Origin of the sequence: Erythrobacter sp., from assembly GCF_030066995.1 — a bacterium.
Lineage (GTDB): Bacteria > Pseudomonadota > Alphaproteobacteria > Sphingomonadales > Sphingomonadaceae > Erythrobacter.
The window spans coordinates 339,147-394,357 of record NZ_JASJAP010000005.1 but is presented as its reverse complement, the minus strand read 5'-3'; the positions used below and the strand labels follow the sequence as shown (position 1 = coordinate 394,357).

The window sequence follows — 55,211 nt, the reverse complement described above, 5'->3', positions numbered from 1 at the left end:
CGCCGCTGATCTCGCCCGCGTCGGCGCGGTCCTCGCACTCGCGCGCTTTGGCTTCGTTGACTTCGCCGCGCGGCACCGTGACCGACAGATCGACGCGCAGCGGTTCCTCTTCGTCCTCGACTTCGTTTTGACCGCTGGATGGTGGAGCTTCGGCATCCGCGCCATCCGGCGGCGTCACCGGCGCGTCATTTTGCGCCGCCACTTGAGAGGCGGCGAGAGCGACGCTGGCCAAGGCGATACACACGAACGCGCGTGGCCTTCCCGGACCCGAGGCGCCTGCGCAAACCGAACTGGCTGTGCGCAAAATCGGTTCCGGATTGCTCGACAAGCGTGCCTCCTTGCGACTATTCGCGTCGCCCAGAACAACAGGCCTTACAAAAGACCATTCAAGGGATGAAACCACCATGAACAGCGCCACCCCTACCGATCTTCTCGCCGCAAAGGAACCTTCGGGTGAAAACGCGATCGACCGGGTTCTGGTGCTGGAGATGGTTCGCGTTACCGAAGCCGCCGCTGTGGCGGCCGGGCAACTGATCGGGCGCGGCGACGAAAAGGCCGCGGACGCCGCCGCCGTCGAAGCGATGCGACGCGCGTTTGACGGGCTCTACATGGATGGCACCGTGGTGATCGGCGAAGGCGAACGCGACGAGGCGCCGATGCTCTATATCGGGGAGAAAGTGGGCGGCGCGCCGGGCAAGGGACCCAAGATCGATATCGCCCTTGACCCGCTCGAAGGCACAACCATCACCGCCAAGGCCGGGCCGAACGCGCTGGCCGTGCTGGCGGCGGCGGAAGAGGGCGACCTGCTCAACGCGCCCGATGTCTACATGGACAAGCTGGCGGTGGGGCCGGGTCTGCCCGCCGGGGTGATCGATCTCGCCAAATCGCCGACCGAGAACGTCAAGGCCGTGGCCTCGGCCAAGGGACGCGAGCCCTCCGACATCAATGTCTGCGTGCTCGATCGCCCACGCCACGCCGACCTCATTGCCGAGCTGCGCGCGATTGGATGCGGCGTGCACCTGATCGGCGATGGCGATGTCGCCGGTGTGATCGCGGTGACCGATCAGGACACCGGGATCGACATGTATATGGGCCAGGGCGGCGCGCCCGAAGGCGTGCTCGCGGCGGCGGCCTTGCGCTGTGTCGGAGGCCAGTTCAACGGGCGCCTCGTGTTCCGCAACGAAGACGAACGCGCGCGTGCGAAGAAGTGGGGTATCGAGGATCTCGACAAGATCTACACGCTCACCGAGCTCGCCAAGGGAGACTGCATCTTCGCCGCGACCGGTGTCACATCGGGCTCGCTGCTCGAAGGCGTCAAGAAGCGCAAGAAGTCGACGGGCGCAACGATCATGACCACCGAGAGCGTCGTGATGCGCGCGTCGTCGGGCACTGTGCGCTGGATAAGAGGCGAACACCGGATCGAGCCGCACCGGGCGTGAGGCCGAGGCCGCCCGCGTGGAAGGCGGGAGTGACAGTCGGACCTAACTCTGCGTCTTCTCCTGCGCCCGGCGCGCGTTCTCGACCAGTTCGCCCATCGTCACCCGCGTGCCCGCCGCGCTCTGGCGGGCCAGATCCGCGCCGACCTGCTCGGCGGTGGCGGAGGCCTCGGCGAACAGGCGCCCGCCGACCGACACGACCAGCGGCTGATCCGGGAGCGACCAGCGCGATTGGCGCACCGTCTCGCGCAGCTTGGAAACCTTGTTCTGGCGCGGCAGCGCGTCGGAGAGCGCGATATCGACCGCGTCGGGCTGTTGCTCGTTTATCTGGTTGGTCAGCGCTTCGTTGCTGGTCGGGAAGGCCATCTCGACTCCCCAGCCCGCATCGGTGAACTGATCGGCGAGCAGCGAGGGCCCGAAAAGGTGCGGTTCGCCGGGCGCGCTGGCGAGCAGGATCGTGTAGCGGCTGTCGCGCAGATCGTCCGCGTCCTTGCTGTAGCGCACCGCGTGTCCGGCCATTTGCAGCATGCCAAGGCCCAGCGTCAGATCAAACTCGCTGCACTCATCCGCCAGCCACGCATCGCCCATCATCCGAGCCGCCGGTTCGAGCAGTTCGCGCACCAGCGCGTCGCCGCTCCAGCCCTTCTCGTTCAGCCGCGCGAACAGATCGTTGAGCTTGGGCTCGTCGGCTTCCAGCGCGTATTGCACGATCGCCGGCACGTGCTGCGCGAGCGGGTTCTTGCGGCGCAATTTCTCCAACAGCGACTTGGGCGCTTGATCGAGCTTGCGATAAAGCAGCAGATCCCAGTCGGAGAACAGTCGCCCCGAAACCAGGTGCTGCGTGAGCACTTCGATCTCCGCGTGCCGCTCATCCTGCCGGATCGAAGACCAGATCGTGTCGAGCCCGGTGGGCGGGCCTTCGAGGGTCTGGAGATAGCGCCCGTTTTCGTAAAGAAGCATCCCGGTGACGCCGTGGCGGTTATTGCGCGCCCGCGCCCGGGTGACGAGTTCGTCAAGGTCGGCGTCGGATGGTGGCGAAGCCGCGCGGCTTTGATAGGTGAGGCAACCGATCATTCCCGCGCCCGTCGGGCCGTTATCGTCGTGCAGCAGCATTCCCGTTCTCCCGCAACAGGATGAAGGCGCGCGGATGTAAACGGGCCGCAGCCCTCGATCCCTCCAGGGCCCACCGCAAGAACCCTTCTTGAGTGGAGCCTGCTTGTCCCGACCAGGCTTTGGATATTGTGGTCCCTCAAGCCGCCCGACTTCCCCGGCCCGATCCATGGCCAGGTGCCTGCCCGAAGCCAGCGCCTGCCGCGTTTCTTGGCGCAGCCGCTAACCAATGTCAGACCCGCAAGACGACCCTCTCTTGAGTTTCGGAATCGTGCGACTCCGGAAGGCCGAGACCTTTGTAATGTCGACTAGACAAGGCTTCGCGTCAAGTCGTTGATTCACAGGCTCTACGCTGCGTTTTCGTGATCGGCGGCGCGCGCGCCGAAGACGCTTGCTCATGTTCGGTTCATTGAAAAGCGCCATATTATCGCGCACTTCGCATCGAACTCTCTCGTTTTCATTCAGGAACAATCGTGCTGCGATCCTTTCTGGCCTTTGCCTCCCTTTTTTCGGCCTCGGCCCTGCTGGCGGAGACGCCGCCGGTCGCTGTTGCCGCACCGATGATCGAGCCGGCCATACAGGAGCGCCTCGCCGGTCTGGCCCAGCACGAGACCGAACTTGAGCGCGTGCGCGCCGATCTGGCGGAATGCCGCGAGGGGTGCACCACTCCCAGCGAGGCGGTTCTTCTGGCGTATCGCGCGGGCGTAGAGGGCGAGCGCCCGGGGCGCTTCCTGCTTGATATCCGCAGCGGCGGGCAGAGCCTGTTCGGCAATCTCGACCGGCTCTACTTCATCAATTCGCGCCAGGATTACGGCGAGTTCGGCACGCTCACCATCGCGTTTGAAGAAGATGTGCTCCAAGCCCTCCTGAGACGCGCGCGGGCCTGCGGTGGGGGTGAGATCGTCAACGGCGCGATCCAGGTGAAGGGCTGTCGGCGCGAGGGGCTGGCGGATGTGAACATGTTCACGATGATGCAGCGCCTCAACAATCGCCGCATTCTGGTGGAAGGCGATGTGCGCCTGCAATGGATCGACGCGCGCTTTGGCCTTCAAAGCCCGGTCAGCAACAGGCGCGGCGAGCACGAACGCGGCTATTTCCAGCCCTGGGTGTGGGTCTACGACGCCGACCAGATCAGCTTTGTCTATGAGGAATAGCGCCTTGGCGCGGCGCGGTTAGCTCGCCTCGGTCGTCTCGGTCAGCGCGTCCCATTCGTCCCACGCGCTCGCGCGCCGCGTCGGGGGTGAGAACGGCGTAGGCAAAGCTCTCGCGCCGCTCGAACCGGCCGGCCTTGTTCTCCATATCCTTGATCGCGTCCTGCACGGTTAGGTCCGCGCGCGGCGAAGTAAGCGCGTCACACACCTGGCGCGATCAGCGGCGTGTGGCCAACCGGATGACGACACGGATGGCGACAAAGATAGCGACAAGGATGACGACAAGGCCGCCTCCTCGGTTGCGTTTTTATGACTTGGGTTTACGCGGGGTCCAAGACCGCTCGCACCACGGGGAATCGCTTCGATGAAGATCATGTCCGGCAACTCGAACCTGCCGCTTGCCCGCGCGATTGCAGGCTATCTCGAAATCCCCTTGACCGATGCGAGCGTGCGCCGCTTTGCCGATGAAGAGGTGTTTGTCGAAATCCACGAAAACGTGCGCGGCGAGGATGTCTTTCTGGTCCAGCCCACGGGCTATCCCGCCAACGACAATCTGATGGAATTGCTGATCTGCATCGACGCGCTCAAACGCGCCTCGGCCAAGCGGATCACGGCGGTGGTGCCCTATTTCGGGTATGCGCGGCAGGATCGAAAGCCCGGGCCCCGCACGCCGATATCGGCCAAGCTGGTCGCGAACCTGATCACCGAGGCGGGGGCGGACCGGGTGCTGGCGGTGGACCTGCACGCAGGCCAGATCCAGGGTTTCTTCGATATCCCGACCGACAACCTTTACGCCGCCCCCACGATGGCGGCGGATATTCAGGCGCGCTACGGCGATCAGGACCTGATGGTCGTCTCGCCCGATGTCGGCGGGGTGGTGCGCGCGCGGGCGCTCGCCAAGCGGCTCGACAACGCGCCGCTTGCCATCGTCGACAAGCGCCGCGACCGTCCGGGCGAGAGCGAGGTCATGAACATTATCGGCGATGTTTCGGGCCGCCACTGCGTGCTGATCGACGACATCGTCGATTCGGGAGGCACGCTGTGCAACGCGGCCGACGCGCTGCTCGAAGGCGGGGCGAAATCGGTGGCCGCCTACATCACGCACGGCGTGCTCTCGGGCGGCGCGGTCGCGCGCATTGACGGCTCGCAATTGACCGAGCTGGTGATTTCGGATTCGATCCGCCCGACCGAGGCCGCGCTCGCCTCGCAGCGCATTCGCATCCTGACCATCGCGCCGCTGGTGGGCGAGGCGATCCGGCGGATTGCGGATGAAAGCAGCGTGAGTTCGCTGTTCGATTGATGGGAACGGGCGGCTCGCGTTCCGCATGAGCATGTTCGATCCCGAAGAGGTTCGCGAGATCCTTATCGGCGCGGCGCGTGCTCGCAACGCGCTTACCTATTCGCAGATACTGAACCTCCTCGGCTATCGCTTCACCCGGCCCAAGATGCGCGCGCTGTGCGCGGTGCTGGACGCGATCGACGAAGACGGGCGCGCGGCGGGCGAGCCGGGCCTCGCTGTGCTGGTCGTGCGCCAGTCGGACGGTTTGCCAGGGCAGGGCTGGTTCGTCGCCCGCTCGCATCTGGCTGACGAGCTTGCCGGACTATGGCCGCAGGCATGGGAGGGCCCCGAGGCAAAGGCCTATGTGGCCCTGCATCAACGCATCGCGTTCGATCACTGGAGCTCGCGTTAAGCATTTGCGTCATTGCGAGCGGCGAAGCCGCGCGGCAATCCAGAGCCTCTAGCGAAACTGCGCTGGATTGTTTCGCCTATGGCCGTCTACGACTCCACTTTGTTCGCAATGACGAATATGGGCCTTCCCATGACCCCCAAAGACATTGCATTCGCCAACCGCCTCGCCGACGCCGCGGGCGAGGTTATCCGCCCGAAATTTCGCGGCGACTGGGACGCAGAGACCAAGGCCGACAACACCGCTGTGACCGAAGCGGATCGCGGTGCCGAGGCGGTCATGCGCAAGATGATCGAGGAAGAGCGGCCCGAGGACGGCATCATCGGCGAGGAGTATGGCACCACCAACGAGAGCGCGGGGCGGCAATGGGTGCTCGATCCGATCGACGGCACGCAGAGCTTTGTCGCCGGGCGCCCGATCTTTGGCACGTTGATCGCGCTGATGCAGGATGGCTGGCCGGTGCTCGGTATCATCGATCAACCCATCCTGCGCGAACGCTGGGTCGGGCGCGTGGGAGAAGGCACGACGCTCAACGGAGAGCCGGTGCGCGCGCGTCCGTGCGCGGCGGTCGAGGGCATGAGCCTTGCCACCACCAGCCCGCATTGCTTCGATGCAGACCAGTCCGACGCCTGGCTCAACCTTGTCGTCAACGCCTATCCCAAGCGGCCTTTTCCGATCTATGGCGGCGATTGCTACAATTACGCGATGCTGGCGAGCGGCAATATCGACTGCGTGATGGAAGCCGGGCTGAAGATCCACGACTACGCCGCGCTTGTCCCGGTGGTCGAAGGCGCGGGCGGGGTGATGAGCGACTGGCAGGGCAATCCGCTTGACGCGGACAGCGACGGGACGGTGATCGCGCTGGGCGATCCGGCGCGGATCGAGGACGTGCTGGCGGCGATGGGGTCTTCGGAGTTGCCTGCGCATGTGCGCGAGGCGTCGCAGCCACAGACGACGATCCTGCCCAGTTCCGGCGGCTTCAAGTTTCCGCTTCCGGGCGAGGACTGACGCGCCTTTTTCGGAACCTCTTGGGGGGCCTTGTGTGTTGGGTGGCAAAAGGCCTTGTTTCTGAAGGCCCACACCTTCCAATCAGGATACCCCCATGCCCACCACCCGCAATCCGCTTATCCGCAACTGGACACCCGAAGCGCTCGACGATCTGTCGGGCAAGACCTTCCTCATCACCGGCGGCAATTCGGGGATCGGTTTCGAAGCCGCCAAGATCCTCGCCAGCCGCAACGCCGACGTCGTGATTGCCTGCCGCAACGAGGCCAAGGGCAAGGCCGCGCTCGCCAAGATCGTCAATCTGGGCGAAGGGCGCTGCGAACTGCTTGGCCTCGATCTCGCGGACGGCGCTTCGATCCGGGCCGCGGCGAAGGAGGCGGGCGAGCGGTTCGGCGCGATCTACGGCCTCATAAACAACGCCGGGGTCATGCAGACACCCAGGCAGAAGACCAAGGACGGCTTCGAGATGCAGCTGGGCACCAATCACCTCGGCCATTTCCTCTGGACCGCGCTGATGATCGGTCAGGTCGATGGGCGCGGCGGGCGCGTGGTGACGGTGTCGAGCATCGCGCACAAGTTCGGACGGATCGATTTCGACAATCTGATGATGGAGGCGGGTTACGATCCCAGCCGCTCCTACACCCGGTCCAAGCTCGCCAATCTGCTGTTCGCGCAGGAGCTGCACCGGCGGCTGGAGGCGGCGGGTTCGCGGATCAAGTCGATCGCGTGCCACCCCGGCTATTCGGACACCGCGCTGCAGTTCAAGGGACCAACCGGGCTCTTCAAGGCGCTGTACGCCGTGACGAACAAGGTGCTCGCGCAGCCCGCCAAGTTGGGCGCCTACCCCACCGCGCTGGCAGCGGCAGATGAGCGCGCGGTGTCGGGCGGCTATTACGGCCCCACCGGCCCCTTCGACGCGCGCGGCCCCGTGGGCGACGCGATCATCGATGATCGCGCGCGCAACGAAGTGACGGCGCGGCGGCTGTGGGAGATGAGCGAGGAGTTGGTAGGGGAGAAGCTGGCGGTTTGAAGGGCTCTTTGCATGATTCAAAAACGTGATAAGAAAACGGGAATTTTTTTATACGATGTATTGGTATGATAAAATTGTACGCATATTTTGATGTAACCTATGGCATTGAAACCAACCTACGCGATCCCTGATCTGCCTCCCCCCACAGTCACCGAATCGGCTCGCGTTCTCAAAGCTCTCAAGCGGGCGCACCGATATCTGGGAGAGTTGAAAGGTAAGGCCTCCTCGATCCCCAATCAGGGTATCCTGATCGACACGCTATCCTTGCAGGAGGCGAAGGCCAGCTCGGAAATCGAGAATATTGTCACAACGCAGGATGAGCTGTTTCAGTTCAATGCATTTCCGGACAGCCCAAATTCCCCTGCTGCAAAAGAAGTATCGCGCTATCGTGACGCGCTGCGCCATGGTTACGAACAGCAACTTGCCCTTGGTGGCCTGCTAACCAACAATCTGATTATCGCGATGTTTCGAATTTTGAAACGAAGTCAGGGCGGTTTTCGATCAACTCCAGGCACGGCTTTGCTCAACGAGGACACCGGTGAGCGGGTCTATATTCCACCGCAAGAAGCGCCGAAGATCAAAGTCTACATGGATCGGCTCGAGGCGTTCATTAACGCACCTCTTGAGAGTTGCGATCTGGATCCGCTTACACAGATGGCGATCATTCACCACCAATTTGAGAGCATTCATCCCTTTCCGGACGGAAACGGGCGCATTGGGCGGATCATAAATGTACTCTTTCTTACGCGCTGCGCACTTCTTGACATCCCTATCCTTTATCTTAGCCGCTACATCACGCAGAACAAACCTGAGTATTACCGTTTGTTGCAACATGTCCGCGAGACAGGTGAATGGGAGGGCTGGCTCCTTTACATGATCGAGGGGGTGGAAAGCACTGCTCAACAAACGCTCATGCTTGTTGAAGCGATCAGAAAGCAGATGGCCAGCCTCAAAAGAACCCTGAAAACGGATTTCAGGTTCTATTCGCAAGACTTGTTGAACAATATGTTTCGACACCCCTATACGCGTATCGAATACGTTCAGAATGAACTTGGCGTTTCAAGGCCGACAGCTGCCAAGTATCTGGATGAGCTTGCAGCAGCCGGAGTGCTGCGCAAGCATCGTTCAGGCCGCAATAATTACTATATCAATGAGCCCCTGGTTCAGCTGTTTCTCAGTGAGGATAGCCCTCGCTAGTTCTGAGCGTACTAGCCGCGCAATGCCCCAGCACCTCTTCTTCTACGGCGTCCTGCGCGAGGGTGTGGGAGACTGGCCCTTTCTTCAAGGCCTCGGCCTTGGCTTGCCGGCGACGACGACCGGCGCGCTCTACGCCATCCCCGCAGGCGACCAGTGGTACCCGGCGCTGATCCTCACGCAGGCGCGCTTCTCCACGATAGTTCACGGGACGATCCATGAGGCGGGTTCGGTCGATCTTGCCGCAATCGACGCCTTCGAAGGCGCAGACTACACCCGCCAACCCATCGAGGTGGATGGCTGGGACGGCTATGGCGACACTCTGGCGCAGGCCTATGTCTGGACCGCCGGACTGCCGGAGAACGCGGTCCCGATCCCGCATGGCGACTTTGTGCGCTGGCTGGAGGAGACGGGGAACACGCCCCTCTCCCAAGAGAGCGAACGATAAGGGCGGCTAGAGCCCGAACACCCGCGCCGCATTGCCCCCCAGGAACAGCGCCTGCGTCTCATCGTCAAGGCTCAGCGTCTCCAGGCCTTCCAGCGCCTTGCCCGGCGTAATCATCGGATAGTTCGTGCCGAACAGCACCTTGCTGCGCCCATGGGCGCGCATGTACTCGACCAGCTGGGGCGGGTAGCGGCTCACCGTGTAGGCGCTGGTGTCGATAAAGACGCGGCTATGCTTGGTTGCGACCGCGATGGCCTCGTCGGTCCACGGATAGCCGATATGCCCCGCGACGATGGTGAGTTCGGGGAAATCGAGCGCGACCTGATCAAGATAGATCGGGCGACCCACTTCGGAAGGCATAAGCGGCCCGGTGTGCCCGATCTGGGTGCAGAAGGGCACACCCAGTTCCGCGCACGCCGCGTAGACGGGGTAGAACAGCCGATCGGTCGGCGCGCGCTCGCACAGCCAGGGCAGCACGCGGATCGCCTTGAAGCCCAGTTCGGTAATGCAGCGTCTGATTTCGCGCACGGCCTCCATCGGCTTCGATATATCGACCGAGCCCACACCGATCAGGCGTTCGGGCGCCTGCGCAACAAAACCGGCGACCTCGTCATTGGCGATGAGGTCGCGGTGGGGCGCTTGCCAGGCGCTGATCAGCATGGTGTCGACACCCCCTTGGTCCATCGCCGCAATCGTGGCGGCAACCGGCAGCGCTTCGCTTGGCGCGGGGGTTTTGGTCCAGCGCCGCAGGGAATCAAACAAGGGTGACTGGCTGTGTCGCAAGGTGGGGTGCTGGCCCCATGCATCGATAATCATGCCAACAGGCTTGGCCGATGCGGTGGCGCTTCGCAAGCGTTGGAGGCGGTGCGGCGTTTTCCTACTCGCCCGCCCGCCGATAGGGTTGCGGGGTGATGGTCATGCGCTCCGGTCCCTTTGTGTTCTTCCCGGCTTTTGCGGTGCCCGGCGCGCGAGCGACACACCGATCGGGTGATCGCTCTGGTCGATCAAATCGCGCGCGTGTGATCGATTGGCTTTTCTCCCTTGGACAGTGTTCCATGTGTTCCAGGCGTTCTCCACGCGCGACGAACCGAGTGGGTGGTGCGGGGGCGCTCGCGCCGTTTGACACAGCCCGTGCGCGGCCTTCGCCCTTGCAACCGGCCGCCAGCGGCTCTAAGGGGCGCGCTTCACTGACACGAATCAACGGGTCCGCCTGGCCAACAGGGCTGCCAGGGCTGGCCAAACGTGTCTTCTGACAAAGGAGATGAAAATGCCCAAACTGAAGACCAAGAGCGGTGTGAAGAAGCGCTTCAAGATCACCGCCTCTGGCAAGGTCAAGCACGGTGTCGCGGGCAAGCGTCACCGCCTGATCAGCCACAACGCGAAGTATATCCGTCAAAACCGCGGCACCGACGTCATCAGCGACGCCGACGCGAGGACGATCAAGAAATGGGCGCCCTACGGGCTGGATTGATTTGAGCGGCTTTTAGCCGCGCAGGCCAGGCCACCCGCTCCCTCCACCCTTCCACCCGGATCGTAACCCGGTGTGATAATCCGGGTGGAAGGGTGGAGGGAGCGGGTGGCCTGGCTCCAAGGATCAGGCGGATGCCTGATCCGCACGAAACAAAAGGATATACAGACATGCCTCGCATCAAACGTGGTGTTACCACCCGCGCCAAGCACAAGCGCATCCTCGACCAGGCGAAAGGCTATCGCGGCCGTCGCAAGAACACGATCCGCGTTGCGCGCCAGGCCGTCGAAAAGGCCGGGCAGTATGCTTATCGCGACCGCAAGGTGAAGAAGCGCAACTTCCGCGCGCTCTGGATCCAGCGCATCAACGCAGCCGTGCGCGCCGAAGGCCTCACCTACTCGCAGTTCATGCACGGCGTGAAGCTGGCCGGCATTGAGCTCGACCGCAAGGTGATGGCCGATCTCGCCATGAACGAAGAAGCCGCGTTCAAGACCATCATTGCGCAGGCGAAGGACGCGCTTCCGGCGTAGGCTTTCCTACACGCTTTCAACTCGGCTAGAGCTTGGTTGAACGTCGGGAACGCAAAGAAAGGGCGGCCTCGCAAGAGGTCGCCTTTTCGCGTTCCGGGCCCGTTTGCCGGGGCGGCTCGAAGGGTGGTGAAAGCGCAACCATGGATTGGACAAGCGTGTGAGTGAGATGGCGCTCTCCACGACGAGAGAGACGACGGCGCGCCCGCGACTTGCTTTCCGGCCCGAAATCGAAGGCCTTCGCGCCGTCGCCATCGTACCGGTGCTGCTGGTCCACGCCAGTTTCACGCAGCTTCCCGGCGGGTTTGTCGGGGTCGACGTGTTCTTCGTCATCTCCGGCTATCTCATCACGCGCATCTTGTTGACCGAGACCGACGCGAGCGGCGCGGGCCTTGCCCGGTTCTACGCACGGCGCTTTGCGCGACTTGGCCCCGCAGTCTGGGTCATGATCGCGGCTGTGCTGGGCACCGGGCTGTGGCTGCTCTTGCCGAGCGACTGGCCACCGCTCTCGCACAGCGCGATCTGGGCCGCCGGGTTCCTTGCCAACATGTATTTCTGGCAGACCACCGACTACTTCGCGTACCACGACACCGCGCTGCTGCTGCACACCTGGTCGCTGGGCGTCGAGGAGCAGTTCTACCTATTCTATCCGCTGGTCCTGATCGGGCTCAAGCGCTGGGCGCCGGGACGTGAAGCCTTTGGGATCGGCGCGCTGTTCGCGCTGTCGCTGGTTTTGTGCCTTGCTCTTTCGCATTTCGCGCCGACTGGGGCCTTCTACCTGTTCCCGGCCCGCGCTTGGGAATTGGCGATCGGCGGCCTTATCGCGTGCGGTGTCGGTGTGCGGGTCGAGGCCGCCTGGCTGCGCTCGGCGCTGGCGCTGTCCGGGCTGGCGCTGATCGCGGCCTCCATGCTGTTGATCGGCGATATGGGCGCTTTTCCGGCGCCCGCCGCTTTGGTCCCGTGCATCGGGACCGCGCTCGTCATCGCTTACGGCGCACACGGCCCGGCGGGTTTTGCGCTGTCGCTCGCGCCTGTGCGCTGGATGGGGCGGATCTCCTATTCGACCTATCTGTGGCACTGGCCGATCATGGTGCTCTGGCGGCTGGAGTATGGCGTGCTGCTCGATCGGTGGAGCCGGGTGGGTCTGGTCGTCGCTTCGATCCTTGCGGGCGCGCTATCCTATTACGCGATTGAACGCAGGGGTCAGAGCGCGCTCTTGCGCCTGTCGCCGCGCGGGGTCTTGCGCACGGGGTTGGCAAGTGCGGCGGCGCTCATCGCGCTGGCGCTGGTCGCGGGTGCGCTCGCGCCAGTGCTCACGCAAAGCCAGCCGGCGCAAATGGCGTTTACGCTGGCCGAGCGCGCCGACGAACGCCGCCGCGAGCAGTTCCGATCAGGTATATGCTTTGGCAAAAAGATCGACTTCGAAACCTGCGTCACACCCTCGCAAGAGACCCGCGATCTTGTCCTCATGGGCAGCAGCTACGCTGCGATGCTGTGGAGTGCGCTCGACGAGGAAGCGGACGATTACACCGTCCATCAGGCGACGCTTCTGGACTGCAACCCGGTGGTCGGCCATGCGGGCGACAGCGCGTGCGAGCGGGCCTATGCGCGCGTGTTCGACATGGCGCGCAAGGGCAAAGTGGACGCCCTCGTGCTCGCCTCACGCTGGTACGCAAGCGACGCGCCGGCTGTGGGCGCCACGGTCAAGGCCATGCGTGAAATCGGCATACCGGTCGTCGTGATCGGACCGCCAGTCGAGTACGAGCAGAGCTTTCCGCGCATCCTTGCCATCGCCGAGCGGCGCGGGGATCGGGCGTATATCGCGCGCATGCGCCGCTCAAAGCGCGACGCGATCGATCCGGTTTTGCGCCGCGCGGTCGAGGGCGCGGGCGGGAGGTATGTCTCGCACCTGGACTGGGAGTGCCGAGGCGGACAAGCAGGCGATGGCTGCCGCCATATGGCCTCGGACGGTCTGCCGATCCACTACGACACCGGTCACATGACGCCCGCAGCGGCGCGCGATTTCGTGCGCGACGCGATGTTCGGGCGCGCAACAGAAAGGACCAGGTAGTGCCCGGCATTTGTAACGACTTGTAACAACTTGTAACAGAGTCCCAAAATTGGCAGAAGCGCGGTCATGGGGGAGTTTCAAGGCAGCTTCACACCGCCGAGAGGCGCGCGCGCGGGCGGGCGCTATACGGTGCGCAGCCAGTTCTTCACGCCGCCCGAGATTTTCGAGGGGTGTTTCACCACCTTCTACCACATGACGCTTGATGTGGCGGACGGCGGCGCGGTCACCGATTACCTCCAGCCCGAATGGGGCAATATCCGCTTCTTTGCGGGTAGCGCGCCCACCGCGCGGATCGGCGCTTCGCGCGTGAGTGGAGCGCGGTTCGGCGCGACGGGGCCGAGTTCGCTGCCCTGCCAGTTCGAGCTCGCAAGCGCGCGGATGTGGGGCATCGGGTTCCTGCCCCTGGGTTGGGCGCGGTTCGTGGACGCTCCCGCATACGACCTTGCCAACCTGGTGTGCGACGGCGCCGCGCACCCGGCCTTCGCCAAGTTCGACACGCTTACCCCGGTGCTCACCGATCCCGACGCGACGCAGGAGGAACAGCTGGCGCATTTGACCGAAACGCTGGGGGCGCTGATGCGGACATGCCGTGACGAGCCCAAGATACGCCGAGTTCACGAGTCCATCGTCAGCGGCGACCATGCGACCGTCGCCGATCTGGCGTCCGAGTGCGCGATGAGCGTGCGCACGCTGGAGCGTTTGTGCCGGCGCTATTTCGGTTTCACACCCAAACTCCTGATGCGACGCCAGCGCTTCATGCGCAGCCTGACGAGCTTCATGCTGCGCGATGCACGAAGCGCGCGCTCACACGCTGGGCTGGAAAAGAGGCCGGCGCGCCGCTGGACCGAAGCGATGGACGCAGAGTACCATGACCAGGCGCAGTTCACCCGCGAATTCCGCGAATTCATGACCATGCTGCCCAGCGACTACGCGGCGCTCGACCATCCCATTCTCGCCTCGTTCATGGAAGCGCGCGCGCGGATCTGGGGCAGCGCGGCGCAGACGCTCGATCCTCCTTGCAATGGTTGCGAAACCAACCCGGTCGACTAACGCCCTACCGTATCGGCTTCATCGTGACCGCCAACGCCGCCAACGCCATTACAATCCGCTTTGCGCTGCCCTGCGAGGCGCTGCGGCCCTATGTAACGACCTACTATCTCACGCAGGCGCAGACATCGAAGAGCGATCCCTTGATTGAGGACTATCTTCACCCAGAATGGGCCAATCTGCGCTCTATCAGCGAAGGCTGGGCAAGCGCGGCGATAGGTGGTGGGCCGCTCGAGCCGAGCCCGGCCTTCGCGGTGACAGGTCCGACCAGCCAGGCCACACGTTTCCGGATCGGTGATCGCCAGACACAAGTCGCGGGCGGCAGCTGGGGCATCGGTCTTCTGCCGCTGGGATGGGCCAAGCTCACCGGAGCGAGCGCGCATGCCTACGCCGACCGAGTGGCTGACGGAAACGCCGATCCCGCCTTTGACCAGCTGCGAGCGCTTGGCCCCGAGCTGGCGAAGCGCTTTAACGGCGAACCGCGCGACTTTGCACAGGACATCGCGCTGATTGACGAGCATCTGACACGCCTTCTTGATCGCCCCATTTCAGGCGCCGAAGCGATCGCTGCGGTCAACGCCGCGCTCGTCGATCCCGACGTGGCCAGCGCGGCGCAGCTTGCTGACGCGGTCGGCATGACACTGCGCTCGCTGGAGCGTTTGTCGCGGCGCGCCTTTGGCTTTCCCCCCAAGCTGTTGCTCCGGCGTCAGCGGTTCTTGCGCTGCCTTTCGCAATTCATGCTCGATCCATCTTTGAAATGGCTGAATACTCTCGACACCCAGTATCACGACCAGGCGCATTTCGTTCGTGACTTCAAGCGTTTCATGGGCATGACGCCGCGCCAATACGCCAAGCTCGACAAACCGTTGCTGATCGCCGCCGCACAGGCGCGCATGGCGATTGCCGGCGAAGCGGTGCAGGGCTTGCACGACCCCCAGGGGTAGGGCGCAAGCCAACCTATCGCGTCTGCGCGCCGAGACCCTTTGCAAGTCCGCCGGAATGGCGCTAGCGGCGGCTGCGACATGACTGATTTGACATCCGACAAACAGGCCGCGCTGGATGCGATTGCCGCTGCGTCAGGTCTTGACGCGCTCGAAGAGCAGCGTGTGGCGGCGCTGGGCAAGAAAGGCTGGGTGAGCCTCGCTCTCAAGACGCTGGGGCAGATGAGCCCAGAAGAGCGCACCCAAGCCGCGCCCGCAATACAGGCGGTGCGCGCTGAAATTGCCGAGGCGATCGAAGCCAAGAAGAGCGCTCTGGAGGCCGAAGCTCTTGAGGTGCGGCTGGCCGCCGAAACGCTCGATCTTACCCTTCCCGCGCCCGAGGCTCCGCAGGGATCGGTCCATCCGGTCAGCCAGGTGATGGACGAGCTCGCGGAGATCTTCGCCGATCTGGGCTTTGCGGTCGCGACCGGTCCGGAGATCGAGGACGACTGGCACAATTTCACCGCGCTCAATATGGACGAAACGCACCCGGCGCGCGCCATGCACGACACATTCTACTTCCCGGATTTCGTGGCGGTCGATCCGGCCTCAAGTAGCGGAGAGGTAGGCCAACAAGAACGCCAGATGTTGCTGCGCACGCACACCAGCCCGGTGCAGATCCGCACCAAGAGGGATGTGTCGGCCAAAAGCAAAGGCGGCGCGCCGATCCGCATAATCGCACCGGGCCGCGTGTACCGCAGCGACAGCGACGCGACCCACACGCCGATGTTCCACCAGGTCGAAGGCCTTGTGGTCGATCGCGACATCCATCTGGGTCACCTCAAATGGACGCTGGAGACCTTCTTCAAGGCGTTCTTTGAGCGCGAGGATATCGTGCTGCGTTTGCGCCCGTCCTACTTCCCCTTCACCGAACCGTCGGTCGAAGTCGATGTCGGCTATTCCAACGAGGGCGCCGGAAAAGAAGGCGGGCGCCGCGTGGTTGGCGGGCACGGCGATGACGAGGGCCACGACTGGATGGAACTGGGCGGCAGCGGCATGGTCAACGCCCGCGTCCTGCGCTCGGCCGGGTTCGACCCCGAGCAGTGGCAGGGCTTTGCCTTTGGCCTCGGGATCGACCGGATCGCGATGCTCAAATACGGCATGAACGACCTGCGCGCCTTCTTCGACGGCGATCCGCGCTGGCTGTCGCATTACGGCTTCTCACCGTTCGACCAGCCGACGCTGTCCGCCGGGGTGGGAGCGCAGCGATGAAGTTCTCCGTCACCTGGCTCAAGGACCATCTCGAAACCGACGCGAGTCTATCCGAAATCACCGAGGCGCTGAACGCCATCGGGCTCGAGGTGGAAGGCGTCGAAGACCCGGCCGAAACGCTCAAGGGCTTTCAGGTCGCGCATGTCCTCTCAGCCGAGAAGCATCCCGACGCGGACAAGCTGCAAGTGCTCAAGGTCGACACGGGCGATGGCGAGCCTGTGCAGGTCGTGTGCGGCGCGCCCAACGCGCGCGCGGGGATGAAGGGCGTGCTGGGACTGCCAGGAGCGGTGGTGCCCTCCAACGGCATGGAGCTACGCAAGGCCGCCATTCGCGGGGTCGAATCGACCGGCATGATGTGCTCGGCTCGCGAGCTTGAACTGGGTGATGACCACGATGGGATCATCGAGCTGCCAGAGGAGGCGAGCGTAGGCCATTCCTTCGCCGATTATCAGGGCTCATCCCCCATCATCGACGTCGCGATTACGCCCAACCGGCCCGATTGCATGGGCGTTTACGGCATTGCACGCGATCTCGCGGCGGCGGGTCTGGGCACCTTGAAGCCCATCGCATTCACCAGGTTCGAAGCCTCGGGCGCGTGTCCGGTCGAAATCCGCACCGATGATCCCGAAGGCTGTCCGGCTTTCTATGGGCGCGTCATAAAGGGCGTTACAAACGGCCCCTCGCCCGATTGGCTACAACAGCGCCTGAATAGCGCCGGGCAGCGCCCGATCTCGCTGCTGGTCGATCTCACCAACTATCTGATGCTGGCCTTCGGCCGCCCGGCGCATGTGTACGATCTCGCCAAGCTGTCGGGAGCGTTGGTAGCGCGGCGCGCGAAGCCCGGCGAGCAGGTTCTGGCGCTCAATGAGAAGACCTACACGCTCGATGAAAGCATGGTGGTGATTGCGGACGACGAACAGGTCCACGATATCGCCGGGATCATGGGCGGCGAGGATTCGGGCGTGTCCGACGAGACCGCCGACGTGCTGCTAGAGATCGCTTATTTCGATCCGGCGCGCATTGGTGTGACGGGCCGCAAGCTGGGCCTTGCTTCCGACGCGCGCACGCGGTTCGAGCGCGGGGTGGACCCGGCCTTCTTGCAAGACGGGCTCGATCTTCTCACCGGCCTGGTTGTCGAGCTGGCGGGTGGAACCCCGAGCGACGACGTCCACGCGGGCGCGCCGCCACACGAGCCGATGGTCGTGAAGTTTGATACGGCGATGACCGCGCGTCTGGGCGGTGTCGACGTTCCGGCGGGCGAGCAACTTCGTATTCTGGAAAGCCTGGAATTTGCGGTTAGTGAAGACTGGCAGGTCACCTGCCCGCTGCGCCGCCACGATATCGAAGGCCCGGCCGACCTCGTCGAAGAGGTCGTGCGCATTCACGGCTTGGACAAGGTGCAAAGCGTAGCCCTGCCGCGCGCCGAAGGCGTTGCCCGCCCGACCGCCACGCCGGCCCAAGTCATGGAACGCAGGCTTCGCCGCGCCGCCGCCGCTAGCGGTTTCCATGAAGCGATCACCTGGTCCTTCCTGCCCGAGGCCGAAGCGCAACGCTTTGCGCCCGAAGGCGCGACGCTTTGGGCGCTCGACAATCCGATCAGCGAGGACATGAAGGTCATGCGCCCTTCGCTCCTGCCCGGTCTGTTGATGGCGGCCAGGCGCAACACGGATCGCGGCGCGACGAGCACGCGCGTGTTCGAGCTTGGGCGGCGCTACTTCCGCGCGGGCGACGGCCTGTCCGATGAGCGGGCGACCCTTGGCATTGTGCTAGCGGGTGAAAAGACGCCGCGCGGTTGGGCGAGTGGGAAAGCGGTCAGCTTCAATGCCTATGACGCCAAGGCGGCCGCTCTCTCGCTGCTTGCCGCGGCGGGCGCTCCTGTACCCAATTTGATGGTGATGGAGCCCGTGGCCGAAGGATCGGGCAGGCAGTTCCATCCCGGGCAGGCAGCCACCTTGCGCCTTGGCCCCAAGAAGGTGCTGGCGCGCTTCGGTATGCTGCATCCGGAAACCCTGAAGGCGTTCGATCTCGATGGCCCGGTTGCGGCGGTCGAAATCTTCCTTGATCAGATCCCGCAGAAAAAGGGCAGCGCCGGTTTCGCCCGCGCGCCCTTCACGCCGCCCACCCTGCAGGCGGTGACGCGCGACTTTGCCTTTCTGGTCGATAAGGATGCTCCGGCCTCCGATCTCGCACGCGCGGTCCGATCTGTCCTCAAGGACCAGATCACGAACGCGCGCATCTTCGATGTCTTCACCGGCGAAGGCGTGCCCGAAGGCAAGAAATCGCTTGCGATCGAAGTTACGCTCCAGCCGCAGGACAAGAGCTATAAGGACAACGATCTTAAAGCGATTGCTGATACGGTTGTGGCGGCAGCGGCGAAGGTAGGGGCGGTGCTCAGGAGCTGAGGGCCTAACCCGTTCGCCCCGAGCTTGTCGAAGGGCCGTACTTCACTTTCGAAGCTGCGCAACGAAGCAAGAACGGGGCTTCGACAGGCTCAGTCCGGACGGAAACATTGTGTCAAATAGAAGAACCTTTGCGATCATTTCGCACCCTGACGCGGGTAAGACGACGCTGACCGAAAAGCTGTTGCTGCAAGGCGGAGCGATCCATCTGGCGGGCGAGGTCAAGGCGCGTGGGCAACAGCGGCGCGCGCGCTCCGACTGGATGAAGATCGAACAGCAGCGCGGCATTTCGGTTACCTCATCGGTGATGACGTTCGAGCGGGACGGGGTCACTTTCAACCTGCTCGATACGCCGGGGCACGAGGATTTTTCCGAAGACACCTACCGCACCCTGACCGCGGTCGATTCCGCGGTGATGGTGATCGACGCGGCGAAGGGCATCGAGCCGCAGACGCGCAAGCTTTTCGAAGTTTGCCGCCTTCGCAGCGTGCCGATCATTACCTTCGTCAACAAGGTAGACCGCGAGGGGCGCGACCCGTTCGAGACGCTTGACGAAGTCGCGGACATGTTGGCGCTCGATGTCTCGCCCCAAAGCTGGCCCATCGGCATGGGTGGGCAGTTCGAAGGCATTCTCGACTTCGAGACCGGAGAAATCAGTCGGCCTGAGGGACCTTCCAAGGAATTTCTTGGCAAGCGCGAGCGCAATCCGGCGATCCCCGAGGAGTTCGCCGAAGAAGCCGAGCTGGCGCAGGTGGGGTATCCCGAGTTCGATCTGGAGGCCTATCGCAGCGGCGACCTGACGCCGGTTTACTTTGGATCCGCGCTCAAGAATTTCGGCATTACCGAGCTGATTGAGGCGATCGCGAAGTTCGCCCCGCCGCCGCGCCCGCAGCCCGCTGGCGACGAGCAGATCGCGCCGACCCGCGATGAGGTCACCGGTTTCATCTTCAAGGTTCAGGCGAACATGGACCCCAACCACCGCGATCGCATCGCGTTTATGCGGCAGGTTTCGGGCACGTTCAAACGCGGTATGAAGTTGACGCCTTCGGGCCTTGGCAAGCCGATCGCGATCCACTCGCCCATCCTGTTCTTTGCGCAGGACCGAGAGATCGCCGACACAGCCGAAGCGGGTGACATAATCGGCATTCCCAACCATGGGACGCTGAGGGTCGGGGATACCTTGTCCGAGAAGGATCAGGTGCGCTTCACCGGCCTGCCGAACTTCGCGCCGGAGATCCTGCGCCGCGTGCAGCTGAAAGATCCGACCAAAACCAAGCAATTGCGCAAGGCGCTCGACGACCTGTCCGAAGAGGGCGTGATCCAGGTTTTCTACCCGGAGATCGGCGCCCAGCATATCGTCGGCGTGGTCGGCCAGCTTCAGCTCGACGTGCTCGTCTCGCGGCTGTCGGCGGAATACAAGGTCGAGGCCGCGCTTGAGCCTGCGCCCTTTGCCACAGCGCGTTGGCTCAAGGGCGAGGCAAAGGCGATGGACGAGTTCGAGAGCTTCAACCGAGCCAATCTTGCGCGCGACCGCGACGGCGATCTGGTCTTTCTGGCCAAGAGCCCGTGGGACGTGAACTATCAGGTCGAAAAGAACCCCGAGCTCAGCTTCTCAGCGACCAAGGAGCGCTAGGGTTGCGAGCCCCGCGCGATCGGGCCATGGGACCGGCATGAACGGATCGGGACCAACTTCGCAGAGCTTCATCTCGCAAAGGCTCAAGCTCAATTACGAGGATTGGGCCATCAGCGAAGAGGACCGCGCAAAGCCGCCGCTCGTCCTTGTTCATGGTGGCCGCGATCACGCGCGGAGCTGGGACTGGACGGCTGAGGCGCTGCGTCAAGACTACCATGTGGTCGCCATGGACCATCGCGGACATGGCGACAGCGACTGGGTCTCTGATGGCAATTACTCTGCGGGCGATATGGTCTATGACCTTGCCCAACTGATCCATCAATTGGGCGTTGGCCCGGTGCGCATCGTTGCGCACTCAATGGGCGGAAATGTGGCTCTGCGCTACGCTGGCGTGTTCCCGGATATGGTGACAAAGCTCGTCGCCATCGAAGGGCTCGGTCCATCGCCCGAATGGAAAGCGAAGCAGCGCGCCACTCCCTATCCGGAACGGATGCGCGAGTGGATCGAGAAGAAACGCAAGGCCGCCGGACGCACGCCGCGCAAATATGAGAGCATCGAGGCGGCGTTTGCTCGGATGATTGAGGAAAACTCCTACCTTACTGAGGATCAGGCGCGTCATCTCACCATCCACGGAGTCAATCGCAACGAGGACGGGACCTATAGCTGGAAGTTCGACCCGCATCTCAATGTCTGGGGCGTTGAGGACCTCGCCGATGAGTTTCTCGAGGCGACGTGGAGCGCGATCAGCTGTCCCACCTTGCTGCTCTATGGCGCGGACAGTTGGGCCTCGAACCCAGAAAAAGACGGACGCCTTGAACACTTCAACACCGCTAGAGTGATTGAGTTCGAGAAAGCGGGCCACTGGCTCCACCATGACCAGTTTGATAGGTTCATGACGGTGCTGCACGAATTCTTGTAAGCGAGGGAAACGCGATGGCTGACTTTACCGACACCCTGACCGACAAGCATGTCGCGATGATCGAAAAGCAGCCGGTCTTCTTCGTCGCCACCGCTGCCAAGGACGCGCGGATCAATCTCAGTCCAAAAGGATACGACGCTTTTCGTGTTCTCGGTCCGGATCGGGTCGCTTATCTCGACCTTGGCGGTTCGGGCAACGAGACCCATGCTCACCTTACGGCAGATGCCAATGAACGTGGGGGACGCATCACGATCATGTTCTGCAACTTCGAGCGGCCCGCACTTATTCTGCGCATATATGGCCGGGGCAAACCCGTGCTTCCTCAGGATGGGGGCTGGGAGGCCTTGGCCGATCACTTCACGCTGTTGCCGGGCACGCGTCAGATCTTCGACATCGCGGTGGAGAGCGTGCAGACCTCGTGCGGATGGGGCGTGCCGTTCATGAGCCTTGAAGGCGAGCGCGAGACTCTCAAGAAAGCCCATCGCCAGTCCGACCCTGTTGAATGGGCGGCAAAGATGGCTGAGCGGGTCTCCAGCATAGATGGCCTGCCCACGCGCGCCACGGACCGGTACATCGCGGGAGAGTGAAGGTTCGCGCGAAGCGGTAGGTTTCGGGCCCTCCGTGCTCAACTTGTAAGCAAAAGGTTAAAATTCGGGCACGCGATTGCCCGTAATCGCGGCGTCACTGCCCGTTTTCCCGAGGGTCAGCCTCGCTTGCCGGCGAGTGGCACAGCTCTTGCTATTTCGATGCTGGGCCCAAGGCCCTCTACAAGCGCGGCCCGAAGCAGGGTCAATAACAGCACCAAAAACAGGGGAAGCAGGCTGTGAAATTCATCATCGCCGTCATCAAGCCGTTCAAGCTTGATGAAGTCCGCGAAGCGTTGAGCAATATCGGGATCGCCGGAATGACGGTTACCGAGGTGAAGGGATTTGGTCGCCAGAAGGGCCAAACCGAGATTTACCGCGGGGCTGAGTACTCAACCAACATGCTGCCCAAGGTGAAGCTAGAGATCGCCGTCAGCGAAGACGTAGCCGGGCAGGTGGTCGAGACGATCCAGCAAACGGCCAACACCGAAGCTATCGGCGATGGAAAGATTTTCGTTCTCGATCTGGCGTCCGCCACCCGCATTCGCACCGGCGAGACCGGTGAAACCGCGCTTTAAGGGAAACAGACGATGAAGAAACTTGCACTTGGCTCCATCGCTCTCTCGATCGCGCAACCCGCTCTCGCTGCGCCCCCCGTTCCCAACCCGGGAAATAACGCGTGGATGATGACCTCGACCGTTCTGGTGATGCTCATGATCCTGCCGGGTCTTGCGCTGTTCTACGGCGGTCTGACCCGCTCGAAGAACATGCTTTCGATGCTCACGCAGATCGGGGCGACCGCGAGTCTTGCGATGATTATCTGGGTTATGTGGGGCTTCAGCCTCGCCTTCGGCGACACCAGCTATGAAGGCCTGCTCGGCAACTTCATCAGCGGGGGCAGCTATTTTCTGATCGGGACCGATGCATCCAGCACGGCGGCGACCTTCACCGACGAAGTGATCAGCAAATACGTTTTCATCAGTTTCCAGATGACCTTTGCCGCGATCACAGCCGCTCTTATCCTGGGCGCGACCGCCGAGCGGATGAAGTTCAGCGCTGTGATGATGTTCGTGCCGATCTGGTTGACCATCGTCTATTTCCCGATTGCCCATATGGTCTGGGCGGGCGACGGGCTGCTCTTCAAGGATGGTGCGCTCGATTTTGCTGGCGGGACCGTCGTTCACATCAACGCGGGCGTCAGCGGACTTGTCCTCGCCTACCTGGTGGGCAAGCGGCGCGGATGGCCGCAAGAGCCGATGCCCCCGCACAGCCTTGTCATGACCATGATCGGCACGGGCCTGTTGTGGGTCGGCTGGTTCGGGTTCAACGCCGGGTCAGCGCTCGAAGCCGATGGCTCAGCGGGTCTCGCGATGATCAACACTTTCGTTGCGACCGCAGCCGGCGGCCTTGCCTGGATGGTGGTAGAGAAGATCCTTGGCCACAAAGGATCAGCGCTGGGCTTCTGCTCGGGCGTCATTGCGGGACTTGTGGCGGTCACTCCCGCAGCGGGCAACAGCGGACCGTTCGGTGCGATCCTGCTGGGTATCGTGTCGTCAGCGGTGTGCTATTTCTTCGTTGCCACGGTTAAGGCCAAGCTTGGCTACGACGATGCTCTCGACGCCTTCGGCATTCACGGCGTGGGCGGGATTGTCGGCGCGATCGGGACGGCCGTTGTCTACCAGCCTTTCCTGGGAGGGCCGGGCGATGGTTCGGTGGCTGTGGGCGCTCAGCTCTGGATCCAAACCAAGGGTGTGCTGGTCACGATCGCTTGGGCCGGGGTCGGCACATTGCTCGCCGGATTTGTCGCAAAGGCGGTGGTCGGACTGCGTGTTCAAGAAGAAGACGAGGTCAACGGCCTCGATATCTCCGAACATGGAGAGCGCGCATACAACTGAAGAAGGATAGGAGAGGCCACCCGCTGTGTGGCCTCTCCCTCTTTTCAAGCTAGGCGGCGACGGCTTCTCGCTCGCTGGCTTTTACAAAATCCGCGCAGCGCTCTCCAATCATTATACTTGGAGCGTTGGTGTTACCGCTGACGATCTTGGGCATGATGCTCGCATCGGCGATCCACAAGCCGTCAAGCCCGCGCACCTTGAGTTGTGGATCGACCACACTGTCCGCATCGGGGCCCATCCGGCATGTGCCCACGGGATGGTAGACCGTGTCGGCGCGGTTGCGGATCAGGGTGTCGAGCGCTTCGTCATCGTCGAGATTGACCGGATGGCGATCTTCTGGACCGTACGCCTGAAGCGCCGGCGCCGAGGCGATACGGTGCGACAGGCGCACGCCGGCGCGCATGGTTGCGATGTCGCGCTCGTCATCAAGGAAATTGGGATCGATTAAAGGCGCGGCGCCCGCGTCCCTGGACGCCAGACGCACGGTGCCACGACTCTCCGGGCGCAGAACGCAAGCGTGGAGGGAGAAGCCGTGCGCGCGGACCGTCTCACGCCCGTGATCCTCGAGCACCGCAGGGACAAAGTGCCACTGAATATCCGGCGAAGGCGAATCGGGCATCACCGTCCAGAACCCACCGCTCTCTGCGTAAGGCGTCGCCATGGCTCCGGTCCGTTTGCGACGGTGTTCGAAGATAGCGCCCGCCATCTTCATCGTTCCCTTGAGCGACTGACCGATCGGGATATCGCTCGTCGTTTCCCAAGCCGAAACGTAGTCGATATGGTCCTGCAATTCAGAGCCGACCGCCGGTTTGTCCATCACGACGTTTATTCCATGTTGCATAAGATGCTCAGCCGGCCCGATACCGGATAGCATGAGAATCTGCGGGGAGTTGAAGGCGCCCGCGCACAGGATGACGCCGCGCCGGGCGTAGAGCATCTCTGATCCGCTGCCCGGCTTCTTACCGCGCCGGACACGCACACCCGTCACCCGGCCTTGCTCGATGACGAGCTGCTCAACCAGAGTGTTGGTGCGGATCGACACATTGCCCTGATCGCGGATCGGTTCGACATAGGCGCGGGCGGCGGACCAGCGTTCACCGTTGCGCTGCGTTACCTGATAGAGACCGAAGCCTTCTTGGCGCTCGCCGTTAAAGTCCTCGTTCGTGCGTAACTGGAGCTCGCGAGCGGCGTCGACAAAGGCGTGGCTTACGGGGTTGGGCGAACGTTGGTCGGAGACGAAGAGCGGGCCGTTTTCGCCGTGATACGCGTCCGCACCGCGTTCATTGGCTTCCGCCTTGCGGAAATAGGGCAGGACATCGTCATAGGACCATCCAGTGCAGCCCATCTCGGCCCAATTGTCGTAGTCCCATTTGTGACCGCGAATATAGACCATGGCGTTGATCGCCGAGGACCCGCCCAGCCCTTTGCCGCGCGGCTGGTAGCCAATGCGACAGTTCAGGCCCTTCTGTGGAACTGTCTCGTACTTGTAGTTCGACGAGTTTCGGATGAAGGGCATGAAACCCGGCGTCTTGATCAGGATATTATCGTTGCGTCCGCCCGCTTCGAGAACGCAGACCCGGCGGGTGCCGTCCACGCCCAGTCGCCCGGCGACGGCGCTACCGCCACTGCCACCGCCAATGACGATGTAGTCGAAACTCTCCATGTCTCTCTCCTTTGCGAAAGAGACTATGCGGCTTCCTGCGGTGGTGCAATCGGGTTTTGATCAGCAACGTTCCGCGCCTTTGGTGCCGCCACGTCGCCCACGCGATGCTTCCATCGATCGCGGATCATATCGGAGGTTTCGCGGCTGCCATCATGCGTCCAGCCAGGCTCTCGCAACAGATAGGACAGCTTGTGTTTCCACGGGCTGCTCCAGATATCGCTGATCATTCCGATCCATTCGTGAAATACCGACCAAAGAAGGTTGAAGCTGCCGAGTTGCTTTATGATCCCGTAGCGAATGGTCTCCTCGTCGCGTTCCGGTTCAAACGTTCCGAACCATTTGTCCCAGATGATGAAGACCCCGGCGTAGTTGCGATCAAGGTATCGCGGATTGGTCGCATGGTGCACGCGGTGGTGGCTCGGTGTGTTCATTACCGCTTCGAACCAGCGGGGCATCTTGTCGAGCGCCTCGGTGTGGATCCAAAACTGATAGATCAGATTGAAGCCGCCCACGATCCCGAGCATCACGGGATGGAAGCCCAAAAGAACAAGAGGCAACGCAAACAACAGCCCAAAGGTAAAGGCGCCCGTCCACGTCTGCCTTAGCGCGGTAGAGAGGTTGTAGTGCTGGCTGGAGTGATGGTTCACATGCGCCGCCCACATCCAACGTATGCGGTGGCCGGCGCGATGGACCCAATAATACTTGAAATCGTCCAGCACGAAAGCGAGCGGCCAGGCCCACCACATCAGCCACCATTGTTGCCCAAAGTCGAAGATGCGGTATTGGTATGCGGCCAGCGCGGCGGCGATGGAGAGACCCCCCAAAAGCGCCCCAGCCAGCGTGGACCCGAGCCCGAACGAAAGGCTGACAAGCGTGTCCCTGGGCTCGTACGCGCCGGGCGCGCGCCAATACGCCCAAACCATCTCGACCACGATCGCCAGCACGAAGAAGGGAACGGCGTATTGGGTGGGGGAGAAGTCGGGCATTGCGATCTTTGCTATAGTCTATTGATCGCGTCGGCCCAATACGGCGCGTCGCTTACAGACAGGCGGACCGGCCCAAACCGCGTTTCGCCGGTATCGACGACCAACGCGTCGACTTCCTCCAAGCCGCGGGCCGCTGGAGTGAGAACGCGACCGGCATACTTGTTACCGTGACGTTTGATGACCATGATCCGCCCGTCAGGGTCGCGAGCCAGTGCCGCCGCGCCGTCTCGAGCTATGGAGACGCGCGAGGTTTCGAACCCGTCTTCGACCTCGCCAGCCGCTTTCGTGACCGCAGTCTCATCGCTGAGTGAGGGTCTGCCGCCAAGACGCAAGAGCGTGGCGAGACCCGCAAGGGCGAGAATGGCGATCAGCGAACCGCCGAACTGCAAGAGAATGGTGTCGGTGTCCATAATCCGATCAGGGGTCAGCGACCGGCGAGCATATCCAGCATCGCTCGGATGGGGCTGACATCATAACCAGCCGCCATCGCCGACTGGGTGATTGTATCGGGGTGGACGCCCAGCTTGGCCTGAGCGAGAGCCCAGAGCAGGGTGGATCGCGTGCCCGAACGACAATAGGCCAGCGCTGGGCCACGCGCCTCGTCCAATGCCTTGATCATCGCGTCAATCTGCGGCTCGCTGAAGCCCCCGTGGCCGATCGGAATGCTAACGTATTCCAGCCCCGCCGCTTGCGCCGCCTCCGCAATTTTATCCCCTTGCGGCGCTGAGGGGTCCTCTCCGTCTGGGCGGTTGTTGATGATCATGGCCATGCCGGCAGCTTTTGCGGACTCAATATCCGCAAGTTCGATCTGTGGGCTGGCAAACACATTATCGGACAGCTTGCGAAAATCGCTCATGCGGGCGGCCTCTCTTCGATTCGTTCGTCGTTGCGCTCTTCATGGTGCGCAAATCGACGCCGATTGGAAAGCCCAGCGGCTTGGAATTCTGGACCGTCAGAACATCGTAGCCAGGATCGGTTGCGATCAAGATCAATTCGGTCAGCACGAGAGACAGCGGCCAGAGCATAGCGAGTGCGGGAATTTCCTCAATGCGTTGGCGAGCGGATTGGCGACGACCAGCGCGCAGGCTATTTGGCCAGTCCCGTTCTGAGAGATGAGAATCGAATCGGATCGCAGCGGCATGCCCAGAGCGGTGTGTGGTGCCCTTGGGAAGCTCTAGGTGTCGTCAAGGCGTGACCAGCCAGCCGATTAGCATCAGTGCAGCGACTCGCGTGTCGCACACGAGAGAGACTGCGACTAGCCATGTGTCTGGGTGGCGCGATCGGCACGCTTGCTTGAGGGGGTGACGTCAAAGTTCAGGTGGTCGACACCCAGCGCTTTCACGCTGCACGCAGACCAAAGAGTCGGTTCGTGAGCTAGTTTGTCCACTAGGCCACCTTGCCCCAATCGGTGCTGTCGGACGAACATCGGTCTGCAACTCGCCTGACACACAATTGCCCTGCTCGAAATTGTCACAAAAAATCGCGACAACATGCTGGTCGGTTAAATCGTTCGCCACCGAAGTGTTTGTACGCTATGACCGATATCAACACGGCAAATGAGCATGTTCGTTTGCCGATTGTGGTTGGCACGGCTTGCTGTCCCCGTCGCCGACGCATTGGAGGACGGGCAGTGTGACAAGGTACTTACTGAGTTATGGGTTACGATAGAGGACGTCGACGCGGCCGGGATAAGCGCGACGGATTCGGCGAAGATGGTTTTGATCCCTTCGGCGGCGGCAATGACGGATTCCCACCCCCAAGTTATGGCAATGATCGTGGAAGTCTTGGTGGCGGTGATCGCTACGGCTCCGATCGCGGTGGCTTTGGCGGCGGCGACCGCTTTGGTGGAGACCGCGAGCGCGGCGGCTTCGGTGGCAGCGGCGGAGGTCGCGGCGGTGGCAATCGGATGCCAGCGCAAGTTGTGGGCACCGGAAAGGGGACCGTTAAGTTCTTCAACGGTCAAAAGGGCTTCGGCTTTATTCAACAGGATGCAGGCGGCGAAGATGTGTTTGTCCATATCAGCGCGGTCGAACGCGCAGGACTGGAAGGACTAGCCGAAGGACAGGAGCTTGAGTTCAATCTGGTTGATCGCGGCGGTAAGATTTCCGCTCAGGATCTTCAGATTGTGGGTGAAGTGATTGCCGTTCAGCAAAGCGGCCCACCAAAGCGTGAATTGACAGGTGAAAAAGCCACCGGAACGGTCAAGTTCTTCAACGCGACCAAGGGTTTCGGCTTTCTTGTGCGTGATGATGGCCAGCCCGACGCGTTCGTTCATATCAGCGCCGTGGAGCGCTCCGGCCTGTCGGCGATCAATGAGGGCGAGCGCTTTGAGTTCGATCTCGAAGTGGATCGACGCGGCAAATACTCTGCCGTGAATCTGGTGCCGGTCCAAGGATAGGACTTAATCAGCTGACGCGCCGTTTGACCCAAGGTGGCCGCGTCTTTACCTAATGCGATGGCGGCCCTGGAAGGGGTCGCCATTTGCATTTGAGAATTGAGGCGTCCGGCCTCGTCTATCTGGGATTGTTCGAATGTCGATTACACCGCTTATGCCAACCTATCCGCGATGCGATGTTCGGCCTGTAAAGGGCGATCACTGCCATCTCATCGATGAGGACGGCACACGCTATCTTGATTTTGCGAGCGGGATCGCAGTGAATCTGCTGGGGCATTCTCACCAGGGCCTGATCGAGGCGATCCAGAAGCAGGCTGAAACCTTGATGCATGTCTCAAACTTGTATGGAAGCCCTCAGGGCGAACGTCTGGCCCAGCAGCTTGTCGACGCGACATTCGCCGATACGGTGTTCTTTACAAATTCGGGTGCCGAAGCGGTCGAGACTTCGATCAAATGCGCCCGCGCCTATCATCAAAACGCCGGCGATAATGGAGACGCCAACCGCTTCGAATTGATAACCTTCACTAACGCTTTCCATGGGCGCACGATGGCGACGATCAGCGCATCCAACCAGGCAAAGATGCACAAGGGTTTTTCGCCGCTTCTCGACGGCTTCAAGTACGCAGAGTTTGATGACCTCGAAGCCGCCAAGACGCTGATTGGCCCCAATACGGCTGGCTTTCTTGTAGAGCCTATTCAGGGTGAGGGGGGAATTCGCCCCGCTTCGATCGAATTCATGCAAGGGCTACGCGAGCTTGCGGATGAGCATGATCTGATGCTGGTTCTCGACGAGGTGCAGTGCGGCATGGCCCGAACGGGCATGCTCTACGCCTATGAACATTATGGGATCGAACCGGATATCCTCGCCTCGGCCAAAGGGCTTGGCGGCGGGTTTCCGCTGGGTGCGTGCCTCGCGACCGAAAAGGCGGCCCGCGGTATGACATTTGGCACGCATGGATCGACCTATGGCGGCAACCCCCTCGCGATGGCTGCGGGAAGCGCTGTGATGGAAGCGGTAGCGAACGAGGAATTCCTCTCTGAAGTCACCGAGAAAGGCGACCGAATTCGAGCGCGGCTGGAGCAGTTTATCGGTAATTATCCGGAGCTTTTTGAGCTTGTGCGTGGCAAGGGCCTGATGCTGGGCCTCAAGATGAGGGTCGAAAGCCGGCCGTTTTTTGTGCACCTGCGTGATCATCACCAGCTTCTAACCGTGGCAGCCGGAGATCAGACCTTGCGTGTCATACCGCCGCTTGTCATTGGAGACGCGGAGATTGATGAATTCTTCGACAAACTGTCGGCAGGCGCGGCGAGTTTCAAAGTGCCCGAGCCAGCATGATGAGTAGCAACACAGAGCCGAGGCATTTTCTGGATCTCACCGACGCCGGTGCTGATGCGATAGCCGCCATGCTGGCTGATGCGATAGATCGCAAGGCGGCCCGAACGTCTCTGCCGAAGGGGCAAGCGGATGCAGACGCGCCCTTACAGGGCCATATCCTCGCTCTTGTGTTTGAGAAGAATTCGACCCGGACGCGAGTCAGCTTCGACATCGCGATGCGTCAGCTTGGCGGATCGGTCTTGCTGCTCGAAGCCGGCTCCAGTCAGTTGGGGCGCGGAGAAAGCATGGCGGACACCGCTCGCGTTCTGAGTCGAATGGTCGATGCCATTATGCTTCGCACAGACGATCATGCCAGAGTTGAAGAGATGGCACGCTACGCCGATGTGCCCGTGATCAACGGCCTCACGGACCGGTCCCACCCCTGCCAGATTGTGGCGGATCTGCTGACGGCTATCGAGCACCGAAAAGCGCTGCCGGGTTTGGAGGTCGCGTGGTTTGGGGATGGGAACAATGTGCTGAACTCGCTTTTGGAGGCCGCTGGCTTGATGAAGTTCAATGTTCGCGCAGCGACGCCAAGCGGCTTCGAACCCGACGCCGAGTTTATCGAAATGGCTCGTTCTGGCGGTTCGAATGTCACGTTGACACATGACCCTTCGGTCGCGGCGCGCGATGCGGATGTCCTAGTTACCGATACCTGGATATCTATGGGGCAAGCGGACGCCCAAGCGAAGCGCGAGGCGATGGAACCCTTTCAAGTCAATACCGCGCGCATGTCCGAGGCCAAGTCGGACGCTGTCTTCCTGCATTGCCTTCCCGCCCACGTTGGCGAGGAAGTCAGTGAAGACGTTTTTGATGGGCCGCGGTCGGTTGTGTTCGACGAAGCGGAAAACCGCATTCACGCGCAGAAGTCGATCCTGCTGTGGGCGTTGGGCCGCCTCTCCTGACTTCATGCAGTCTTCTGGCCTTCAAAGCCCGGTCGATACCAACCATATAAGGCTGATGCAAAAGCAACCCGAGACATACTGCGATACCCTGCTCGGCTTCACGCTGCCAGGGCGCGACGTCCGCGGACGTCTCGTGCGGCTCGACGGCGTCGTCAACGATGTCCTTCGAACGCATAATTACCCTGCACCGATCACGCATTTACTGAGTGAAGCGCTGGTTCTGTGTTCGCTAATGGGCGGCCTGCTCAAAGGTGAGGGGGCGCAAATGACCATGCAGGCGCAAACCAAGGCGGGCGTCGTGCGACTTTTGGTTTGCGATTTTCGTGGGGGCGCGATGCGCGGATACGCTGATTTTGATCGTGAGGCGCTCGCTGGCCTCGGTGCGAATCCGTCGCTTTCTGCCCTTTTCGGCGAGGGCTACCTCGCGATAACATTCGAGACGGACACCGGCCTCGGTGTGATCGAGCGCTACCAAGGTATCGTCCCACTGGAAGGGGACACTCTGGCAGAAGCCTGCGAACAGTACTTCAAGCAGTCTGAACAAGTGCCCACACTTCTCCGCGTTGCTAGCAAATCGGGGCAAGATGGTCGTGTCGCCGCTGGCATGCTCGTGCAACATCTGGCCGACGGGGAAGAAGGGCGCGAGCGCCTCCACGTTCGCATGGAGCATCCGGACTGGGAGCATGTTGAGGCGCTTTCAAGCACCATCAGTCACGAAGAATTGCTCGATCCGGATTTATCCATGGAAGCGCTCGTCTGGCGCCTCTTTCACGAAGAAGACGAAATCAGAATTCAGGTCGGAGAAGATCTGGCTCGCGGGTGCCGATGTAGTGCAGCTCACTACGAGGCAATCATCGCTCGCTTCCCCAAGGAAGAACAAGATGCAATGCGAAATGAGGCAGGAGTGATTGAAGTGGACTGCGCATTCTGTTCACGCAAGTACGAGCTGAACGCCTGATCTTTCCTCTCTGGCCACAAAGCTCCGATGTCTTTACGAACCAGCCTGCAGCGATGCAAAACGCCCATCCACCCGGACGTTTCTTGATAGATTTGGCGACCATGAAAAGTCTTTTTAGATCAAAGTTTTCCGTTATTGTGATTGTGGCCATGGGTGCAACTCCGCTTCTTGCGCAGTCGGATAGTCTGGCCATGCTCGCGACCCTTCAAAAGGGCGAATGGACGGTAAAGTATCGCGATAACTCAGCGAGCCAAAAGCTCTGCGTCAAAACAGGTGAGGAGTTGATTCAGGTTCGTCACGGTCTGTCGAACTGCCGGCGCTTTGTCGTCGAAGATGACGCCTCGAAAGTTACCGTCCAATACACTTGTCCAGGAAATGATTATGGGCGCACCACCATTCGAAGGGAGACCAGTGCGCTGGTTCAAATCGAGAGTCAGGGCATTGCATCTGGTTTGCCATTTCAGTTCACAGCCGAGGCGCGCCGTACAGGCTCTTGCTAAACGCATTGGGCGCAATTCCTGTGGAGTCGCCGCTTTCCTCGCGCAGAACTGATGTCTGAACTTGAAGAACGAGAAGAGCCACGGCTGGCTGTTGTCCTTCTCTCCGGAGGACTGGACTCAATGGTGACGGCTGCGCTTGCTCAAGAGAGTGGCTTTGCCGTTCAGGGTCTTACCGTGGATTATGGCCAGCGCCATCGGCGCGAACTGAACTCGGCCAAGCGCATCGCACGCAAACTGGGTCTCGCGCGGCAGCTTGAGATCGCGCTTGATCTCACCGCGTTTGGGGGCTCGGCACTGACCGACCAGATCGATGTGCCCAAAGGCGGTCCGGGCAACGATATTCCCGTGACCTACGTCCCCGCTCGCAATCTCGTTTTTCTCGCCTTGACAACCGCTTGCGCCGAAGCGGCAGGTGCCAGAGATGTCTTTATCGGAGTAAACGCGCTCGACTATTCTGGGTATCCGGATTGCCGCCCTGAGTTCATTGCGAGCTTTGCGGAAACGGCACGCCTCGGCACCAAAGCTGGGGTCGAAGGAACGCCATTTTCGATCCACGCTCCCCTCCAGAATATGACCAAAGCCGATATTGCGAGAGAATGCGCGCGTCTCGGCCTCGATCCATCGTGGAGTTGGTCTTGTTACGACCCCACCGACGATGGGCGTGCATGCGGGTTGTGCGATTCCTGTCGACTACGCAAAAAGGGTTTTGCCGAAGCTGGTATTCCCGATAGCACGGAGTACGCAGCATAAGGCGACGCGTGTAGATCGCCGCGAAAGATGGGTTGGGAGGGCAAACTTCTTGAGGGAATCGGTTGCGGCGCAAGAGCCAACAGCGGAATCATCCGTTCCACCATACAGTTGGTACGCGCTAAGCGTTTTGGTGCTGGTCTACGTGCTCAATTTCATTGATCGCCAAATACTTTCGATCCTCGCCAACGATATCAAGGCTGACCTTGGGGTTGACGACGGCTATCTAGGTTTTCTTTACGGGACGGCGTTTGCGATCTTTTACGCGCTGTTTGGGATACCTTTGGGAAAGCTTGCCGATAGCTGGAAGCGCGTCCGGCTCATGACACTCGGTCTCGCTCTCTGGTCAGCGATGACTGCAGCCTCCGGGTTCGCGCGGGACGCAACTACGCTCACGGTTGCGCGGATCGGGGTCGGGGTCGGTGAGGCCACCGCAAGCCCATCTGCCTATTCACTGATCTCGGACTGGTTCCCGGCGCGGCTTCGAGCAACGGCCCTCGCGATCTACTCCTCAGGCATTTACATCGGCGGAGGGGTATCTCTTTTGATCGGCGGTGCGATTGTGGACCAATGGAACTCCGCTTTTCCTGATGGGGGGGCGCTCGGCCTTGCGGGCTGGCAAGTTGCTTTCATTGCCGTCGGGCTTCCAGGATTGCTCCTGGCCGTTTGGGTGCTGACCTTGAAGGAGCCCATCAGGGGTGCGATCGATGGTTTGGAGGCGCCTGAGAATCCAAAGCCTTTCCAGGGGTTTGTCACCGAACTGTTCACGGTTATCCCAGGCTTCACGTTTTTTGGGGCGGCTCAGCGCGGGATGGCGGCATTGGCGGTTAACATAGCCGTTTTCTTCGTGGCGATGATCGCAGCGGTTGGCCTTACGCATGTTTTGGGGTCAGGCGCGGGTGCCATTGTTCTTGGCGTTGGCGCTTCTCTTGGAGCCGATCTTCCTGCCGTGACAGACCAATGGCTGTTGCTAGCGCTCGGCTATTACGCCGTTTTCTGCTGGGCGAGCGCGCTTCGCGTGAGGGACTATCCGACATTCGCTTTGACGTGGGGTTCACCCGCTTTTTTGTGCACTATTCTCGGATATGGAACTGTTGCCTTCATGGCTTACTCGGCTTCTTATTGGGGAGCTCCCTACGCAGAGCGCGTCTTCACGCTGACCATCGGCGTGAGCGGAGGTTGTGCTCGCGACCCGATCGATATGATGATGATCGGCTGTGAGCTTTCAAAAGGGGAATTGGGTTTCTGGCTCGGCGGCGGAGGTGCCCTGGGAGGGTTCCTCGGAGTTATCCTTGGCGGTCGGATGGCGGACTACTTGTTCATAAGGACTTCCGGAGGCCGTATATGGGTCATCCTATTTGGTTTGGTGACGCCTGTTCCGTTCGCAGTAGTGCAATATACAACGCCCAGCTTCGCTTTGTTTAGCATCTTGAATGTTGTCGTCGGGGCCTTGGCTGCGTCGGCTTTGGGTGCAGCAGCTGCCAGCAGTCAGGCACTTGTTCTGCCTCGTATGCGCGGCACCGCTACGGCGACGTTCTTCCTCGCGACCACTCTTGTTGGTCTCGCGCTTGGCCCCTACACGGCGGGATATGTTTCAGCGCTCAACAAAGGCGATCTAAGCGCTGGCGTGCTTTCTACGCTCTGGATCACTCCGCTGGGGCTGGTTCTCTTGATTGGGGCTTTGCGCTTGGTTCCGGCTGCGAACGCGTCGGTGATCGAGCGCGCTAGGGCCGCAGGCGAAGCAGACCCTGCTGCGACCGTCGGCGTCTAGGGATCGACCACGCGCAGTTCGAAAGATCCATGCGTGCCCAGGAATTAGGCCGCGCTACGGTCGCGAGCAGATTAAGGCATCACCACCCACGACCACTTTATCTGGAGAACCTTGGCTTTGAGAGCGCCAAAAAAAAGGGCCGGATTGCTCCGGCCCTTCTCAAACGCGTTATGAACTCGGCGCTTACATGCCTGAGTTCGGACCGTAGGTGACAACTACGCGACGGTTTTTCTGTTCGCGTACACCATCCGCGGTCGGAACCTGCAGATCGGTCTCACCGAAAGCCTCAGACATGATGCGGGCTTCAGGAATACCACGACCGACCAAGTAGGCCTGGACCGAGGCATTGCGACGCTCTGCAAGACCGACATTGTAGGTTGCCGGCCCAGCAGTGTCGGTGTGACCCGCCAACATGATGCTGGCTGTGCCGCAGTTAGCGTACGATGTGACCGCCTGATTGAGGATCGTCGCTGCCCCGTCTGTGATCGCCGACTCGTCGAAGTCGAAGTAGACAGTGTACGGCCCGGTGTTGCACTCGACCTTAGGCGGCGGAGGCGGCGGAGGCGGTGGAGGCGGCGGCGGTGGAGGCGGCGGCGGCGGAGGCGGCGGCGGAGGAGGAGGCGGAGGAGGCGGCGGCTCCTCGCCACCAAAATTGTAAGTGATGGTGCCAAGGATCGAGTGCGAACTCGGATCAGTACTAAAGGCGAGACCGCGCGTATCGATGAAATTCACATCGACGCCATTGAAGTACCGATACTTCAAGCCGACATCCCAGCTGTCGCTAATCGGCGCACGGACGCCCGCGAGAAGCTGCCACGCGAGGCCGGTGTCCGAGTCGTCGAAAGCCCCAGGGCCGCTCAAGGCCACCGTTCCGTCAAACTCGGTCCGGGCGATACCAATACCACCACCAGCGAAGGCTTGCAGACCATCATCGGGGCCAAAGTCGAACAAACCATTCAACATGAATGAAAGAGTGGTGTAGTCTCCGCTTGCAGCCAGCGTTTCGGTGGTGACAATAGTCCCAGCGCCACCAGCGGGATTGCCCGCTTGGAGGCCGACTGCGTCAGCCGTAAGCTCGTCGAGCGCGGCAGACTTGTAGGCAGCCTCAGCCTCAAGACGAAAAGCACCGAAGTCGTAGCCAACGAGAGCGCCGAAATCGTAGCCCGCGTCATAATCAGCCGAAGCTTCACCTAAGCCGTCTTCGATATCAAAACTGACGTCCTCGACGAGCATCGCACCACCTTCGGCCTGGACGTACCACTGGCCCTCTCGGGCCATGGCCGGCGCGGTGAGTGCGGTCGAAGCCATCGCCATTCCGATGACAAATTTGCGCATTATCACATTCCCCTTTTATAGGATTGAGGCTCTGAGACCCTCTATCTTTTACACCGTTGAGTGGCAAGCAATCAATCGTACCAAACTGTTGCAAGAATGTCGCTTTTGTGGCCTCCGCTCTAGAATACCTTGTTCCTCGCGCTCAACGCGTTCTCCAATCAGTTCCAACGGCTCACCGACTTTAGATCGTACTCCCTAAAATCCCAACACCTTCGAGAGTGTCAATAAGGGCGGCCAAAGTGGCTCTTGCCTCTGCATCCACGACGGTGCCTCCCTGCGCCTCTGGCGGACTGTTTGCCTCGTCCCATTGTGACCGAAATATGATCCGTCGGCCCGCTGACTGGTCGAAGAACTCCATTCCTTCCCTCGGGTTAACGAAGTGCCAGGCCCCGCCAACTCGGGCAGCGATATGGTCCGCGTGATCGGCCCACTCCCCCGCAGGGTTTGCCCCCACACGGTAGCAAGCGCCATCGACCGGGGCGGTCGGTGGTTGATCAAGGGACGCTTCAACAACCCCGCAGATCAGAGCGTCAATCGCGGCAAATGCCTGATTGAGAACGAATTCCTTTTGCGCTTGCCCAGAGAATAAGAGCGGCAAATCGGTGTTCGCAGTCGTTGAGGGATACGAAATCGGTTGAGCCATGAATGCCTCCCTGTCTTGTTTAGTTTAGTCGGGTCAGAAAAAGCGCGTTGGATTGCGAGTAGGTGCCGATTTGCCGGACCCAAAAATCAGCAGCTCCGATTGCTGAGAGAAGCTGCGATATCTCAGTCTCCTGTAAGGTTAGCTGAGGCGCGCTGACAGAAAATATGGAGTATGGACTGCCGACTGCGCCGTAGCCGACGACGTAGCGCTCGCTCTCTTCCACAAGCGGGACCTCGCTCTCATGATCCCATCGCCATTGGCCGCGGGCGCGCCGTGTCCAACACATTTCAAGCGATCCATCGGGGTGGAGCGTCGTTCTGGGATGTACGGGTGTTGGAGGGCGGCGGGAGAGCCCTACATTGTCGACAGACGCATAAACGGCCTCAGCATCTCCGCTTCCGATCGCCGCAACCCGTTGAGACCCAGTCCCCTGCAGCGCGGATTGCGACAGGTCTGTCAAGTGTGCATCAAGCAGAATTGCGGGCGTTTGAGCTGAGTGAACGCGTTGCGCATGCTCTTCGGTTCCTGCGCGGCCGCGGAGTAGTCCCTGCAGCCGCCACGCGCCTCCCCCCAGCGCTTGCGCTGTTTGAAACTGAACAACCTCGGCACCGATGAGCAATCGGTTCTTCCCCGAGGCCAGTCCTGCAAAATCTGTATCCGAAAGCCCTAGATCGTCAGCTACCAACTGCAGTTCGATCGTCGCATTGGGTTCGAACACCAGGGCCGCTGACCCTTCAAGCGGCTGCGACAAGAAACCAAAAATCGACCGAACTGAGCCCGTCGAGCCGAGGGGAAGAAGCGAGGCGCCTTGTTCGGCGTAGAGTGCAGCGCCTTTCCAGGCCGCGCTCGCCGAGGAAACGGCCGCGAGGATTACTCGGCTCGAAGGGTTGCTGATGTCGTCGAGCGGCGCTTCAAAGACTTGCATCTGTGTCGGGGACAAGGCCAAGTCAGGCGGCGGAGTCGGAACACCTGTATCGCCGCCGAGGCCCGATGTCGCTTGTGGAGCCAACCGCTCGAGCCCGAGCTCGATGCCGCGGTCATGCCACTCCCACGTCGTTACACGCCAGATCCCCGGTGACTCAGGCAATCGGACCACCGTGCCGGGCTGTATTTCCGGATCAAGGACACCGACCCGCCACGTGACGTTCTCATGCAGCCAGCGCGCGCGATTTGCGTTTTCGCTGGCAACGGCTTTGGCCCCCGACGCTGTCATGGTCGCTGGCAGATCGACCATTAATTCCCTGCCGTTTGGGCGCATTCCTATCGCGCGTTGCACCCCGGGCTGATAATCGCGTTCCTCGTCATAGTACCTAAGCGCGAGCGGTTCTCGCCCTACCGATTCTGCACGGTTCCGGTGCCGTTGATCTGCATCTTCGCTGCTCTTGTCTGACACCTGCTCCGGTAGGGTTGGGATCGAGCCTTGCAGGTTGATATCCGTAAACAGCCGAAGCCCTTCGCGCGTTGTTGAGCAACTCAGAGGAAAAACGCGGTCGATCGCTGTCAATATCCCTGACAATGGCCCCCCCTCATCGGAAAAGCCGCGAGTGTGTTCCAATGGTGTTGCCTGGGAGGTGTCAGCGGCGCCCGGCACCAACTGCTTTAGAAACACTTCGGTGTCGCGCTCCGTGAATATCTCGAAAGTCAGTGCCGGTATGCGGTTCCCAAAGTCGGCCAATTGCAGATCCTCGAAGACCACGTAGGCGCAGTCTCGAAACGCGGGAGTTGCAGCGCCCTTGTCGGCTGAGATGAGCGGATCGACCGATGCGTCGCCATTGCCTAGATATGCGCGAAACTGTCCTTCGGTCTTGAGGTCGCCGTTCGTGCCTCGAAGTAGATTTCCGTCGGCCCAGATCCGCCCAACTCGGCGTATGGGGGTCGAAGAGAGGGCTACCGCAAAACTTGCCGAGTAGCTGTAAGTAGTGGTTTTTGGCTGGCCCTTCCCCCCTCCCTGAGTGGAGGTGCTCTCAGCCAAATCGGTTGCCCAAATCACAGAGCCAGCGACGCGCATGCGACCAAAGTTGCGAGCTATGGGTTGGCCATATGTCGACGTGGTAACTGAAAGCTCTTTTAGTCGAGGCCCTTCGCGTGAGCCGGCGCCGAATATTGCACGGTCGGCCTGTTGGCCAACAAACGCGCCTATCGCGCCGCCCAGGGGGCCGCCGATCGCGGTCCCCACTGCTGTTAGCAGCAGAGTTGCCATGTTCTTTTCCTTGGAGTGTTACTCGATTAGACGCCAATGTGCGGCGAGCGAAATGCCCGCGTCCAAAGGCTGGCATACGACACGTCGCAATCCTGCATGCGCGTGAATCGCACTGGAAGTTGTCTCGGCGATCATGATGTGATGCTGCTGTGGCCCAGGTTTGCTCAACAGAACGTCGCCCGGCTCGATGGGAAGGTCTGCCATTTTGAGCCCCGATCGCGAAGCGAGAGTAAGCCAGCTTGAGATGCTAGAGTTTCTGAGAGCGTATCCGACTGGTATGTCTGGGCTAACACCAATCTTCCGCAAGCTCACAGCCACTAATCCGATGCAGTCTAACCCTGTTGCAGGGTCCCGACCGTGGAGTCTGAAACGAACCCCCACAAGACCCCGAGCCGCTTGCACTAGCCGCTCCCCTCCCGTCATCCGTTGGAGGTTCCATAGCGCGAGAGAAGATCGTTGCCTGGAAGGAAAGGCTCACCGCGAAAATTACGAGCGTTGTCAAAGCGACTGGCGCAGGTAGCAAGCGTATGATCGCAGCCTTCGCGCAGCTCAACGGGAGTACCGATATCAGGCGACCGCAGAAGAGGGCGATCGAGGGTTAGCCAAGTTCCATCGGCATCGATAATCCCGAAGACGAGCCCTGTTTGCGGCCCAGCTAGGAATCGAACTTGGCCATCTATGAATTCGGTCGAAGCGGGTTGGTCAACCCCGATCCGATTGCCTTCCAGATCAACTGTCGCCAGCGCTCTTCGTGTGGTGAAGCGCGGCGCTGATAACCCACATCCAGGCCCACAGAAATTCGCCCGGCATGTTGGGCTGGTTCTTGGAACGAGATCGTGGTCGAGGATGTGTTTGGCGGACCGGAGTTGGGCGCTGAAACCATGGCGATCATCGTCGATTGCGCCGATGCGTCCGGAGTAGAAGATCTCGTTTTCGAGCGTCTCCCAGTTCACGGCTCCGATGATGATCCCGGATTGATCGAAGAGGCCCCCGGAAAGATCGGCCTCTCTAATCGAATCGTGACTAAGCGCTCCTTCAACTTCCGAGCTGTCATCTTTTATGGCGGAAGACAGACGGATCGCAGCCGGAACCATTCCGGGCGCTGCGCGGTGTCGGATGCCCGAGAAGACGAGATCGCGGTCGTGACTGGTGAACCCCAGAGCGACCCCGTCACGGCGATACACTCTCCAGAACGTCGCAACTGTGTCCAGTTCGCGGTCAAAAAAGACTGTCATTCTGGCCTCTCGCGCAATTCTACGAGTGGAACGCTCGGCGCTTCACCCGCGGCAAAATTCACTCCCGACACGTCTATCCGATCTTCAGCGAAGCGAACGGGTACGTCGAAAAGGAAGCCGGCGCGGACCTGAACACCGGGTGGCGGAGCTTGGGAAAAGGACAGCGTGCCGTGGCTACCAAGGATCCAATCGGTTTCGGGCACTCCATCCAAGCTTACGACAATCGTGTCGGCGCGTGGGCGTGTGATCGGACGGATCTGAGGCTCCGCGCCGCCTCCGTAAGTCTTAATCAACTGAAAATCGGCTTTCGCTCCGTCCCCCACCCCAAGCAATTGATCGATCATGCTTGGCGTTCCCGTCATCTGGTTGGTGCTGAAATCAAAGGGATCGCTGATCCGGAATCCTCGAGCGGGGCCGCGGCGCGCTCTGAAGAATGCGATTAGCTCAGACAATTCGGCTTCGGAGCGAATGCCCGGTCCCACATCAAAATTGATGCGAGCGTCGGACCAGAGCGCGTTTCGGCGTTCGTGGCCCGATGTCGACACCGTCACCGTGGTCGAGAATTCAGGCGCGACGGCGGTGTTCCGGCCGAGTGAAAAAGGGTATAGAACATCGTCGAATGATTGCATGGCCTCATCCTCGAAATTGGCAATTCTGACGTATCCGTCCCGGGTGACCTGAGGCAGCGCCCAGACATACCGACGAGAGATGTTTCTGGCGGCGGCCTCATCAAGCCCAGCGTCAATTCGTTCCCAGAAATCCTCGGCGTCTTCCGGAAGCAGCACAAACCCAGCCAGATAGTCCTGGTGTTCGACCGGATAGTTCAGCCGCGCATCGACCAGATTGTAGCCCGCGCGTCGGGAAGCATCCTTACCCCTTGTCAGCCAGTCGTAGTCTTCTACCTGCAGGCGGTCGAAAGCGGGATAGGACCAGCCTGTAGGAAGATTGGCTCGGAAGGCCTCGGGGGTTTGGGGGTCCAGGATAGTGGGCGTAAAGGCCAGGAGGAGAATTTCAGCCTGACCGCTGGCTCTGGCTCGGATCGTGGCGGCGAGGTCGGCCGTGGACTGCGCGAGAATTTCGCCCGCCTGATCCAGCAGGCTTTTTTGAGCGGCGCTTAGCGGCAACCGCATATCTGTGATTATGGGCGGCGATCCGCCAAGGGCCGCTTGGGCAGCGGCGTCGTAAAGGCAGATCTTGAAGTCATCGAAGGTCGTCCACCACCAGGGTTCGCCGATCTGAAAACGGACCGGAAGGCCTGCGGGCTCCATCAAATCGACGAACCGCCCGGCGCTGGCTTGCAACCAAGCCATCGCGTTTGTGTTCGCTGGAGAAAGCAGAGTTGATGGAGGAACCCAGCCTGTCAGCGCGGGCTCTCCGCTCGCTGTTCGTTGTTTCCAGTCCTGAGGGCAATACGCGTCGAAAAGTTCGTATGAGATCGAGGCGATCGCCTCCAGATCGTTTTCTCGACAATGCTGAAAGTAGCTCTGGTGCCACCGCAGGCACGGCTCGCACAGCTCACCGGTCTGACTTGCGACCAGGCTGTCATCGATCTGCCGCTCGAGCCGCATAAAATGGCTCATGCCGACATAGTGGACAAGATCGGTGCGATATCCGAGGCCAATCGTGTTGCGAATAAGTCGAGCCGGGGTTTGATTGTAGGCATCGTCATACGCTGTCGCGATGCGTTCACCGTGGACGGGTAATCTCACATCCCCGATCTCGAGCATGGAACGACCGCCATCTGCGTTAATCTGCGATAACGTCACTCGCCCGTTGACCCGCTGGGGCAAAAGATCGGTTGAGTTGGCTTCGAATTCTGGAGCCACAAGCGATATGAACATGCGGTCAATTCGCTTCGGGTAAATCGCCTCTCCCGGCAGCGAGAAGCCCGCCTGCAATTCCGAGAAAGGAAGCGTCACAAAAGCGTCCTCAGGCGTGCCGTCTGCGTAATTCCACAGCCGGACAAACCATGTGCGAGCGTTGTCGGACTCGTCGAAGCCTTCAATGGTCAGCGTTGGACCATTCACCCCGTCGAGCGGGATTACGCCCTGTGACTGCCACCGGAAGCTGAGGGTCGTATATGAGTAGTCGCGGTCGGTCTCATAAGCGAGTAGCGGGTGATCGAGCGTGTCGTTGCTTTCCCAGATCAGTCCGACGAGCTCCCCTTTATGGTGCAGCTCCACGTCAACTTGCATCGAGTCCGCGCCTTTCGTGATGACGGATGCCATCGCGGGCCGAGGGAAATTCACGGTCCAGAAGCGCGGATCGAACCGCTGAATATGGCTGCATTCCTGTGCGCCTCGCCGATCGGCAAGCCAGTAGGCCATCGTGTGTCTCCCCGGATCAGCTTTGTTCGAGCGCCTGGCGCACGGCGCTTGCCACCTGCCGCGATGAACGACGCATTGCAGTGGGCGCGTTTGTACCGTGCGGTGTGACCATGCTGATCGCTACGCGCACATCGCGCCCCGACGCGGTGTCACGATCGCCGCTCTCAACGCGCCCCGCGCTCGTGGGTACGAAGAGTTCGGGCCCGTTTTCGCCCACCAGGTACCCGCGACCAGGCGAGACGGGTCCACCGGTCGCTCGTCCGGGAAGGCCCAGCAGCGCACCGAGAGAGTTTCCGATGAGTCCCCCCAGGCCTCCCGATTGTCCGCCAGAGATCGAACCAACGCCAAGCGAGATGGCCTGAGCAGCGATCTCGTCCAAGGCTTTAACGCCGATTCTCTTCAGGTCGTCAAAGCCGAGTGATCCTTTGCGCAAAGCCGAGGTCAGGCTGCGCTCAAGCGACTGACCCGCCTCTTCAAACGCGTCGATAAGGGAGGTGTCCACCGTGCTGTTTATGGCCTCGAGGTCCGAAACAAACCCGCGGGTGTTCGCGCGGACATCAATCACAAGTTCGTCAAAGTTATCGTCCATGAGCATCGCGCTCCATTAGCTGCTGGATCAAGTCTCGTGTCGGAGCTGTATCGGCCTCCGTCCCGCCAGGATCGCGAAGAGCTGTCGAAAGTTCGCTGGGGGTCGCACTCCAGAATTCCTCCGGGCGCCACCCGAGTGTTCGGGACGCGAGCGAACACCATCGAGGTGCGCTTTTGCTGAAGCTCACGTCTCGCCTTGCAGCGCCTGAGCCAGGATGGCCCGCACCGGGTTTGTTGCGCGAACTAGGCCGATATCCAACATGGCTTCGCCCACAATTGCCCGCTCTGGCCGTTGATCGGCTGGCAGGCAGTGCCACACCAAAGCGGTCATCTCACTTAGCGTAAGCGCGCCTGCGGAGGCGCGTTCGACCAATGCAAAGAGAGAGCCAAGTTCGTCTTCGGCCGCCACCAGGTTTTCGAAGCTTGGGCGAAGAACGAAATCCCTGCTGCCTATCGTGAAATTGGCTTCCCCGCGAAGCGGATTCGCGCGGCGGTTCATACCGGGATGACCGCACCCGAGCTTTCGAGCTGGAGAGTGTAGGTGCGCTCTCCATTGAAATCGCCCGAGTAGTCGAGGCGCTGGACCAGAAAGCGCCCACGCAGCTTTTCTCCGTCCTCGAACGACAGCTCGTATTCGTCGAGTGTCCCGGCCAGAGCATGCGCGCGCATCGCGTTTTCGGCGCTGCTTCCGAGAAAAATGCCCGACGCGCTGACCGAGATCGACCGAGTCCCGGCGCCAGACAGGAGGTCGCGCCAGCCACCTGACTCCTTGTGCGTCACAACGACGGTGTCGCCGTTGATGGTCATCTGGGTGGTCCTGAGGCCAGCCACTGTCTCATAGGCTGCCGGATTGCCGCCATCTCCAAGTTTCAAGAGAAAGGCGGCGCCATTTTGTGCGGGCATGGTGTTCTACTCCGTCTAAACGTGAAAGAGGCGAAAGCGAAATTCGAGCAGAGCGCCTCGGCGATTGTTGTCGCGCTGCTCGCTTCGAGAGCGAAGAAACCGGATCGAAGCCACTTCGTATCCTTGAGCAAAGGGGGGTAGATCGAGCACGCGCTGTTCAATCGAGGACAGGATGTCTGCGTCTTGAGCAGGGTCATCAATGCGAGTTTCAAGTTCCAGCGCGATGCGGATTTCGCGGCCCGGTTTTTCCTTAACGCCCCAATCGGTCGATGCGCTCGCTGAAACACCAAGCCAGGGAACTGACGCTCTCAAAGGGCTTTCCTCCTCGATGGCGTTTATGTCCTCAAGCGCCGGGTCATTACGAAGCCAGGCGATCAAATCGGCTCGCAGTCTGTTTTCCATGGCTTATGGCTCCTTGAAGATGTCGGGCCACAAGCGCTCCGGGCGACGCCAAGGGTGGCTGTTGGGTTGATCGCGAGGGCTCGTTTTCTGCGCGCGTCCTAAGGCGACCTGCTCGGCCTTGCGGCGCAGTTGCTCGACGAGCGCCAAAGCGCGGGCGCTGATCTCGGCGTTGATCATGCTATTCGCATGGCGCGCCATGGTCTCCAAAGAGCGGCAACGCTTGCCGGCGGCGTCGAGCTGCGGCCGGGCTCTCGATCGCGATAATGAAAGGCGGCAAGGCGTATGATGCCCTGTTTGAGTGCATGTGGAACTGATCCCCATTCCGATGCGATCCCGGTCCGGATCGTGACGACGATTGCTTCGGCGTTGATGGGTTGCAGGATTTCGATCGATGCGTTCTGCGGGGCGCCGATGCGGAACGAATAGTCTTCCGGCCCCAAAATTGAGCGGTTTCCGTTCTCGTCCATCGCCTCGGCGGCAAGCAGGGCTATCACCGGGCTTGAAGAAAGCTCTGTTGCGCGGGCCGAGGCTGGAATGCTCTCCTCAACCGTCTGCTCTAGAGGAGCTTTGCCAATATAGGCTTCGCACAGCGCCAAACTCGCACCGAGCAAGTCCATGAGAAGACCGTCTTCACGCGCGCGGCTAATCCCAAGCCAACTTTTCAAATCATCCAGCGCTTCTCCACTGAGATCAGCTGGCGTGGTCACAGTCCGCTGCATCGCGGCTTCTCCCGATTCCAATTGAAAGAAAGGTGCGCCCGCGCCGCTCGGGCATGGCGGGAGGAGAACCCAGAGGGCAGGCCATGGGGCGGCGCGGGCGCGAGGTGCCGACAGGGGAGGAAAGGGGGGAACCTCAACCCTGCCGGGATGGGGAGCTGAGCTCCTTGCGTCAGGCCTCGATCTTCAGCAGTTTGATGGCGTTTGAGTCGAGTACCTGGCCACCCACGCGTTTGGTGGCGTAGAAGTGGACAAACGGTTTGTTGCTGAAGGGATCGCGCAGAACTTTAGTCGCAGAGTGCTCTGCGATCAGATAGCCATGCCGAAAGTTGCCAAAAGCAATCGGGAACTCACCGCTCTGTACGCTCGGCATGTCCTCGGCCTCGACGACGGGATAGCCTAACAGCCGATCGGGCTGGCCCTCGACCAGGCCCGGCTGCCAAAGAAACGCGCCGTCCGAAGTCTTGAGTTTGCGCACGGCGGCGAGTGTAGAGGAATTCATCACGAAGGCTGCCCCTTGGCGATGTCCGGCCTTGAGCGAGTGGATCAGGTCAATGAGCTTTGCTTCCGGAGCAGCGTCAAAGCCGGATGCGTTGCCCGATCCAACATATTGCACCGTGCCAAAGGCACGCACGCCGTCTTCCGCGGTCGAACTTGGTGCGGTCAGGAATCCTTCGGGTTGGTTGCTCCCTGTGCCGCCCACGAACGCTGCGCCTTCAGCGCGAGCGAATTCAATCGCGATTTCGTTGGCGAGCCACGTTTCGAAATCAAACGCGGTATCATCGATCATCGACTGGCTGGCCGCCGGGTTGGCGAAAAGATCTCCGCTGGGCGGCGCGATCTCTGCAAAGTTGGGGGCATCTGTTTCAGGGCGAGCTGCGGTTTCGCTCACCCACCCCGATGCTGTACCGCCGGTCGCGACAAGCTTGCGGTAGCCTGCCGTGCCGGTTTGCACCACTTGCGCCAGGCTGCGAATAGGGCTGATTTCTGCCAATTCGCGGGCGATCACCTGATCGATCACCTGAGGAACCGCGTATCCCCCGTCGCTCGGCGACGCGCTGTTCATCGATTTCACTTCCGGCTCGCGACCGGAGCGAAGATAGCCGTTCACGAAGCTCTTGACCTCTTCGCTTTTGGGCGAGGCTCCGCTCATGGCCGGGCGGGCGGCGGCGCGGGCGACCTTGTCGAGGCGCGCTTTGACTTCGTCAACGTCCGTTCGCAGCGCGCCGATCGCTGCGTCCGCCTTATCTTGGCGCTGGACGAGATCGAAGCTCTGGTCGAGGATGTCATCCGATGGCTGGTTGGCATCCGGTACGGTGGGCGTGACAGTGATATCCATGGGGCATCAAACCTTTCTTGTAGTCAGATTTCAGGGGGCACAAAAAAGGCCGCCCCAGTGGCGGCCAGTCGAAATAGTGGCGATGAGTTGAGTCAGACGATGAGATGAACGCGCGCTCCATGTTGAAGCGGGTGAGTGACAAGGCTGACCTCGAACAAGTCGATCCCAAGCAACTCACGCCCATTCCCATCGCGTCTGGATTCGCGGGCGCGATACCCGAAGCTCAGGCCGTTCACGCCTTTGTCGCGAAGCAGCGCAGCGGCGCGGGTCTGGCTCCGGTCGATGCGCCCGACGACACGAAGGCCGCGGTCGTCCTCTGCGATCGATACGATAATCCCGATCGGCTGGTCGGGTCTGTGTTGCCAGAGTAACGGCACCGGGGTCGAACGGTTCGCGAGGGACTGCGTGAAGGCGCCCTTGCGGATGACGTCTCGATCCGCGTCAGGGATGTCGAATAAGCCCGCGTATCCCGCAAAGCGAATGGGGCGGTTCGTCATCACAGCAAATCCCACACGCCAAGACGAACCGCGATCCCGATCAGCAGAAGGGCCAGACCTGCGCGCACCGCCCACCCTACAAGCGCTTTCCAGGCGCTTGACTTGGCGTCGCGCCAGGCCGCCAGCAATTCGCGCAGCTCCCCCAAATCCTCCTCCGCGTTGGCATCGGCCAGGCCAAGCTTCACAAGCACCCGATCGGCGGCCAACTCGCTTGTTTCCTCAACGATGGCCTTGAGTGTATCGAGCCGCGCGCCTTCGCTGTTGGCCTGCGCAAGCAGCGTTGCGAGCATCTCTTCGCGCGGTGCGGTGATGGACGACGGGGGGATCATTGCGCTTCCTTCCGTGGTGATTGAGGATCCGTCGCAAAGCCGAGCAAGCGCCGCTTTTCATTTCGGGAAAGAAAGTCAGCGTCCGAAACCTGTTTCCACAACCGCTCCCGATCCTCGGAGAGCGCCGGGACCAGGTCGAGGTCCACACCCAGACTTGCATCGTGGTACCAGGCTGAAAGACCCTCCATGAGCGCAGCAAAAAGCTTGCTTGCGAGTGGCAGTAAGGTGAGCCGCCAAAGGGCCTTGTTGGCCTCGCGATAGTTCGAATAGGTGTTGTCGCCCGGCAAGCCCAACAGCATCGGCGGAACCCCAAATGCGAGGGCAACGTCTCGCGCGGCGGCGCTCTTCAGATTGGCAAAGTCCATATCAGCGGGCGAGAGCGCCAGGCTCTGCCATTTCAGCCCGCCATCCAAAAGCATTGGTCGGCCAGCGTTGCGAGAACCCGAGAAGGCTGAAGCCAGCTCGGCCTTGAGCCGCTCGAACTGATCGGTTGTAAGTCCGGCGCCATCGCCTGTGTCATAGACAAGCGCGCCAGAGGGGCGGGCGGCGTTGTCAAGCAGCGTACGGTTCCAGGTGGAAGCGGCATTGTGGATGCGCACCGCCTGGTGCGCCGCGGCCAGTGCGCTCGCACCGTAGTGATCCTCTAGTGGGTGCATCGCCTTGATCTGAATGAGGCTGGGCCACCCCTCTTCATCTTCGAGCGGGATGCGGCGCCGGTCGGGCCCGACGCTATAGTCGGCGGCGCAAGGCCAGCCAGCCTCGTCGACTACAATATCGATGCGATCGGGGCGCAACGCGTAGAGTTCGATGGGCTTTCCACTTCCGTCCTTCACGATCTGCACATACGCATTGCCATGCAGCAGCAAATGCGCGGCGAGCGTTTCGATCAGCGGCTGTCCAGCGCTCGTGGAAGTCACCAGCCGGGTCACTTCCTCATGAGAGCTGGACAGGGGGGCCTGCGCAATTCCTTCCGCAACGATGCGCACCGCCCGTTGAGCAATCGGATTGGCGAGAAAGCTCTGGCGTACGGCGGTGGTGTACTCGAACGTCTCCGGGGCGCTTGCCTCGAACGCCTGCGCCCATTCGCTAGGTATTCCCGAAGAGAAGCCAGGGGCAAGTGGCACGCGGCCAGTCCCCCCGCCCTTGAAAGCGGAGCGCAGTGTGTCGATCCATGCCATGTGGTTTCCTTTTTAAATCGCTCGAATGCTTGGTCGCTTCTGGCGGCTGAGCATGAGTTCGCTGAGTGCCCAAACCAGCGCGTCGGCGCGGTCGGGGCTGCGACCGGGACCGGCGTATTCTCCGCCAGCCATCAGGCCGCACATCTGGTCTTCGAGCCTCGCAAAACGTCCACGGTGAAGCACACGACCCGTTGCGTAGAGCGCGGCGACCGGTTCCGCTCGGGCGGCTTTGCCACGGCGGGCATAAACAAGTTTGATCGGCAGATTCTGATCCGCTGCCCTTAGGACGCTCTCGACCATCGCGCCGCCTTGATTGGCCTCGGCGACGACGCAGTCGGCCTCCCAATTTAGCGCGGCGCGACTGACGGTTGACGCCCACTGATCCGGCGCGGCTTTGGCGACGCTGCAATCCGCCAGAACGCGCGCGACTCCATCAAGTCCCAGCGCAGCGACGATGATCCCGCACTCGTCCCCGGCAGAGGATGCCGGGGGGTCCACCGCAACCACCACCCGTGCAAAGTCGGACAGTGCATCGACCTCGCGCGAGGCCTCTAGTCGGCTGCGGTTCCACAACGCGCCTTCGATGTCCCTTAAGTACTCTCCATCGATTTCCTGCCGCGCCAAATGCGTGCCGGAAAACTCCTCCTCGATAGCGTCGAAAAAGCGCGCCGGCAGATGCCCGATATTGTCATAGGTCGACCCTCTCGTAACCGCGATCGAGCCATCTGCCGCCTGTTTCATCAGCCGGTCGATAAGCGGTACGGTGCGCGGGGTTGTTGTGACCATCACGCGCGGCTGGCGGGTGATGCGTAGGCCCATCAGCAGATTGTCCCAGCAACGCGTTGCGCGTTCGGCGCTCAGCGGCCATTTGCCGATTTCATCGCACCAGGCGTGACTGTGTTGCGGGCCGCGCAAACTTTCTGGCTCAGCGGCAGAATACAGTGTTGCCATAGCCCCATTCGGAAAGCGCAGCCGTCGCAGTGAGGGCTCAAAAACGGGGCGCCGTCCGGGCGGCGAGCAGGCAATGACACCGCTTTCTCCCTCGATCATGACGCTGCGCGCTTCGGTGAGTGAGGAGCACACGAGCGCTATTCGAGCTTCCGGGTGGCTTTCGGCCACCGCGCGAACCCACTCGGAACCCGCCCGCGTCTTGCCGAATCCACGCCCCGCCATGATCATCCAGACGCGCCAGCTTCCCGGTGGGGGCAGTTGCGAAGGGCGGGCGAGAAGGTTCCAGTGATAGTCAAATTCGTTGCGCTCACATTGATCTAGCGCCTTGGCGACCCGGTCGCGAGCGTTCTCCTTCTCTTTTGCAAGAAACGTGAGACCCTCGCTCACGTGCGCTCACCTCGCGTTTGCTTTTCCCGCTGGATCTGGAGGCGGATAGCCTCAACCTTCCGATCGATCGATGCACGGATTTCCGCAGCGTTGACATTGCGCTGTTCGGCTTGAGCGCGAACGGCATTTTCGCGGTGCGCGCCGAGCAGTCGGATAGCGTTGGCAAAGTCGTATTTGTCCTTTTCACCGGCCAGATTGTCACCTTCGCGAAGGCGGCGGAGGACTTCCATCTCGAGATGGGCGTAGCCCTCCCACAATGCCGCCAGCCAGGCGCGGGCGAATTCGGGTTCCTCGCGGCGCACCTTGTAAGCGCGACTTGGATTGATTCCAGCTCGGCGCGCGGAGGCGGAAACGTTCGAGGTTTCAGCAAGATAATCCAGAAACAGACCTCGCCAATGGCGATTGAGGCCCGGCTCTTCGCCTTCCTTGAGCTGCCTTTTGATTTTCGTTCTATTGCGCGAGGCGGTCATTGAGACCTCCGTTGGCCGGAGAGGGCACAAAAAAGCGGCCATTCGAACTGGAAGGCCGCTCTCGGTGAGGTGTGCCGCGATCCCTTTGCGACTCACTATTTTGCGATGTTGTCTTTTCCTAACCAAAGAGCGTGACAATGTCAATAAAAAAGTGCCAAATAGGTTATTTCTAGTGGGTCTTGCGCTTGGAATAGGCCTGCCCTAGGCGACCAAGAGGCGGCCAAAGCGGCCAGGAAGAGGGGATCGCCGCGCATGGCTTGGCTGCGAAGCTTGTACGATTGGACCATGGCGAAGGCGTCGCACCCCTTTGCTCAAGGGTGGCTTGCCTTTTTTAGCTTTATCGAGGCGAGCTTCTTCCCCATCCCGCCGCACCCGCTTTTGGGGCTCATGTGTCTGGCTGAGCCCCGAAAGGCGCTGCGTTTCTCGGTCATAGCCACGCTGGCCTCCGTGGCTGGCGGACTGTTCGGCTATGCGATTGGTTACCTGCTCTACGATTCGGTGGGCGTGCCGCTTTTGACCGCGATCGGACTGATCGACAGCCTGCCCGCCGCGCAATGCACGTTCGACGAATACGGCGCCTTCGCGGTTACGATCGCCGCCGCAACGCCGGTTCCCTTCAAGCTCCTCACTATTACAGCGGGATTTTTGAGTATGGACCTGCTGCCGTTCATCCTCGCGGCGTTAGCGGGCCGAGCGCTCATATTTGTTTCAGTAGGCGTGCTGTTCCAAGTCTTTGGTCGCCCGATCAAGCGGATAATCGACGAGTATCTGGGCACGGTGACAACGATTTTTGTGTTGCTCGTGATCGGTGGATTTTTGGCGATCACCCAGCTCGGCGGGAACGGCGAAGGCGACGATCCTTGTGCCACCGCTCCTGGCGAGACGGCGATTGAGCGTGGTTGAGGTGGACAGGCCCACTCCGGAAAACGCGCTCTCGCGGGAGGCGGCTCCGAACGCTGCACGAAAGTTGACGGCCGAGGCTATCGGCACCTTTTTTCTGTTTCTCGGCGTTATCAGTTCGGGGATCATGGCTGAAAGTCTTGCGACCGGTAATGCGGGCGTTGCGCTGCTCTCCAACACTCTGGCCGTGGGCGCCATCCTGTTTGTCGTGATCGTCATGCTTGCGCCCATCTCTGGCGCGCATTTCAATCCGGCTGTGACGCTGGCCTTCGTCCTGAGACGGGAGATCGGGATCGGCCTGGCGTTCGCTTATGTCGCAACCCAGCTAGTGGCTGGATCGACCGCCGCCCTCGCCGCGCATGTGATGTTTGAACAGCCATTGATCCAGATCGCGCGCACCGCCAGGACCGGGATCGGCCAATGGACTGGAGAGTTCATCGCGACCTTTGGTCTGGTCTTAACCGTCTTGCTGCTTGTGCGCTATCGGCCAACGGCTATTCCAGCCGCGGTGGCGCTCTACATCAGCAGCGCGATCTGGTTCACCTCGTCGACCAGCTTTGCCAATCCGGCCATCACGGTCGCGCGCGCTTTGTCAGACACCTATACCGGTATCGCCCCCGCCGACGCGCCCATGTTCATTGGAGCGCAGCTGACTGGCGCGGTCGTCGCGGCGCTCCTGGCCCAGTGGCTTGTTACTGACGGATGACGCCAGCGTCAGATAATGCCAACGGCCTTGCCCGCGCGCTCGAACATTTCCAGAATTGTCTCGACTTCTTCCGCTGAATGCTCGGCGCAAAGCGAACAACGCAGCAAGGTCATACCTGCGGGCGTTGCTGGCGGGCGGGCGAGGTTCACGTAGAGCCCTTCCTTCAGAAGCGCTTCCCACATCATCGCGCCGCGTTCGAGATCAGGCATGATCACGGCGACAATGGCGCTTTGAGGCTCTGGGGTGCCAAGCGGGAAACCCAATTCGATCAACCCGGCGTGAAGCCTTTTGGAGTTCTCCCACAGGTGCGCGCGCTTGTTGGCGCCATGCTGAAGCTTGCGGATCGATGTCGCTGCCGTCGCGACAACGCTTGGCGGCAGGCTCGCAGTAAAGACATACGGACGGCACACGAGGCGAAGCACGTCGAACTTGGGATGGTTTGAGACACAAAAACCACCGACCGTGCCAACGCTCTTGGAAAAGGTGCCGATGATGAAGTCGACATCATCGATCACGCCCTGCTCTTCGCAAACACCGCGCCCATGCTCCCCGATGAAGCCCATCGAATGAGCTTCGTCGACCAGAACCATCGCACCGTATTTCTTGGCAAGAGCGATCATTTCCTTGAGCGGGGCGACATCACCCAGCATCGAATAAACGCCCTCAAGAACCACCAACTTGCCCGCATCTTCAGGCAAGCGCTTGAGGCGCTTTTCCAGCGCCTCGATATCGTTGTGCTTAAAGGGCACAACCTCGGCCTTGCCCATCGCGCAGCCATCGTAAATCGAGGCGTGGCTGTCGATGTCGAGGATGATGTAATCCCCTTTGCCCGCGATCGTCGAGATGATCCCGAGGTTGGCCTGGTACCCCGTTGAAAAGACCATTGCGTGGTCCATCGCGTAAAACTCTTTGAGCGCGTCCTCGCACTCCTTGTGGCCTTGATATGTGCCATTGAGAACGCGGCTGCCGGTGGTGCCCGATCCAAAGTTTTCGAGCGCTTCCTTGCCCGCATCGAGCACGTCCGGGTCAAAGGTCATGCCCATGTAATTGTAAGTGCCGAGCAAGATTGTGTCGCGGCCATTGCAGATCGCGCGGGTCGGGGAGAGAACCTTCTCCATGACGAGATTGTACGGGTCTTCGACACCGCTCGCGAGGATTGTCTCGCGCAGTTCGATCATTCCATCGAACTTGGAGAGTAGATCACCTTTGGGAGCGGCGGCATCCGGAGCGGGCTTTGTGGCAATATCTGTCATAAGCGGGGCTTTTATCAGTTATCCTGGAGCTTGTGCACTGCGGTGATGAGTTGTCCGTAATTCTCTATCTCAGCCTGTTGGTTCATGCTGATGATAATATCGAACTCATCCTCAATCTCAGCGACGAAATCCATCACCGTCAGGCTGTCGAATTCGAGGTCGTTGGCGAAGGTGGTTTCGGGCTCAATAGAAACGCCCTTGTTATTGAAAGGCTTAATCAAGGCGCGGATCCGCTCGTCAACTTCGGCTTCAGTCATACTAGGTCGTCTTTCCTGCTCTGCGCGCAAGGCGCTGATTGGCTTTTTGCCACTTCAACGCTGAAAGAGCGGGTCGGTGCCGGGAATGTCAAGCGTCGGCGCTACGATTGGCGGGCAGCAGGGCTTTTACCGCGCTCATGAACGGGCTGATAGAGACGGGTTTGGCCAGATAGCCCGACGCGCCAGCTGCGCGAATGCGCTCCTCGTCGCCCTTGGCGGCGAAGGCGGTGACAGCCAGGACAGGAATTGTCTCCAACCGGGCGTCCTTCTTCGCCGCTTCGATCAGGTCCACCCCCGACACGCCGGGAAGCTGGATGTCCATGATAATGAGGTCGGGCGCGTGACGCCTGGCCGTTTCGAGAACGCGTTCCCCATCCGCGACGGGAAGCGCTTCAAACCCATTGGCTTTGAGCACATCGCAGAACAATTTGCGGTTGAGGTCGTTATCTTCCACCACCATTATTCGTTTGGTCACATTGCGTCCCGCATTCATCGCCCCAGATATCCGTTTGACTTACCCGACCCGGAAGAGCCCGACAATGCCGCAAGACAACGCGCAGGAATCTGACCAATCCAGGCGAGCAGCCACACTCGCGCTCGCGGCGCTCGGCTGGGTTCTGGAGGAGGATGATCGTGCCGAGCGCTATCTGGAACTGACAGGCCTGAGCCCCGATGCCTTGCGTGCCGGATTGGGCGATCCGGCCGTCCTTTCGTCCTGCCTCGATTTTCTTGCCAATCACGAGCCCGATTTGATCCGGGCCGCCGAAGCGCTTGCGATCACGCCGGAAGAGCTTATCGCAGCGCGTCACTCTCTCTTGCCAAGGACCATGCCGGAATGACGCGCCCCTTAATCATCAGTGACTGCGATGAAGTGCTGCTCCACATGGTAGCGCCTTTCAAGGTCTGGCTGGAATCGAGCCAAGGGGTCGATTTCAATTTGGAGGGCCACAATTTCGCGGAAGCGCTGCGCTGGCAGAGCAACGGCGACGTGCTTGAAGGCATGGACGTCTGGAAAATGCTTGGGCGTTTCTTCGACACGCAAATGGACACCCAGGAGCCGATTGCCGGGGCTGTCGAAGCGATCAACGCTTTGAGCGAGCACGCCGATGTCGTGGTGCTCACAAACCTTGTCGATGAGCGGCGCGAAAAACGCGCCGATCAATTGGCGGGCGTTGGCATCTGCGCGCCGGTCTACACCAATCAAGGTCCAAAGGGGCCACCGCTCAAAGCTATTCTCGAAGAGCACGGACGAGACCGGCCCGCGTTCTTCATTGACGATCTGGCCCAGCACCACGTCTCCGTGAAGGAGGTCGCCCCTAGGGTAACGCGCCTGCATATGTGCGGCGAACCGATGATTGCTGGCGAGATCACCTGCGCGCACAAGGAGGGGCACGCCGACGCGCGGATCGACCGGTGGGATGAGGCCTTGCCCTGGCTCATCAATAGAATGGAAAAGGAAGCGGCATGACCATTGAAGCGCGTTTGAAGGAGCTTGGCATTT

The 55,211-nt window shown here is 61.0% G+C and carries 60 protein-coding genes (2 of these 60 cut by a window edge); 32 read left to right on the top strand and 28 right to left on the bottom strand.

Annotated elements, in window-relative coordinates; genetic code table 11:
- On the bottom strand, positions 1–244 hold the 5' portion of the coding sequence (locus QNI87_RS13525; protein ID WP_300597370.1) for a hypothetical protein. Its footprint begins 356 nt before the window's first position; 244 of the gene's 600 nt are visible here — the first part of the coding sequence; it begins with the start codon at positions 242–244; its stop codon lies off the left edge, out of view.
- Positions 245–404: 160 nt separating this feature from the next.
- Here QNI87_RS13525 and glpX point away from each other — a divergent pair, with 160 nt between their 5' ends.
- Complete coding sequence (gene glpX / locus QNI87_RS13520; RefSeq protein ID WP_300597368.1) at positions 405–1,439, top strand: class II fructose-bisphosphatase; 1,035 nt, start codon at positions 405–407, stop codon at positions 1,437–1,439.
- Between the two features lie 42 nt (positions 1,440–1,481).
- Here glpX and QNI87_RS13515 read toward each other — a convergent pair whose 3' ends face one another.
- Positions 1,482–2,549 (bottom strand): BLUF domain-containing protein, encoded by a 1,068-nt coding sequence (locus tag QNI87_RS13515; RefSeq protein WP_300597366.1) that lies wholly within the window; start codon positions 2,547–2,549, stop codon positions 1,482–1,484.
- A gap of 470 nt (positions 2,550–3,019) precedes the next feature.
- Between QNI87_RS13515 and QNI87_RS13510 the strand changes: the two genes are divergently transcribed.
- The 7 genes from QNI87_RS13510 (at position 3,020) to QNI87_RS13480 (ending at position 9,062) form a co-directional block, all read left to right on the top strand.
- A complete protein-coding gene (locus QNI87_RS13510) occupies positions 3,020–3,700 on the top strand; it encodes a hypothetical protein (protein ID WP_300597364.1) in 681 nt (226 codons plus the stop codon).
- 361 nt (positions 3,701–4,061) lie between these two features.
- The gene (locus QNI87_RS13505) at positions 4,062–4,997 is read left to right on the top strand and encodes a ribose-phosphate pyrophosphokinase (protein ID WP_300597362.1); all 936 of its coding nucleotides are present in this window, start codon (positions 4,062–4,064) and stop codon (positions 4,995–4,997) included.
- A 25-nt stretch (positions 4,998–5,022) separates the two neighbouring features.
- Positions 5,023–5,388, top strand: coding sequence for a ribose-phosphate pyrophosphokinase (locus QNI87_RS13500; RefSeq protein WP_366146190.1), 366 nt, complete (start codon positions 5,023–5,025; stop codon positions 5,386–5,388).
- A gap of 129 nt (positions 5,389–5,517) precedes the next feature.
- A complete protein-coding gene (locus QNI87_RS13495; protein WP_300597360.1) occupies positions 5,518–6,393 on the top strand; it encodes an inositol monophosphatase family protein in 876 nt (291 codons plus the stop codon).
- A gap of 94 nt (positions 6,394–6,487) precedes the next feature.
- Complete coding sequence (locus QNI87_RS13490) at positions 6,488–7,420, top strand: oxidoreductase (RefSeq protein WP_300597358.1); 933 nt, start codon at positions 6,488–6,490, stop codon at positions 7,418–7,420.
- Between the two features lie 99 nt (positions 7,421–7,519).
- Positions 7,520–8,617 (top strand): Fic family protein, encoded by a 1,098-nt coding sequence (locus tag QNI87_RS13485; protein ID WP_300597356.1) that lies wholly within the window; start codon positions 7,520–7,522, stop codon positions 8,615–8,617.
- Positions 8,618–8,639: 22 nt separating this feature from the next.
- A complete protein-coding gene (locus tag QNI87_RS13480; RefSeq protein ID WP_300597354.1) occupies positions 8,640–9,062 on the top strand; it encodes a gamma-glutamylcyclotransferase family protein in 423 nt (140 codons plus the stop codon).
- Positions 9,063–9,068: 6 nt separating this feature from the next.
- Here QNI87_RS13480 and QNI87_RS13475 read toward each other — a convergent pair whose 3' ends face one another.
- Positions 9,069–9,875: an amidohydrolase family protein gene (locus QNI87_RS13475; protein WP_300597352.1), complete on the bottom strand. Its 807-nt coding sequence runs from the start codon at positions 9,873–9,875 to the stop codon at positions 9,069–9,071.
- Positions 9,876–10,326: 451 nt separating this feature from the next.
- Here QNI87_RS13475 and rpmI point away from each other — a divergent pair, with 451 nt between their 5' ends.
- From rpmI to QNI87_RS13415, 12 genes are all read left to right on the top strand, one after another.
- Entirely contained in the window at positions 10,327–10,530 is a 204-nt protein-coding gene (gene rpmI / locus QNI87_RS13470; protein WP_300597350.1) for a 50S ribosomal protein L35, read from the top strand.
- Between the two features lie 167 nt (positions 10,531–10,697).
- Positions 10,698–11,057 (top strand): 50S ribosomal protein L20, encoded by a 360-nt coding sequence (rplT, locus tag QNI87_RS13465; RefSeq protein WP_300597348.1) that lies wholly within the window; start codon positions 10,698–10,700, stop codon positions 11,055–11,057.
- A gap of 166 nt (positions 11,058–11,223) precedes the next feature.
- On the top strand, positions 11,224–13,125 hold the full coding sequence (locus QNI87_RS13460; protein WP_300597346.1) for an acyltransferase family protein: 1,902 nt from the start codon (positions 11,224–11,226) through the stop codon (positions 13,123–13,125).
- 66 nt (positions 13,126–13,191) lie between these two features.
- A complete protein-coding gene (locus tag QNI87_RS13455) occupies positions 13,192–14,175 on the top strand; it encodes an AraC family transcriptional regulator (RefSeq protein ID WP_300597344.1) in 984 nt (327 codons plus the stop codon).
- A complete protein-coding gene (locus tag QNI87_RS13450; RefSeq protein WP_300597342.1) occupies positions 14,142–15,116 on the top strand; it encodes a helix-turn-helix domain-containing protein in 975 nt (324 codons plus the stop codon). The genes QNI87_RS13455 and QNI87_RS13450 overlap by 34 nt, the downstream gene beginning before the upstream one ends.
- 78 nt (positions 15,117–15,194) lie before the next feature.
- Positions 15,195–16,364 (top strand): phenylalanine--tRNA ligase subunit alpha, encoded by a 1,170-nt coding sequence (pheS, locus tag QNI87_RS13445; protein WP_300597340.1) that lies wholly within the window; start codon positions 15,195–15,197, stop codon positions 16,362–16,364.
- Complete coding sequence (pheT, locus tag QNI87_RS13440; protein ID WP_300597337.1) at positions 16,361–18,766, top strand: phenylalanine--tRNA ligase subunit beta; 2,406 nt, start codon at positions 16,361–16,363, stop codon at positions 18,764–18,766. The genes pheS and pheT overlap by 4 nt, the downstream gene beginning before the upstream one ends.
- 106 nt (positions 18,767–18,872) lie before the next feature.
- A complete protein-coding gene (locus tag QNI87_RS13435) occupies positions 18,873–20,396 on the top strand; it encodes a peptide chain release factor 3 (RefSeq protein WP_300597540.1) in 1,524 nt (507 codons plus the stop codon).
- Between the two features lie 37 nt (positions 20,397–20,433).
- Positions 20,434–21,315, top strand: coding sequence for an alpha/beta hydrolase (locus QNI87_RS13430; protein ID WP_300597335.1), 882 nt, complete (start codon positions 20,434–20,436; stop codon positions 21,313–21,315).
- 14 nt (positions 21,316–21,329) lie between these two features.
- A complete protein-coding gene (locus QNI87_RS13425; protein WP_300597333.1) occupies positions 21,330–21,902 on the top strand; it encodes a pyridoxamine 5'-phosphate oxidase family protein in 573 nt (190 codons plus the stop codon).
- 236 nt (positions 21,903–22,138) lie between these two features.
- Positions 22,139–22,477, top strand: a complete 339-nt coding sequence (locus QNI87_RS13420) for a P-II family nitrogen regulator (protein ID WP_300597331.1) — start codon at positions 22,139–22,141, stop codon at positions 22,475–22,477.
- 12 nt (positions 22,478–22,489) lie between these two features.
- The gene (locus tag QNI87_RS13415) at positions 22,490–23,794 is read left to right on the top strand and encodes an ammonium transporter (RefSeq protein ID WP_300597329.1); all 1,305 of its coding nucleotides are present in this window, start codon (positions 22,490–22,492) and stop codon (positions 23,792–23,794) included.
- Between the two features lie 49 nt (positions 23,795–23,843).
- Here the strand turns inward: QNI87_RS13415 and QNI87_RS13410 are convergent, their stop codons facing one another.
- From QNI87_RS13410 to QNI87_RS13395, 4 genes are read right to left on the bottom strand one after another with little or no spacing between them, the layout of a single operon-like run.
- On the bottom strand, positions 23,844–25,457 hold the full coding sequence (locus tag QNI87_RS13410; protein ID WP_300597327.1) for a GMC family oxidoreductase N-terminal domain-containing protein: 1,614 nt from the start codon (positions 25,455–25,457) through the stop codon (positions 23,844–23,846).
- A gap of 23 nt (positions 25,458–25,480) precedes the next feature.
- Positions 25,481–26,443: a sterol desaturase family protein gene (locus QNI87_RS13405; protein ID WP_300597325.1), complete on the bottom strand. Its 963-nt coding sequence runs from the start codon at positions 26,441–26,443 to the stop codon at positions 25,481–25,483.
- An 11-nt stretch (positions 26,444–26,454) separates the two neighbouring features.
- Positions 26,455–26,853, bottom strand: coding sequence for a hypothetical protein (locus QNI87_RS13400; RefSeq protein ID WP_300597323.1), 399 nt, complete (start codon positions 26,851–26,853; stop codon positions 26,455–26,457).
- Positions 26,854–26,867: 14 nt separating this feature from the next.
- A complete protein-coding gene (locus QNI87_RS13395) occupies positions 26,868–27,299 on the bottom strand; it encodes a TIGR01244 family sulfur transferase (RefSeq protein ID WP_300597321.1) in 432 nt (143 codons plus the stop codon).
- A gap of 798 nt (positions 27,300–28,097) precedes the next feature.
- On the opposite strand from QNI87_RS13395, the gene QNI87_RS13390 reads away from it, so the two are divergent.
- From QNI87_RS13390 to QNI87_RS13360, 7 genes are all read left to right on the top strand, one after another.
- On the top strand, positions 28,098–28,841 hold the full coding sequence (locus QNI87_RS13390) for a cold-shock protein (protein ID WP_300597319.1): 744 nt from the start codon (positions 28,098–28,100) through the stop codon (positions 28,839–28,841).
- A gap of 133 nt (positions 28,842–28,974) precedes the next feature.
- Entirely contained in the window at positions 28,975–30,174 is a 1,200-nt protein-coding gene (locus tag QNI87_RS13385; protein ID WP_300597317.1) for an aspartate aminotransferase family protein, read from the top strand.
- A complete protein-coding gene (argF, locus tag QNI87_RS13380; RefSeq protein WP_300597315.1) occupies positions 30,171–31,118 on the top strand; it encodes an ornithine carbamoyltransferase in 948 nt (315 codons plus the stop codon). Before QNI87_RS13385 ends, argF begins: the two co-directional genes overlap by 4 nt.
- Before the next feature lie 55 nt (positions 31,119–31,173).
- Entirely contained in the window at positions 31,174–32,076 is a 903-nt protein-coding gene (locus QNI87_RS13375; RefSeq protein WP_300597313.1) for an Hsp33 family molecular chaperone HslO, read from the top strand.
- A gap of 101 nt (positions 32,077–32,177) precedes the next feature.
- On the top strand, positions 32,178–32,576 hold the full coding sequence (locus tag QNI87_RS13370; RefSeq protein ID WP_300597311.1) for a hypothetical protein: 399 nt from the start codon (positions 32,178–32,180) through the stop codon (positions 32,574–32,576).
- A 51-nt stretch (positions 32,577–32,627) separates the two neighbouring features.
- Positions 32,628–33,326 (top strand): 7-cyano-7-deazaguanine synthase QueC, encoded by a 699-nt coding sequence (gene queC, locus QNI87_RS13365; RefSeq protein WP_300597309.1) that lies wholly within the window; start codon positions 32,628–32,630, stop codon positions 33,324–33,326.
- A gap of 130 nt (positions 33,327–33,456) precedes the next feature.
- Positions 33,457–35,094 (top strand): MFS transporter, encoded by a 1,638-nt coding sequence (locus QNI87_RS13360; RefSeq protein ID WP_366146189.1) that lies wholly within the window; start codon positions 33,457–33,459, stop codon positions 35,092–35,094.
- A gap of 183 nt (positions 35,095–35,277) precedes the next feature.
- On the opposite strand, the gene QNI87_RS13355 is transcribed toward QNI87_RS13360, so the two are convergent.
- The 18 genes from QNI87_RS13355 to QNI87_RS13275 all read right to left on the bottom strand — a co-directional run bounded on the left by QNI87_RS13355 (position 35,278) and on the right by QNI87_RS13275 (position 50,594).
- Entirely contained in the window at positions 35,278–36,429 is a 1,152-nt protein-coding gene (locus tag QNI87_RS13355; protein ID WP_300597305.1) for an OmpA family protein, read from the bottom strand.
- A 181-nt stretch (positions 36,430–36,610) separates the two neighbouring features.
- Positions 36,611–37,072 carry a DUF2793 domain-containing protein gene (locus QNI87_RS15760; RefSeq protein WP_366146188.1) on the bottom strand — a complete coding sequence of 154 codons (462 nt, stop codon included), beginning with the start codon at positions 37,070–37,072 and terminating at the stop codon, positions 36,611–36,613.
- 19 nt (positions 37,073–37,091) lie between these two features.
- A complete protein-coding gene (locus QNI87_RS13350) occupies positions 37,092–39,272 on the bottom strand; it encodes a phage tail protein (protein WP_300597303.1) in 2,181 nt (726 codons plus the stop codon).
- A 419-nt stretch (positions 39,273–39,691) separates the two neighbouring features.
- Complete coding sequence (locus tag QNI87_RS13345; protein WP_300597301.1) at positions 39,692–40,507, bottom strand: DUF2163 domain-containing protein; 816 nt, start codon at positions 40,505–40,507, stop codon at positions 39,692–39,694.
- The gene (locus tag QNI87_RS13340; RefSeq protein WP_300597299.1) at positions 40,504–42,834 is read right to left on the bottom strand and encodes a DUF2460 domain-containing protein; all 2,331 of its coding nucleotides are present in this window, start codon (positions 42,832–42,834) and stop codon (positions 40,504–40,506) included. Before QNI87_RS13340 ends, QNI87_RS13345 begins: the two co-directional genes overlap by 4 nt.
- 16 nt (positions 42,835–42,850) lie before the next feature.
- Positions 42,851–43,423: a tail tape measure protein gene (locus QNI87_RS13335; RefSeq protein WP_300597297.1), complete on the bottom strand. Its 573-nt coding sequence runs from the start codon at positions 43,421–43,423 to the stop codon at positions 42,851–42,853.
- Entirely contained in the window at positions 43,413–43,610 is a 198-nt protein-coding gene (locus QNI87_RS13330) for a phage tail assembly chaperone (RefSeq protein ID WP_300597294.1), read from the bottom strand. The genes QNI87_RS13335 and QNI87_RS13330 overlap by 11 nt, the downstream gene beginning before the upstream one ends.
- On the bottom strand, positions 43,607–43,921 hold the full coding sequence (locus tag QNI87_RS13325; RefSeq protein WP_300597293.1) for a gene transfer agent family protein: 315 nt from the start codon (positions 43,919–43,921) through the stop codon (positions 43,607–43,609). Before QNI87_RS13325 ends, QNI87_RS13330 begins: the two co-directional genes overlap by 4 nt.
- Positions 43,918–44,325, bottom strand: a complete 408-nt coding sequence (locus QNI87_RS13320; protein ID WP_300597292.1) for a phage tail protein — start codon at positions 44,323–44,325, stop codon at positions 43,918–43,920. The genes QNI87_RS13325 and QNI87_RS13320 overlap by 4 nt, the downstream gene beginning before the upstream one ends.
- A gap of 15 nt (positions 44,326–44,340) precedes the next feature.
- A complete protein-coding gene (locus QNI87_RS13315) occupies positions 44,341–44,727 on the bottom strand; it encodes a DUF3168 domain-containing protein (protein ID WP_300597290.1) in 387 nt (128 codons plus the stop codon).
- Between the two features lie 3 nt (positions 44,728–44,730).
- Positions 44,731–44,904 carry a hypothetical protein gene (locus tag QNI87_RS13310; protein ID WP_300597289.1) on the bottom strand — a complete coding sequence of 58 codons (174 nt, stop codon included), beginning with the start codon at positions 44,902–44,904 and terminating at the stop codon, positions 44,731–44,733.
- Complete coding sequence (locus QNI87_RS13305) at positions 44,901–45,446, bottom strand: hypothetical protein (RefSeq protein ID WP_300597288.1); 546 nt, start codon at positions 45,444–45,446, stop codon at positions 44,901–44,903. The genes QNI87_RS13310 and QNI87_RS13305 overlap by 4 nt, the downstream gene beginning before the upstream one ends.
- A 169-nt stretch (positions 45,447–45,615) precedes the next feature.
- On the bottom strand, positions 45,616–46,782 hold the full coding sequence (locus QNI87_RS13300) for a phage major capsid protein (protein WP_300597286.1): 1,167 nt from the start codon (positions 46,780–46,782) through the stop codon (positions 45,616–45,618).
- A 92-nt stretch (positions 46,783–46,874) separates the two neighbouring features.
- A complete protein-coding gene (locus QNI87_RS13295) occupies positions 46,875–47,279 on the bottom strand; it encodes an HK97 family phage prohead protease (RefSeq protein WP_300597284.1) in 405 nt (134 codons plus the stop codon).
- Complete coding sequence (locus QNI87_RS13290) at positions 47,279–47,608, bottom strand: DUF6127 family protein (RefSeq protein ID WP_300597283.1); 330 nt, start codon at positions 47,606–47,608, stop codon at positions 47,279–47,281. Before QNI87_RS13290 ends, QNI87_RS13295 begins: the two co-directional genes overlap by 1 nt.
- Positions 47,605–48,786, bottom strand: a complete 1,182-nt coding sequence (locus QNI87_RS13285; protein ID WP_300597282.1) for a phage portal protein — start codon at positions 48,784–48,786, stop codon at positions 47,605–47,607. The genes QNI87_RS13290 and QNI87_RS13285 overlap by 4 nt, the downstream gene beginning before the upstream one ends.
- 12 nt (positions 48,787–48,798) lie before the next feature.
- Entirely contained in the window at positions 48,799–50,124 is a 1,326-nt protein-coding gene (locus QNI87_RS13280; protein WP_300597280.1) for a terminase family protein, read from the bottom strand.
- The gene (locus QNI87_RS13275) at positions 50,121–50,594 is read right to left on the bottom strand and encodes a hypothetical protein (protein ID WP_300597278.1); all 474 of its coding nucleotides are present in this window, start codon (positions 50,592–50,594) and stop codon (positions 50,121–50,123) included. Before QNI87_RS13275 ends, QNI87_RS13280 begins: the two co-directional genes overlap by 4 nt.
- 252 nt (positions 50,595–50,846) lie before the next feature.
- Between QNI87_RS13275 and QNI87_RS13270 the strand changes: the two genes are divergently transcribed.
- Both QNI87_RS13270 and QNI87_RS13265 read left to right on the top strand, forming a co-directional pair.
- A complete protein-coding gene (locus QNI87_RS13270) occupies positions 50,847–51,497 on the top strand; it encodes a YqaA family protein (RefSeq protein ID WP_300597276.1) in 651 nt (216 codons plus the stop codon).
- Position 51,498: 1 nt separating this feature from the next.
- The gene (locus tag QNI87_RS13265; RefSeq protein ID WP_300597538.1) at positions 51,499–52,200 is read left to right on the top strand and encodes an MIP/aquaporin family protein; all 702 of its coding nucleotides are present in this window, start codon (positions 51,499–51,501) and stop codon (positions 52,198–52,200) included.
- A gap of 8 nt (positions 52,201–52,208) precedes the next feature.
- Here QNI87_RS13265 and QNI87_RS13260 read toward each other — a convergent pair whose 3' ends face one another.
- The 3 genes from QNI87_RS13260 to QNI87_RS13250 form a co-directional block, all read right to left on the bottom strand.
- Positions 52,209–53,453 carry an aminotransferase class I/II-fold pyridoxal phosphate-dependent enzyme gene (locus QNI87_RS13260; protein WP_300597274.1) on the bottom strand — a complete coding sequence of 415 codons (1,245 nt, stop codon included), beginning with the start codon at positions 53,451–53,453 and terminating at the stop codon, positions 52,209–52,211.
- Positions 53,454–53,467: 14 nt separating this feature from the next.
- The gene (locus tag QNI87_RS13255) at positions 53,468–53,710 is read right to left on the bottom strand and encodes an acyl carrier protein (protein WP_300597272.1); all 243 of its coding nucleotides are present in this window, start codon (positions 53,708–53,710) and stop codon (positions 53,468–53,470) included.
- Between the two features lie 88 nt (positions 53,711–53,798).
- Positions 53,799–54,185, bottom strand: a complete 387-nt coding sequence (locus QNI87_RS13250; protein ID WP_300597270.1) for a response regulator — start codon at positions 54,183–54,185, stop codon at positions 53,799–53,801.
- A gap of 64 nt (positions 54,186–54,249) precedes the next feature.
- Here QNI87_RS13250 and QNI87_RS13245 point away from each other — a divergent pair, with 64 nt between their 5' ends.
- The 3 genes in view from QNI87_RS13245 to QNI87_RS13235 are tightly spaced (each overlapping or abutting the next) and all read left to right on the top strand, a layout consistent with a single transcriptional unit that may run on beyond the window.
- Entirely contained in the window at positions 54,250–54,549 is a 300-nt protein-coding gene (locus QNI87_RS13245; protein WP_300597268.1) for a DUF3572 family protein, read from the top strand.
- Positions 54,546–55,178: an HAD family hydrolase gene (locus QNI87_RS13240; RefSeq protein ID WP_300597266.1), complete on the top strand. Its 633-nt coding sequence runs from the start codon at positions 54,546–54,548 to the stop codon at positions 55,176–55,178. The genes QNI87_RS13245 and QNI87_RS13240 overlap by 4 nt, the downstream gene beginning before the upstream one ends.
- Positions 55,175–55,211, top strand: partial view of a RidA family protein gene (locus QNI87_RS13235; RefSeq protein ID WP_300597264.1) — the start only. Its footprint extends 422 nt past the window's final position; only the first 37 of its 459 coding nucleotides appear in the window; its start codon is at positions 55,175–55,177; the stop codon falls past the right edge of the window. The genes QNI87_RS13240 and QNI87_RS13235 overlap by 4 nt, the downstream gene beginning before the upstream one ends.

What these genes read in the sequence shown, in the direction of transcription:
- QNI87_RS13505 (WP_300597362.1), top strand. Translation starts at nt 4,062, where the DNA reads ATGAAGATCATGTCCGGCAACTCGAACCTGCCGCTTGCCCGCGCGATT.
- QNI87_RS15760 (WP_366146188.1), bottom strand. Translation starts at nt 37,072, where the DNA reads ATGGCTCAACCGATTTCGTATCCCTCAACGACTGCGAACACCGATTTG.
- QNI87_RS13325 (WP_300597293.1), bottom strand. Translation starts at nt 43,921, where the DNA reads ATGAACCGCCGCGCGAATCCGCTTCGCGGGGAAGCCAATTTCACGATA.
- QNI87_RS13490 (WP_300597358.1), top strand. Translation starts at nt 6,488, where the DNA reads ATGCCCACCACCCGCAATCCGCTTATCCGCAACTGGACACCCGAAGCG.
- QNI87_RS13345 (WP_300597301.1), bottom strand. Translation starts at nt 40,507, where the DNA reads ATGACAGTCTTTTTTGACCGCGAACTGGACACAGTTGCGACGTTCTGG.
- QNI87_RS13475 (WP_300597352.1), bottom strand. Translation starts at nt 9,875, where the DNA reads ATGATTATCGATGCATGGGGCCAGCACCCCACCTTGCGACACAGCCAG.
- QNI87_RS13320 (WP_300597292.1), bottom strand. Translation starts at nt 44,325, where the DNA reads ATGCCCGCACAAAATGGCGCCGCCTTTCTCTTGAAACTTGGAGATGGC.
- QNI87_RS13500 (WP_366146190.1), top strand. Translation starts at nt 5,023, where the DNA reads ATGAGCATGTTCGATCCCGAAGAGGTTCGCGAGATCCTTATCGGCGCG.
- QNI87_RS13260 (WP_300597274.1), bottom strand. Translation starts at nt 53,453, where the DNA reads ATGACAGATATTGCCACAAAGCCCGCTCCGGATGCCGCCGCTCCCAAA.
- QNI87_RS13350 (WP_300597303.1), bottom strand. Translation starts at nt 39,272, where the DNA reads ATGGCAACTCTGCTGCTAACAGCAGTGGGGACCGCGATCGGCGGCCCC.
- QNI87_RS13425 (WP_300597333.1), top strand. Translation starts at nt 21,330, where the DNA reads ATGGCTGACTTTACCGACACCCTGACCGACAAGCATGTCGCGATGATC.
- rpmI (WP_300597350.1), top strand. Translation starts at nt 10,327, where the DNA reads ATGCCCAAACTGAAGACCAAGAGCGGTGTGAAGAAGCGCTTCAAGATC.
- QNI87_RS13410 (WP_300597327.1), bottom strand. Translation starts at nt 25,457, where the DNA reads ATGGAGAGTTTCGACTACATCGTCATTGGCGGTGGCAGTGGCGGTAGC.
- QNI87_RS13240 (WP_300597266.1), top strand. Translation starts at nt 54,546, where the DNA reads ATGACGCGCCCCTTAATCATCAGTGACTGCGATGAAGTGCTGCTCCAC.
- QNI87_RS13495 (WP_300597360.1), top strand. Translation starts at nt 5,518, where the DNA reads ATGACCCCCAAAGACATTGCATTCGCCAACCGCCTCGCCGACGCCGCG.
- QNI87_RS13460 (WP_300597346.1), top strand. Translation starts at nt 11,224, where the DNA reads ATGGCGCTCTCCACGACGAGAGAGACGACGGCGCGCCCGCGACTTGCT.
- QNI87_RS13340 (WP_300597299.1), bottom strand. Translation starts at nt 42,834, where the DNA reads ATGGCCTACTGGCTTGCCGATCGGCGAGGCGCACAGGAATGCAGCCAT.
- QNI87_RS13405 (WP_300597325.1), bottom strand. Translation starts at nt 26,443, where the DNA reads ATGCCCGACTTCTCCCCCACCCAATACGCCGTTCCCTTCTTCGTGCTG.
- QNI87_RS13395 (WP_300597321.1), bottom strand. Translation starts at nt 27,299, where the DNA reads ATGAGCGATTTTCGCAAGCTGTCCGATAATGTGTTTGCCAGCCCACAG.
- QNI87_RS13335 (WP_300597297.1), bottom strand. Translation starts at nt 43,423, where the DNA reads ATGGACGATAACTTTGACGAACTTGTGATTGATGTCCGCGCGAACACC.
- QNI87_RS13275 (WP_300597278.1), bottom strand. Translation starts at nt 50,594, where the DNA reads ATGACCGCCTCGCGCAATAGAACGAAAATCAAAAGGCAGCTCAAGGAA.
- argF (WP_300597315.1), top strand. Translation starts at nt 30,171, where the DNA reads ATGATGAGTAGCAACACAGAGCCGAGGCATTTTCTGGATCTCACCGAC.
- QNI87_RS13455 (WP_300597344.1), top strand. Translation starts at nt 13,192, where the DNA reads ATGGGGGAGTTTCAAGGCAGCTTCACACCGCCGAGAGGCGCGCGCGCG.
- QNI87_RS13385 (WP_300597317.1), top strand. Translation starts at nt 28,975, where the DNA reads ATGTCGATTACACCGCTTATGCCAACCTATCCGCGATGCGATGTTCGG.
- QNI87_RS13315 (WP_300597290.1), bottom strand. Translation starts at nt 44,727, where the DNA reads ATGGAAAACAGACTGCGAGCCGATTTGATCGCCTGGCTTCGTAATGAC.
- QNI87_RS13480 (WP_300597354.1), top strand. Translation starts at nt 8,640, where the DNA reads ATGCCCCAGCACCTCTTCTTCTACGGCGTCCTGCGCGAGGGTGTGGGA.
- QNI87_RS13245 (WP_300597268.1), top strand. Translation starts at nt 54,250, where the DNA reads ATGCCGCAAGACAACGCGCAGGAATCTGACCAATCCAGGCGAGCAGCC.
- QNI87_RS13370 (WP_300597311.1), top strand. Translation starts at nt 32,178, where the DNA reads ATGAAAAGTCTTTTTAGATCAAAGTTTTCCGTTATTGTGATTGTGGCC.
- QNI87_RS13285 (WP_300597282.1), bottom strand. Translation starts at nt 48,786, where the DNA reads ATGGCATGGATCGACACACTGCGCTCCGCTTTCAAGGGCGGGGGGACT.
- queC (WP_300597309.1), top strand. Translation starts at nt 32,628, where the DNA reads ATGTCTGAACTTGAAGAACGAGAAGAGCCACGGCTGGCTGTTGTCCTT.
- QNI87_RS13355 (WP_300597305.1), bottom strand. Translation starts at nt 36,429, where the DNA reads ATGCGCAAATTTGTCATCGGAATGGCGATGGCTTCGACCGCACTCACC.
- QNI87_RS13310 (WP_300597289.1), bottom strand. Translation starts at nt 44,904, where the DNA reads ATGATCAACGCCGAGATCAGCGCCCGCGCTTTGGCGCTCGTCGAGCAA.
- QNI87_RS13295 (WP_300597284.1), bottom strand. Translation starts at nt 47,279, where the DNA reads ATGACGAACCGCCCCATTCGCTTTGCGGGATACGCGGGCTTATTCGAC.
- QNI87_RS13515 (WP_300597366.1), bottom strand. Translation starts at nt 2,549, where the DNA reads ATGCTGCTGCACGACGATAACGGCCCGACGGGCGCGGGAATGATCGGT.
- QNI87_RS13300 (WP_300597286.1), bottom strand. Translation starts at nt 46,782, where the DNA reads ATGGATATCACTGTCACGCCCACCGTACCGGATGCCAACCAGCCATCG.
- QNI87_RS13290 (WP_300597283.1), bottom strand. Translation starts at nt 47,608, where the DNA reads ATGATCCCCCCGTCGTCCATCACCGCACCGCGCGAAGAGATGCTCGCA.
- rplT (WP_300597348.1), top strand. Translation starts at nt 10,698, where the DNA reads ATGCCTCGCATCAAACGTGGTGTTACCACCCGCGCCAAGCACAAGCGC.
- QNI87_RS13305 (WP_300597288.1), bottom strand. Translation starts at nt 45,446, where the DNA reads ATGCAGCGGACTGTGACCACGCCAGCTGATCTCAGTGGAGAAGCGCTG.
- QNI87_RS13485 (WP_300597356.1), top strand. Translation starts at nt 7,520, where the DNA reads ATGGCATTGAAACCAACCTACGCGATCCCTGATCTGCCTCCCCCCACA.
- glpX (WP_300597368.1), top strand. Translation starts at nt 405, where the DNA reads ATGAACAGCGCCACCCCTACCGATCTTCTCGCCGCAAAGGAACCTTCG.
- QNI87_RS13270 (WP_300597276.1), top strand. Translation starts at nt 50,847, where the DNA reads ATGGCTTGGCTGCGAAGCTTGTACGATTGGACCATGGCGAAGGCGTCG.
- QNI87_RS13375 (WP_300597313.1), top strand. Translation starts at nt 31,174, where the DNA reads ATGCAAAAGCAACCCGAGACATACTGCGATACCCTGCTCGGCTTCACG.
- QNI87_RS13390 (WP_300597319.1), top strand. Translation starts at nt 28,098, where the DNA reads ATGGGTTACGATAGAGGACGTCGACGCGGCCGGGATAAGCGCGACGGA.
- QNI87_RS13415 (WP_300597329.1), top strand. Translation starts at nt 22,490, where the DNA reads ATGAAGAAACTTGCACTTGGCTCCATCGCTCTCTCGATCGCGCAACCC.
- QNI87_RS13400 (WP_300597323.1), bottom strand. Translation starts at nt 26,853, where the DNA reads ATGGACACCGACACCATTCTCTTGCAGTTCGGCGGTTCGCTGATCGCC.
- pheS (WP_300597340.1), top strand. Translation starts at nt 15,195, where the DNA reads ATGACTGATTTGACATCCGACAAACAGGCCGCGCTGGATGCGATTGCC.
- QNI87_RS13255 (WP_300597272.1), bottom strand. Translation starts at nt 53,710, where the DNA reads ATGACTGAAGCCGAAGTTGACGAGCGGATCCGCGCCTTGATTAAGCCT.
- pheT (WP_300597337.1), top strand. Translation starts at nt 16,361, where the DNA reads ATGAAGTTCTCCGTCACCTGGCTCAAGGACCATCTCGAAACCGACGCG.
- QNI87_RS13430 (WP_300597335.1), top strand. Translation starts at nt 20,434, where the DNA reads ATGAACGGATCGGGACCAACTTCGCAGAGCTTCATCTCGCAAAGGCTC.